Annotated in this window: 49 protein-coding genes, 2 tRNA genes, 2 rRNA genes, 1 pseudogene and 1 riboswitch (2 of these 55 only partly in view); of the genes and pseudogenes, 24 read left to right on the forward strand and 30 right to left on the reverse strand. The window is 64.7% G+C overall.

Translation table 11 applies throughout. The features are described from left to right. The 4 genes from AC5V87_RS36305 to AC5V87_RS36320 form a co-directional block, all read right to left on the reverse strand. Positions 1 to 1,215 (reverse strand): 23S ribosomal RNA (locus AC5V87_RS36305) (it extends 1,632 nt beyond the left edge of the window). A 385-nt stretch (positions 1,216 to 1,600) separates the two neighbouring features. After that, positions 1,601 to 1,676 (reverse strand) — tRNA-Ala (locus AC5V87_RS36310). 33 nt (positions 1,677 to 1,709) lie between these two features. After that, positions 1,710 to 1,786: transfer RNA gene (locus tag AC5V87_RS36315), tRNA-Ile, on the reverse strand. Positions 1,787 to 1,976: 190 nt separating this feature from the next. Further along, positions 1,977 to 3,465 (reverse strand): 16S ribosomal RNA (locus AC5V87_RS36320). The 16S and 23S rRNA genes sit together here with 2 tRNA genes alongside, the layout of an rRNA operon. A 986-nt stretch (positions 3,466 to 4,451) precedes the next feature. On the opposite strand from AC5V87_RS36320, the gene AC5V87_RS36325 reads away from it, so the two are divergent. The 3 genes from AC5V87_RS36325 (at position 4,452) to AC5V87_RS36335 (ending at position 8,648) form a co-directional block, all read left to right on the forward strand. Continuing rightward, positions 4,452 to 6,515, forward strand: coding sequence for a peptidoglycan DD-metalloendopeptidase family protein (locus AC5V87_RS36325; protein ID WP_495369329.1), 2,064 nt, complete (start codon positions 4,452 to 4,454; stop codon positions 6,513 to 6,515). A gap of 159 nt (positions 6,516 to 6,674) precedes the next feature. Continuing rightward, the gene (locus tag AC5V87_RS36330) at positions 6,675 to 8,294 is read left to right on the forward strand and encodes an NHL repeat-containing protein (RefSeq protein ID WP_456842374.1); all 1,620 of its coding nucleotides are present in this window, start codon (positions 6,675 to 6,677) and stop codon (positions 8,292 to 8,294) included. Between the two features lie 87 nt (positions 8,295 to 8,381). Next, positions 8,382 to 8,648 carry a hypothetical protein gene (locus AC5V87_RS36335; RefSeq protein WP_456842373.1) on the forward strand — a complete coding sequence of 89 codons (267 nt, stop codon included), beginning with the start codon at positions 8,382 to 8,384 and terminating at the stop codon, positions 8,646 to 8,648. Positions 8,649 to 8,733: 85 nt separating this feature from the next. On the opposite strand, the gene clpB is transcribed toward AC5V87_RS36335, so the two are convergent. After that, positions 8,734 to 11,373: an ATP-dependent chaperone ClpB gene (gene clpB / locus AC5V87_RS36340; RefSeq protein WP_495369330.1), complete on the reverse strand. Its 2,640-nt coding sequence runs from the start codon at positions 11,371 to 11,373 to the stop codon at positions 8,734 to 8,736. 241 nt (positions 11,374 to 11,614) lie between these two features. Between clpB and AC5V87_RS36345 the strand changes: the two genes are divergently transcribed. Further along, positions 11,615 to 12,403, forward strand: a complete 789-nt coding sequence (locus AC5V87_RS36345) for an MOSC domain-containing protein (RefSeq protein WP_456842371.1) — start codon at positions 11,615 to 11,617, stop codon at positions 12,401 to 12,403. A gap of 118 nt (positions 12,404 to 12,521) precedes the next feature. Here the strand turns inward: AC5V87_RS36345 and AC5V87_RS36350 are convergent, their stop codons facing one another. Beyond that, positions 12,522 to 13,178 carry a TIGR02594 family protein gene (locus AC5V87_RS36350; protein WP_456842370.1) on the reverse strand — a complete coding sequence of 219 codons (657 nt, stop codon included), beginning with the start codon at positions 13,176 to 13,178 and terminating at the stop codon, positions 12,522 to 12,524. 215 nt (positions 13,179 to 13,393) lie between these two features. Between AC5V87_RS36350 and AC5V87_RS36355 the strand changes: the two genes are divergently transcribed. Then, positions 13,394 to 14,257: an alpha/beta fold hydrolase gene (locus AC5V87_RS36355; protein ID WP_495369331.1), complete on the forward strand. Its 864-nt coding sequence runs from the start codon at positions 13,394 to 13,396 to the stop codon at positions 14,255 to 14,257. 93 nt (positions 14,258 to 14,350) lie between these two features. Here the strand turns inward: AC5V87_RS36355 and metW are convergent, their stop codons facing one another. Beyond that, positions 14,351 to 15,013, reverse strand: a complete 663-nt coding sequence (gene metW / locus AC5V87_RS36360; RefSeq protein ID WP_495369332.1) for a methionine biosynthesis protein MetW — start codon at positions 15,011 to 15,013, stop codon at positions 14,351 to 14,353. A gap of 15 nt (positions 15,014 to 15,028) precedes the next feature. After that, positions 15,029 to 16,231, reverse strand: coding sequence for a homoserine O-acetyltransferase MetX (gene metX, locus AC5V87_RS36365; protein ID WP_495369333.1), 1,203 nt, complete (start codon positions 16,229 to 16,231; stop codon positions 15,029 to 15,031). A gap of 91 nt (positions 16,232 to 16,322) precedes the next feature. After that, a riboswitch (SAM riboswitch) is annotated at positions 16,323 to 16,402 on the reverse strand. A 218-nt stretch (positions 16,403 to 16,620) separates the two neighbouring features. Here metX and AC5V87_RS36370 point away from each other — a divergent pair. The 3 genes from AC5V87_RS36370 to AC5V87_RS36380 are packed head-to-tail and all read left to right on the forward strand — an operon-like array spanning position 16,621 to position 19,527. Further along, on the forward strand, positions 16,621 to 17,469 hold the full coding sequence (locus tag AC5V87_RS36370; protein WP_456842367.1) for a chorismate mutase: 849 nt from the start codon (positions 16,621 to 16,623) through the stop codon (positions 17,467 to 17,469). 31 nt (positions 17,470 to 17,500) lie between these two features. Continuing rightward, positions 17,501 to 18,595 (forward strand): histidinol-phosphate transaminase, encoded by a 1,095-nt coding sequence (gene hisC, locus AC5V87_RS36375; protein ID WP_456842366.1) that lies wholly within the window; start codon positions 17,501 to 17,503, stop codon positions 18,593 to 18,595. Continuing rightward, complete coding sequence (locus AC5V87_RS36380; protein ID WP_495369334.1) at positions 18,592 to 19,527, forward strand: prephenate/arogenate dehydrogenase family protein; 936 nt, start codon at positions 18,592 to 18,594, stop codon at positions 19,525 to 19,527. The genes hisC and AC5V87_RS36380 overlap by 4 nt, the downstream gene beginning before the upstream one ends. 133 nt (positions 19,528 to 19,660) lie before the next feature. Here the strand turns inward: AC5V87_RS36380 and AC5V87_RS36385 are convergent, their stop codons facing one another. After that, positions 19,661 to 20,845 carry a DUF2125 domain-containing protein gene (locus AC5V87_RS36385; protein WP_495369335.1) on the reverse strand — a complete coding sequence of 395 codons (1,185 nt, stop codon included), beginning with the start codon at positions 20,843 to 20,845 and terminating at the stop codon, positions 19,661 to 19,663. A 110-nt stretch (positions 20,846 to 20,955) separates the two neighbouring features. On the opposite strand from AC5V87_RS36385, the gene AC5V87_RS36390 reads away from it, so the two are divergent. Continuing rightward, on the forward strand, positions 20,956 to 21,567 hold the full coding sequence (locus AC5V87_RS36390) for a gamma-glutamylcyclotransferase (protein WP_456842363.1): 612 nt from the start codon (positions 20,956 to 20,958) through the stop codon (positions 21,565 to 21,567). Here the strand turns inward: AC5V87_RS36390 and AC5V87_RS36395 are convergent. From AC5V87_RS36395 to ftsE, 4 genes are all read right to left on the reverse strand, one after another. Continuing rightward, positions 21,564 to 22,337, reverse strand: a complete 774-nt coding sequence (locus AC5V87_RS36395; protein ID WP_456842362.1) for a lysophospholipid acyltransferase family protein — start codon at positions 22,335 to 22,337, stop codon at positions 21,564 to 21,566. The genes AC5V87_RS36390 and AC5V87_RS36395 overlap by 4 nt on opposite strands. Before the next feature lie 11 nt (positions 22,338 to 22,348). Then, entirely contained in the window at positions 22,349 to 23,053 is a 705-nt protein-coding gene (locus tag AC5V87_RS36400) for a YdcF family protein (protein WP_495369336.1), read from the reverse strand. 156 nt (positions 23,054 to 23,209) lie between these two features. Next, positions 23,210 to 24,178 carry a cell division protein FtsX gene (locus AC5V87_RS36405; RefSeq protein WP_495369338.1) on the reverse strand — a complete coding sequence of 323 codons (969 nt, stop codon included), beginning with the start codon at positions 24,176 to 24,178 and terminating at the stop codon, positions 23,210 to 23,212. Continuing rightward, positions 24,171 to 24,830, reverse strand: a complete 660-nt coding sequence (gene ftsE / locus AC5V87_RS36410) for a cell division ATP-binding protein FtsE (RefSeq protein WP_495369339.1) — start codon at positions 24,828 to 24,830, stop codon at positions 24,171 to 24,173. The genes AC5V87_RS36405 and ftsE overlap by 8 nt, the downstream gene beginning before the upstream one ends. A 175-nt stretch (positions 24,831 to 25,005) precedes the next feature. On the opposite strand from ftsE, the gene AC5V87_RS36415 reads away from it, so the two are divergent. Both AC5V87_RS36415 and AC5V87_RS36420 read left to right on the forward strand, forming a co-directional pair. Continuing rightward, the gene (locus AC5V87_RS36415; RefSeq protein ID WP_495372003.1) at positions 25,006 to 25,884 is read left to right on the forward strand and encodes an MJ0042-type zinc finger domain-containing protein; all 879 of its coding nucleotides are present in this window, start codon (positions 25,006 to 25,008) and stop codon (positions 25,882 to 25,884) included. 47 nt (positions 25,885 to 25,931) lie between these two features. Beyond that, entirely contained in the window at positions 25,932 to 26,306 is a 375-nt protein-coding gene (locus tag AC5V87_RS36420; RefSeq protein WP_495369340.1) for a response regulator, read from the forward strand. Between the two features lie 76 nt (positions 26,307 to 26,382). Here AC5V87_RS36420 and AC5V87_RS36425 read toward each other — a convergent pair whose 3' ends face one another. After that, positions 26,383 to 27,528 carry a DUF4175 family protein gene (locus AC5V87_RS36425; protein WP_495369341.1) on the reverse strand — a complete coding sequence of 382 codons (1,146 nt, stop codon included), beginning with the start codon at positions 27,526 to 27,528 and terminating at the stop codon, positions 26,383 to 26,385. Then, positions 27,516 to 29,462, reverse strand: a complete 1,947-nt coding sequence (locus AC5V87_RS36430) for a TIGR02302 family protein (protein ID WP_495369342.1) — start codon at positions 29,460 to 29,462, stop codon at positions 27,516 to 27,518. The genes AC5V87_RS36425 and AC5V87_RS36430 overlap by 13 nt, the downstream gene beginning before the upstream one ends. 166 nt (positions 29,463 to 29,628) lie before the next feature. Here AC5V87_RS36430 and AC5V87_RS36435 point away from each other — a divergent pair, with 166 nt between their 5' ends. Beyond that, positions 29,629 to 30,012, forward strand: a complete 384-nt coding sequence (locus AC5V87_RS36435; protein WP_008567285.1) for a carboxymuconolactone decarboxylase family protein — start codon at positions 29,629 to 29,631, stop codon at positions 30,010 to 30,012. A gap of 163 nt (positions 30,013 to 30,175) precedes the next feature. Next, entirely contained in the window at positions 30,176 to 31,084 is a 909-nt protein-coding gene (locus AC5V87_RS36440; protein WP_495369343.1) for an NAD(P)-dependent oxidoreductase, read from the forward strand. 132 nt (positions 31,085 to 31,216) lie between these two features. On the opposite strand, the gene lysA is transcribed toward AC5V87_RS36440, so the two are convergent. The 3 genes from lysA to argH all read right to left on the reverse strand — a co-directional run bounded on the left by lysA (position 31,217) and on the right by argH (position 34,287). Then, entirely contained in the window at positions 31,217 to 32,482 is a 1,266-nt protein-coding gene (gene lysA, locus AC5V87_RS36445; RefSeq protein ID WP_456842355.1) for a diaminopimelate decarboxylase, read from the reverse strand. 23 nt (positions 32,483 to 32,505) lie between these two features. Next, positions 32,506 to 32,796: an LPS translocon maturation chaperone LptM gene (gene lptM, locus AC5V87_RS36450; protein WP_092215557.1), complete on the reverse strand. Its 291-nt coding sequence runs from the start codon at positions 32,794 to 32,796 to the stop codon at positions 32,506 to 32,508. A gap of 93 nt (positions 32,797 to 32,889) precedes the next feature. Further along, positions 32,890 to 34,287: an argininosuccinate lyase gene (gene argH, locus AC5V87_RS36455; RefSeq protein WP_495369344.1), complete on the reverse strand. Its 1,398-nt coding sequence runs from the start codon at positions 34,285 to 34,287 to the stop codon at positions 32,890 to 32,892. Positions 34,288 to 34,388: 101 nt separating this feature from the next. On the opposite strand from argH, the gene tlpA reads away from it, so the two are divergent. After that, positions 34,389 to 35,054, forward strand: a complete 666-nt coding sequence (gene tlpA / locus AC5V87_RS36460) for a thiol:disulfide interchange protein TlpA (RefSeq protein WP_495369345.1) — start codon at positions 34,389 to 34,391, stop codon at positions 35,052 to 35,054. Positions 35,055 to 35,097: 43 nt separating this feature from the next. On the opposite strand, the gene AC5V87_RS36465 is transcribed toward tlpA, so the two are convergent. The 6 genes from AC5V87_RS36465 to AC5V87_RS36490 form a co-directional block, all read right to left on the reverse strand. Beyond that, a complete protein-coding gene (locus AC5V87_RS36465) occupies positions 35,098 to 35,292 on the reverse strand; it encodes a putative motility protein (RefSeq protein WP_495369346.1) in 195 nt (64 codons plus the stop codon). A 203-nt stretch (positions 35,293 to 35,495) separates the two neighbouring features. Continuing rightward, entirely contained in the window at positions 35,496 to 36,377 is an 882-nt protein-coding gene (locus AC5V87_RS36470) for a 3-hydroxybutyryl-CoA dehydrogenase (RefSeq protein ID WP_456842351.1), read from the reverse strand. 209 nt (positions 36,378 to 36,586) lie between these two features. After that, entirely contained in the window at positions 36,587 to 37,531 is a 945-nt protein-coding gene (locus AC5V87_RS36475) for an electron transfer flavoprotein subunit alpha/FixB family protein (protein ID WP_495369347.1), read from the reverse strand. Beyond that, a complete protein-coding gene (locus AC5V87_RS36480; protein WP_456842349.1) occupies positions 37,531 to 38,280 on the reverse strand; it encodes an electron transfer flavoprotein subunit beta/FixA family protein in 750 nt (249 codons plus the stop codon). The genes AC5V87_RS36475 and AC5V87_RS36480 overlap by 1 nt, the downstream gene beginning before the upstream one ends. Positions 38,281 to 38,406: 126 nt before the next feature. Then, a complete protein-coding gene (locus tag AC5V87_RS36485) occupies positions 38,407 to 38,979 on the reverse strand; it encodes a cob(I)yrinic acid a,c-diamide adenosyltransferase (RefSeq protein ID WP_456842348.1) in 573 nt (190 codons plus the stop codon). 2 nt (positions 38,980 to 38,981) lie between these two features. Then, positions 38,982 to 39,176 carry a twin transmembrane helix small protein gene (locus AC5V87_RS36490; RefSeq protein ID WP_456842347.1) on the reverse strand — a complete coding sequence of 65 codons (195 nt, stop codon included), beginning with the start codon at positions 39,174 to 39,176 and terminating at the stop codon, positions 38,982 to 38,984. A gap of 189 nt (positions 39,177 to 39,365) precedes the next feature. On the opposite strand from AC5V87_RS36490, the gene AC5V87_RS36495 reads away from it, so the two are divergent. Then, entirely contained in the window at positions 39,366 to 40,259 is an 894-nt protein-coding gene (locus tag AC5V87_RS36495) for a YihY/virulence factor BrkB family protein (RefSeq protein ID WP_456842346.1), read from the forward strand. Here the strand turns inward: AC5V87_RS36495 and AC5V87_RS36500 are convergent. Together AC5V87_RS36500 and gluQRS are read right to left on the reverse strand one after the other, a co-directional pair. Further along, positions 40,186 to 41,448, reverse strand: coding sequence for an ATP-binding protein (locus AC5V87_RS36500; protein WP_456842345.1), 1,263 nt, complete (start codon positions 41,446 to 41,448; stop codon positions 40,186 to 40,188). The genes AC5V87_RS36495 and AC5V87_RS36500 overlap by 74 nt on opposite strands. Positions 41,449 to 41,552: 104 nt before the next feature. Then, on the reverse strand, positions 41,553 to 42,422 hold the full coding sequence (gene gluQRS, locus AC5V87_RS36505) for a tRNA glutamyl-Q(34) synthetase GluQRS (RefSeq protein ID WP_495369348.1): 870 nt from the start codon (positions 42,420 to 42,422) through the stop codon (positions 41,553 to 41,555). Between the two features lie 127 nt (positions 42,423 to 42,549). Between gluQRS and AC5V87_RS36510 the strand changes: the two genes are divergently transcribed. After that, on the forward strand, positions 42,550 to 43,203 hold the full coding sequence (locus AC5V87_RS36510; protein WP_456842343.1) for a DNA-3-methyladenine glycosylase family protein: 654 nt from the start codon (positions 42,550 to 42,552) through the stop codon (positions 43,201 to 43,203). Here AC5V87_RS36510 and AC5V87_RS36515 read toward each other — a convergent pair. After that, positions 43,200 to 44,087 carry a LysR family transcriptional regulator gene (locus tag AC5V87_RS36515; protein WP_456842342.1) on the reverse strand — a complete coding sequence of 296 codons (888 nt, stop codon included), beginning with the start codon at positions 44,085 to 44,087 and terminating at the stop codon, positions 43,200 to 43,202. The genes AC5V87_RS36510 and AC5V87_RS36515 overlap by 4 nt on opposite strands. A 179-nt stretch (positions 44,088 to 44,266) precedes the next feature. Here AC5V87_RS36515 and AC5V87_RS36520 point away from each other — a divergent pair, with 179 nt between their 5' ends. From AC5V87_RS36520 to AC5V87_RS36545, 6 genes are all read left to right on the forward strand, one after another. After that, entirely contained in the window at positions 44,267 to 45,241 is a 975-nt protein-coding gene (locus AC5V87_RS36520; RefSeq protein ID WP_495369349.1) for an NAD(P)H-dependent flavin oxidoreductase, read from the forward strand. A gap of 34 nt (positions 45,242 to 45,275) precedes the next feature. Beyond that, a complete protein-coding gene (locus AC5V87_RS36525; RefSeq protein ID WP_456842340.1) occupies positions 45,276 to 46,460 on the forward strand; it encodes an ABC transporter substrate-binding protein in 1,185 nt (394 codons plus the stop codon). A gap of 23 nt (positions 46,461 to 46,483) precedes the next feature. Beyond that, positions 46,484 to 48,010, forward strand: a complete 1,527-nt coding sequence (locus AC5V87_RS36530; RefSeq protein ID WP_495369350.1) for an acyl-CoA synthetase — start codon at positions 46,484 to 46,486, stop codon at positions 48,008 to 48,010. Between the two features lie 163 nt (positions 48,011 to 48,173). After that, positions 48,174 to 49,937, forward strand: a complete 1,764-nt coding sequence (locus AC5V87_RS36535) for a flavin-containing monooxygenase (RefSeq protein ID WP_495369351.1) — start codon at positions 48,174 to 48,176, stop codon at positions 49,935 to 49,937. A 127-nt stretch (positions 49,938 to 50,064) separates the two neighbouring features. Then, a complete protein-coding gene (locus AC5V87_RS36540; RefSeq protein WP_495369352.1) occupies positions 50,065 to 51,042 on the forward strand; it encodes a peptidyl-alpha-hydroxyglycine alpha-amidating lyase family protein in 978 nt (325 codons plus the stop codon). Between the two features lie 204 nt (positions 51,043 to 51,246). Then, positions 51,247 to 51,804, forward strand: coding sequence for an HNH endonuclease (locus AC5V87_RS36545; protein WP_008543309.1), 558 nt, complete (start codon positions 51,247 to 51,249; stop codon positions 51,802 to 51,804). Between the two features lie 39 nt (positions 51,805 to 51,843). Here AC5V87_RS36545 and AC5V87_RS36550 read toward each other — a convergent pair. Continuing rightward, positions 51,844 to 52,340: pseudogene (locus AC5V87_RS36550) on the reverse strand (family 1 glycosylhydrolase); the annotation flags it as partial. A 292-nt stretch (positions 52,341 to 52,632) separates the two neighbouring features. On the opposite strand from AC5V87_RS36550, the gene AC5V87_RS36555 reads away from it, so the two are divergent. After that, positions 52,633 to 52,854 (forward strand): dodecin, encoded by a 222-nt coding sequence (locus AC5V87_RS36555; protein ID WP_456842336.1) that lies wholly within the window; start codon positions 52,633 to 52,635, stop codon positions 52,852 to 52,854. A gap of 182 nt (positions 52,855 to 53,036) precedes the next feature. Continuing rightward, entirely contained in the window at positions 53,037 to 54,941 is a 1,905-nt protein-coding gene (locus AC5V87_RS36560) for a sensor domain-containing diguanylate cyclase (protein ID WP_495369353.1), read from the forward strand. 57 nt (positions 54,942 to 54,998) lie between these two features. Here AC5V87_RS36560 and AC5V87_RS36565 read toward each other — a convergent pair whose 3' ends face one another. Continuing rightward, a complete protein-coding gene (locus AC5V87_RS36565; protein ID WP_456842334.1) occupies positions 54,999 to 55,121 on the reverse strand; it encodes a hypothetical protein in 123 nt (40 codons plus the stop codon). A gap of 454 nt (positions 55,122 to 55,575) precedes the next feature. Then, positions 55,576 to 56,452 carry the 3' end of an autotransporter family protein gene (locus tag AC5V87_RS36570; protein WP_495369354.1) on the reverse strand. The gene runs 3,197 nt beyond the window's last position, so only the last 877 of its 4,074 coding nucleotides appear in the window; the start codon falls outside the window, past its right edge; it ends in the stop codon at positions 55,576 to 55,578.

A 56,452-nucleotide genomic window follows, 5' to 3' on the forward strand; every position in this document is an offset into this window, starting at 1 on the left:
CTTCGGCGCAGAAACCCTTATTTAGACCAGTGAGCTGTTACGCTTTCTTTAAAGGATGGCTGCTTCTAAGCCAACCTCCTGGTTGTTTTGGGATTTCCACATCCTTTCCCACTTAGCCACGAATTAGGGGCCTTAGCTGTAGGTCCGGGTTGTTTCCCTCTCCACGACGGACGTTAGCACCCGCCGTGTGACTCCCGCATATTGCTTTCGGGTATTCGGAGTTTGGTTGGGTTTGGTAAGACGGTAAGTCCCCCTAGCCCATCCAGTGCTCTACCCCCCGAAGCATTCGTGCGAGGCGATACCTAAATATCTTTCGCGGAGAACCAGCTATTTCCCAGTTTGATTGGCCTTTCACCCCTAACCACAAGTCATCGGAGCCTTTTTCAACAGGCACCCGTTCGGTCCTCCAGTGAGTGTTACCTCACCTTCAACCTGCTCATGGCTAGATCACTAGGTTTCGGGTCTAATACAACGAACTTGGCGCCCTATTCAGACTCGCTTTCGCTACGCCTCCGCCTATCGGCTTAAGCTTGCTCGTTAAATTAAGTCGCTGGCCCATAATACAAAAGGTACGATGTCACCCAGAACGAATCTTGGGCTCCATCTGTTTGTAGGTGTCCGGTTTCAGGTCTATTTCACTCCCCTCGTCGGGGTGCTTTTCACCTTTCCCTCACGGTACTGGTTCGCTATCGGTCGCTGAGGAGTACTTAGGCTTGGAGGGTGGTCCCCCCGTGTTCAGACAGGATTGCACGTGTCCCGCCTTACTCGTGGATACATCATCGCATTACTCGTACGGGGCTATCACCCTCTGAGGCCCAGCTTTCCTGACTGGTTCCGATTGTCTTTGATGTATCACTGGCCTGGTCCGCGTTCGCTCGCCACTACTAACGGAGTCTCTGTTGATGTCCTTTCCTCCAGGTACTTAGATGTTTCAGTTCCCTGGGTTCGCTTGAAACCTCCTATGTATTCAGAAGTCTCATACCTTCTCTTGATAACCGGAAATCCAAAACCTCTGAGGTCATGGTCCCGATCATTTCTGGTCAAACCCCAAAACCTAAGGTCTTGGAGTTCCGGCTATCGAAGGTGGGTTTCCCCATTCGGAAATCCGCGGATCAAAGCTTCTTCGCAGCTCCCCACGGCTTATCGCAGCGTAGCACGTCCTTCATCGCCTCTCAGCGCCAAGGCATCCACCGAACACCCTTAAGGCACTTGATTGCTCTCATTATCAATGTCCACACACTCGGCAGAATGCTGCCTGTAAGAACCGCCTTGCGGCACGCGCCCTCGACGAGCGCTATTCTCACAGCCGGACATTGACTAGAAAGACCAGCTTGCTTCGTAAGATCGTTCCGATAGCGAGGCGGTCAAGCTTCGCTAAAAGGATCATTTTACAACTCGCGTTCAGCCTCACGGCTGAAAGCGAGCGCCGAAAATGATCCGGAGATAATGAAGGATCCGCGCAACAATCTGCTGCACGACCCAACTCGGATCGATCTCCTCTTTACGATGTCAGAAAACACGCAGTTCACTGTCTATCCAGACTAGTGAATGCGAAGTGATGTTTCGCGGACGACGGTCAGTCGCAGGTGATCAAACCATCTGGTGGAGCCAGACGGGATCGAACCGACGACCTCATGCTTGCAAAGCACGCGCTCTCCCAGCTGAGCTATGGCCCCGTAACCAGAAGACGAATGCTCACTCGATGAAAGTGGTGGGCCTGGGAAGACTTGAACTTCCGACCTCACGCTTATCAAGCGCGCGCTCTAACCAACTGAGCTACAAGCCCCTAACGCACATCCCGTTAAGGACCCTGGATCCTGCCGTTGCAGGCCCAGCGCGTGTTCGTCCGCGAAGAAAGAGAAACGAAGACGGCGAAATCCCGCCAATGCAGCTCAACGATCTGGCGATCTGTTGGCCACTGATGTTTCTAAAACGATCCGATAGTGAGCGTGAGCTCGCTGAAGGATCATCCTTAGAAAGGAGGTGATCCAGCCGCAGGTTCCCCTACGGCTACCTTGTTACGACTTCACCCCAGTCGCTGACCCTACCGTGGCCGGCTGCCTCCCTTGCGGGTTAGCGCACCGTCTTCAGGTAAAGCCAACTCCCATGGTGTGACGGGCGGTGTGTACAAGGCCCGGGAACGTATTCACCGTGGCGTGCTGATCCACGATTACTAGCGATTCCAACTTCATGGGCTCGAGTTGCAGAGCCCAATCCGAACTGAGACGGCTTTTTGAGATTTGCTAGGACTTGCGTCTTCGCATCCCATTGTCACCGCCATTGTAGCACGTGTGTAGCCCAGCCCGTAAGGGCCATGAGGACTTGACGTCATCCCCACCTTCCTCGCGGCTTATCACCGGCAGTCTCCTTAGAGTGCTCAACTAAATGGTAGCAACTAAGGACGGGGGTTGCGCTCGTTGCGGGACTTAACCCAACATCTCACGACACGAGCTGACGACAGCCATGCAGCACCTGTGTTCCAGGCTCCGAAGAGAAGGTCACGTCTCTGCGACCGGTCCTGGACATGTCAAGGGCTGGTAAGGTTCTGCGCGTTGCGTCGAATTAAACCACATGCTCCACCGCTTGTGCGGGCCCCCGTCAATTCCTTTGAGTTTTAATCTTGCGACCGTACTCCCCAGGCGGAATGCTTAAAGCGTTAGCTGCGCCACTAGTGAGTAAACCCACTAACGGCTGGCATTCATCGTTTACGGCGTGGACTACCAGGGTATCTAATCCTGTTTGCTCCCCACGCTTTCGTGCCTCAGCGTCAGTACCGGGCCAGTGAGCCGCCTTCGCCACTGGTGTTCTTGCGAATATCTACGAATTTCACCTCTACACTCGCAGTTCCACTCACCTCTCCCGGACTCAAGATCTTCAGTATCAAAGGCAGTTCTGGAGTTGAGCTCCAGGATTTCACCCCTGACTTAAAGACCCGCCTACGCACCCTTTACGCCCAGTGATTCCGAGCAACGCTAGCCCCCTTCGTATTACCGCGGCTGCTGGCACGAAGTTAGCCGGGGCTTATTCTTGCGGTACCGTCATTATCTTCCCGCACAAAAGAGCTTTACAACCCTAGGGCCTTCATCACTCACGCGGCATGGCTGGATCAGGGTTGCCCCCATTGTCCAATATTCCCCACTGCTGCCTCCCGTAGGAGTTTGGGCCGTGTCTCAGTCCCAATGTGGCTGATCATCCTCTCAGACCAGCTACTGATCGTCGCCTTGGTAGGCCATTACCCTACCAACTAGCTAATCAGACGCGGGCCGATCTTTCGGCGATAAATCTTTCCCCGTAAGGGCTTATCCGGTATTAGCACAAGTTTCCCTGTGTTGTTCCGAACCAAAAGGTACGTTCCCACGCGTTACTCACCCGTCTGCCGCTGACGTATTGCTACGCCCGCTCGACTTGCATGTGTTAAGCCTGCCGCCAGCGTTCGCTCTGAGCCAGGATCAAACTCTCAAGTTGGACTTGAACTTTGAACCGGCTGATCACAACGTTTGACGAGGTCCCACCATACTCGCGAAGCGATTCACATCGCTTGCGAACTGACCTCAATGAAGAGGCCATGGTGTTACCTTTGAAACGTGTACCGCCGAAGTCTTTCGTCCGGTCTCGATCAGAAAAGCCGAAGCTTTTCAGAAGCGAGACCCGCAAGGACTCCGCCGTCCACGTTTCTCTTTCTTCATCTTCACTTGTCAAACAGCCCGGGACCGGAGAGGCCCCAACCTTCCTGAGAGGAAGGGTTCCGACACCCTTACCGACGATGGATGAACTCCAACCGACTGGTGTCGGCTGTTGTGTCACTCAACAAGGTGAGGAGCATCAGTGGCGCGTTCGCTCGCCTTGGTCAGTGACCCGGCGGCGCCGCGCTCAGTGGTTGGGGTTATAGGCCCCGCCTTCCGGGCTGTCAACGCCAATCGTCAACAAATCGTCGCACAGTGGATCACGGAAAAAAGTCAAGCGATTCCAGTCGATTAGGCGGCCAGGGGGCGATCGGATCGAAGCTGCAGGGCAAAAAATCTGAAAAAAAGTTTGCGCCCCTGGGGGCTCCTGAGGGGCTCCGAAGGGGGTCCTGGGCGGCCTGCCGGGTGGCCTCCCGCGCCCGCCCGTTCAGGAAACTTTTTCGATATTAGGCGCCGTACTTGAGCCACAATCCCGCGGCGTTCTGATAAGAGACAAGCTTGAATCGCGGGATGCCAGTGGGGGCTGCCGCGATTTTCGTGGGGTCAGAGGAAGGCAATCATACGATGAGGCGGCCTTCTTCCGACATTCGAGAGACTTCGAGAGACCTTCACCCGTCCAGCTGTTCGTAATTTCGGCCGGCCCTATCGCGGGGCTTTCTGAGCGCGGGCGCCTGTGCGGCTTGCCTTTTCCGGTGATCCCCCTGCAAGAGGGCAACCGGAACGGGGTTCGGAAACGGGCATCTTGGGTCGTTGATTGGGGGACTTGGGTTGAACCACAGGACGTCACGCGGCGCTTACGGGCGTGAGACCGGGATCATCGATCTCGGCCACGAGCCGCCGCTGTCCGTCGATGGTTCGGAAGCCGCCGTCATCGATCGTCGCCGCGTCTCGGTGCAGTGGTTCAGCGGCACAATTCTGACCGGACTCTGCGGCGCGGCCCTGATCGGCGGCGCCGTTTTCGCATCTCTCGACGGCGAGATGACCTTCGCCAAGGTGCCCGAACGCGTCGAAGGCGCGCTGCGCGGCGCCTTTGGCGCAGCCGATCGTGCCGCCACGCTGCACAAGAGCGACCGCCTGCCGCCGCCGAACGAATCCACGGCCTCGCGCAACATCGTGCGCGTCTCGACTGTGACCCGTGTCGGCAACCGCGACGTGATGCGGGTGCGCCCCTTCGTCCGGATCGCCGGCAACCTGTCGATGACGACCAGCGAGCTGTCGGCGAAGATCCCGCCGTTCAACGCCCAGCGTCTGCTCACAGATGTCGGCTCCGATCCGAAGACCGCCTCCGACGATCCCAACAATCCCGAAGCCGTCGAGCCCGACGCCGAGGTCTCCTTCGTGACCAAGGACCTGTCGCCGGTGCTGCCGAAGGCGAAGATTTCCGCAGTGGTGGCGCTCGACGACATCCTGATGCGGGTGCGCGATGCCGCCAACTGGCGCGGCAATGGCGGCGTCCGCTACGCCTCGCTGGCCAATGCCACGGCCGATGTCTCCGGCGCGACCGGATCGTCCGACATCCGCAGCGCCTACGCGCCGGAAACCTCATCGTCCGATCCCTATGCCGGCTTCGAGACGCGCGTGGTGCCGGAAAACGTCACGCTGCTGCCGAAGACCAAGGAGCAGATCACCGGCGGCAATCCGAGCGGCGAACGCATCTACCTGGTCAAGAAGGGCGACAGCGTCGGCTCCGTGCTGCGCGATCTCGGCGCCAGCGCCGAGGAGATCAAGGCGATCACCGCAACGCTCGGCCCCCGCGGCCGCGACGGCGGCCTGAAGGAAGGCGAGAAGCTCCGCATCCTGATGGCGCCCGCAAGCCCCGGCGCCCGCCTCCAGCCCTATCGCGTCGTGGTTGCAAACGACACCATGGTCGAGGCGATCGCGGCGCTGTCCGATCTCGGCAAATATGTCGCTGTCGACGTCTCCAGCATGAACACCGTCGCCGACGCCACGGCCAACGCCAGCAGCGACGACGATGACGACGATGACGGCACCGGGGTGCGGCTCTACCAGAGCATCTACGAGACCGCGATGCGCAACAAGGTCCCGATGCCGGTCATCGAGGACATGATCAAGATCTACTCCTACGACGTCGATTTCCAGCGCAAGGTGCAGCCGGGCGATTCCTTCGACGTGTTCTACGCCGGCGAGGACGAGGGCGTGACGTCGAGCGAAAAGAACGACGTGCTGTTCGCCTCGCTCACGGTCGGCGGCGAGACCAAGAAATACTACCGCTATCAGAGCCCCGACGATGGTGTCGTCGACTACTACGACGAGACCGGCAAGAGCGCGAAGAAGTTCCTGGTCAGGAAACCCGTCAACAACGCCATCATGCGCTCCGGCTTCGGCGGCCGCCGCCATCCGATCCTCGGCTATGTGAAGATGCACACCGGCGTCGATTGGGCCACCGCCTACGGCACGCCGATCTTCGCCTCCGGCAACGGCGCGATCGAGAAGATCGGCCCCGAGGGCGGTTACGGCAAATATATCCGCATCAAGCACAATAACGGCTACGAAACCGCCTACGGCCACATGTCGGCTTTCGCCAAGGGCATGGAAGTCGGCAAGAAGGTGCGGCAGGGCCAGGTCATCGGCTTCGTCGGCTCGACTGGCGCGTCGACCGGCCCGCACGTCCACTACGAAATCCTGGTCAACGGCCGCTTCGTCGACCCGCTGCGCGTAAAACTGCCGCGCGGCCGTTCGCTGGAAGGCCCGATGCTGGCCGGCTTCGAGAAGGAGCGCGACCGGCTTGACGGCATGATGAGCGGCCGCGGCGGCGCCATCGCCCGCATGTCGGACGCGACCGGCGGTCCGCTCCAGGTCACCAACCGGTAGTAGAAACCGGTAACAGGCCGATATCGGCCGGACATTTTCAAACACGATCGGATTTCGACGTTGACCGCGTGAGACGGCCTCGCGGCGTCACAACGCCAAGTTTCGTTTGCCAAAGCAGCGCCAGGAGCGAATACTTTCCAAAAAACGGGAGGTCTCGCCATGAACAACAGGCTCGCCTGCGCAGCGCTCGTCGCTGCGCTTTTCGTCACCACGGGCGCATCCGCCGACGGCTGGGAGGTGACAAAGCTCGTGCCGGGCTCCGCATTCCATGGCGTGCACGGGCTCGGCATCGACAAGGCCGGCCACCTGTTCGCCGGCAGCGTCGCCGGCGCGGCGCTCTACGAAGTGGACATCGCCGGCGGTACCGCCAAGGTTGCAATTCCGTCTCCCGTCGGCATGGCCGACGACATCGCGTTCGCGCCCGATGGCACCATGGCCTGGACCGGATTCCTCGCCGGCGATCTCTATGCGCGCAAGGGCGACGGCCCCATCAAGAAGCTCGCATCCGGCCTTCCCGGCATCAACTCACTCGCCTTTCGCAAGGACGGCAGGCTCTATGCCACCACCGTTTTCCTCGGCGACACGCTCTATGAGATCGACGTCGAGGGCGTGAAGCCGCCGCGCCAGATCATGGAGAAAATGGGCGGCCTCAACGGCTTCGAGTTCGGTCCGGACGACAAGCTCTACGGTCCGCTCTGGTTCAAGGGCCAGGTCGTAAAGGTCGATGTCGACAAGGCCGAGCTCACCGTCGTCGCCGACGGTTTCAAGGTCCCGGCCGCGGTGAACTTCGATTCCAAGGGCAATCTCTTCGTGGTCGATACCGCGCTCGGCCAGCTCGTCCGGGTCGATCCCAAAACGGGCACCAAGACCACGGTCGCGCAATTGAAGCCGTCACTGGACAACCTCGCCATCGACGACAAGGACCGCATCTACGTCTCGAACATGGCCGACAACGGCATTCAGGAGGTCGATCCGGCGACCGGCCAGGCCAAGCAGATCATCATCGGCAAGCTGGCTTTGCCGGGCGGCATCGGCGTCACCTCGGAGAACGGAAAGGACACAATCCACGTCGCCGACGTGTTCGCCTATCGCACGGTGGACGGCACGACTGGCGAGGTCACCGAGAGGGCGCGCATGCACGCCGCCGGCACGACGCTCGAATATCCCATGAGCGCGACCGCGCAGGGCAACGATGTGGTGCTGTCGAGCTGGTTCACCGGCACGGTGCAGGTGATCGACGCCAAGACCGGCGCAACGCGCGACATGCTGCACGGCTTCAAGGCGCCGCACGATGCGATCGTACTCGCCGACGGCAGCATCCTGGTCGCCGAGCTCGGCACCAAGTCACTGGTCAAGGTGAGCGGCGAGCATGGCAAGGACCGCACCACGTTGATCGGCGGCCTCGAAGGCCCGGTGGGGCTCGTTCGCGGGAGGGCTGACGAGATCTACGTCACCGAAGCCTTTGCAGGCACCGTCTCACGGATCGATAGCAACGGCGAAAAGACCGTACTCGCCAGGGAGCTGAAAATGCCGGAAGGCATCGCGCGCGGTGGCGATGGTCAGCTGATCGTGGCGGAAGTCGGCGCCAAGCGCCTGATCGCGATCGAACCGGAGAGCGGCAAGGTCACCGAGATCGCGGCCAATCTTCCGATCGGCCTCGTGGGCGCGCCGGGAGGCCTGCCGACCCACATTCCGACCGGCGTCGCGGTGGGCGCGAGCGGGGTCATCTATGTCTCCTCCGACCTCGAGAACGCGATCTACAAGCTCGCGAAAAAGTAACCTCCGCCAGACCGGCCTCGACCGCGGAACCCACACGCTGGTTCCCGGTTAGACGCTGGCGGAAATTGATCAGCAGGAGGATCGCCCATGACGCGCCTCTCACGCGACGATGTCGTCAAGGCCGTGGATCGGGCCGACGACGTCACTATCGCCCAGATCATCGGGACGGGCGCAACCGTCGAGGAACTCGCCGAAGCTCAGGCCTGGCTCGCCAATGACGAGCCGATGATCAACGATTTGCGGCCGCTGGCACAGGGCCGCGTGCGCGAGCTGGTGGATATTCTCTCGGAACTCGACGAGGACGACGACGAGCAAGGTCCAGCCGATCCCGGCTCCGCATCTGCACTCGGCTAATTAACGAACTAACCGACAAAGCTAACGCCCCGGAGAGGCTGAACCCTCCGGGGCGGTTCGTCGTTTCAGCCGGCAGTGCCCGCACTCAATTCAGCTTGCGCTTCGACACTGGCGCCTCGAACTGGGCGATCTCCGCAGTCTGCGCTGCCCTGCCGTTGAAGGTCAGCACATTGCCTGCGGACGAGATCACAACGGTATCGCCGTCCCTGACGTCGCCGGCCAGGATCATCTCGGCGAGCGGATCCTGGAGGTAGCGCTGGATCACCCGCTTCAGCGGCCGGGCGCCGTAGGCGGGATCCCAACCCTTGGCGGCCAGCCAGTCGCGGCCGGCAGCATCGAGCGTCAGCACGATCTTGCGATCGGTCAGCAGCTTCTGCAGCCGCGCGAACTGGATCTCGACGATCCGGCCCATCTCGCTCCGCTGCAGGCGGTGGAACAGGATGATCTCGTCGACGCGGTTGAGGAATTCGGGGCGGAAATGCGCCCGCACCGTTCCCATCACCTGCTCACGCACGGCCGAGCTGTCTTCGCCCTCGGGTTGATTCACCAGAAATTCCGAACCGAGGTTCGAGGTCATGATGATCAGCGTATTGCGGAAATCGACGGTACGGCCCTGGCCATCGGTCAGGCGACCATCGTCGAGCACCTGCAACAGGACGTTGAAGACGTCGGGATGCGCTTTCTCGATCTCGTCGAACAGCACCACCTGATAAGGCCGGCGCCGCACCGCTTCGGTGAGCGCGCCGCCCTCGTCATAGCCGACATAGCCCGGAGGCGCGCCGATCAGCCGCGAGACCGAGTGCTTCTCCATGTACTCGGACATGTCGAGGCGGATCATCGCGGTCTCGTCGTTAAACAGATACTCGGCGAGCGCCTTGGTCAGCTCGGTCTTGCCAACGCCGGTCGGCCCCAGGAACATGAACGAGCCGGTGGGCCGGTTCGGGTCCTGGAGGCCCGCACGCGAACGGCGCACGGCAGTGGCGACCGCACGCACGGCCTCGGCCTGGCCGACCACGCGCTGTCCGAGCTGCTCCTCCATCTTGAGGAGCTTCTCCTTCTCGCCTTCCAGCATCTTGTCGACGGGCACGCCAGTCCAGCGCGAAACCACCTGCGCGATGTGGTTGGCGGTGACCGCCTCCTCCATCATCTCGCCGGGGTTCTCCTTCGCCTCGATATCGGCGAGCTTCTTCTCCAGCTCCGGGATCCTTCCATAGGCTAGCTCGCCGGCCTTCTGGAATTCGCCGCGCCGCTGCGCGTTGGCGAGCTCGACGCGCAAGCCGTCGAGCTCCGCCTTCAGCTTCTGGGCGTTGGAGAGCTTGTTCTTCTCCGCGCTCCAGCGCGCGGTGAGCGCTGCCGACTTCTCCTCGAGCTCGACCAGCTCCTTCTCGAGCGCTTCGAGACGGGTCTTGGAGCCGGGATCACTTTCCTTCTTCAGGGCTTCCTGCTCGATCTTGAGCCGGATGATCTCGCGGTCCAGCGAATCCAGCTCCTCCGGCTTGGAATCGACCTGCATCTTCAGCCGCGCCGCGGCCTCGTCCATCAGGTCGATCGCCTTGTCGGGCAGGAAACGATCAGTGATGTAGCGGTTGGACAGCGTCGCAGAGGCGACAAGCGCGGAATCGGCGATCCGCACGCCATGGTGCTGCTCATACTTGTCCTTCAGCCCGCGCAGGATCGAGATGGTGTCCTCGACCGAGGGCTCGCTGACGAAGATCGGCTGGAACCGCCGCGCCAGCGCCGCGTCCTTCTCGACGTGCTTCTGGTACTCGTCGAGCGTGGTCGCGCCGATGCAGTGCAGCTCGCCACGGGCGAGTGCAGGCTTGAGCAGGTTGGAGGCGTCCATCGCGCCGTCACCCTTGCCGGCGCCGATCAGCGTGTGCATCTCGTCGATGAACAGGATGAAGGTGCCTTCGCTCCCGGTCACCTCCTGGAGCACCGCCTTCAGCCGCTCCTCGAACTCGCCGCGGTATTTTGCGCCTGCGATCAGCGCGCCCAGATCGAGCGCCAGCAGCTTCTTGTCCTTCAGGCTCTCCGGCACGTCGCCATTGACGATGCGCAGCGCGAGCCCTTCCGCGATCGCGGTCTTGCCGACGCCGGGTTCACCAATCAGGACAGGATTGTTCTTGGTCCGGCGCGACAGCACCTGGATGGTGCGGCGGATCTCCTCGTCGCGGCCGATGACCGGGTCGAGCTTGCCGTCGCGCGCAGCCTGGGTCAGGTCGCGGGCATATTTCTTCAGCGCGTCATAGGCGTTCTCGGCAGTCGCGGAGTCCGCGGTGCGGCCCTTGCGCAGTGCCTCGATCGCGGCGTTGAGATTTTGCGGGGTGACGCCACCCTTGGCGAGGATCGCTCCTGCCTCGCTGGTCTTCTCCACCGTGAGACCGAGCAGAAGCCGCTCGACGGTGACGAAGCTGTCGCCGGCCTTCTCGCCGGCCTTTTCGGCGGCATCAAAAGTGCGAGCGAGCTCGGGCGCGAGATAGATCTGGCCGGCGCCGCCGCCACTGACCTTCGGCACCTTGTTCAGGGCCTCCTCGGTCGCCTTCAGGATTGCACGGGAATTGCCGCCGGCACGGTCGATCAGACCGGCAGCGAGCCCCTCATTGTCGTCCAGCAGGACTTTCAGCACATGCAGGGTGGAAAACTGCTGGTGCCCCTCGCGCATCGCGAGCGACTGCGCGGACTGGATAAAGCCCCTGGAGCGTTCAGTATACTTCTCGATGTTCATTTCTTTTCTGTCCCTCGGCCTGCCCTTGGGGCCCGCTAAGGCACCCCAAACGGCATCTTCACTGGGTTTCCGCTGCCTGCGTTGACGTTCCTCAACCGGGCATCGGTCGTATCAGCCGGCGCTGGCGCCGGCCTGACCCAGATGTGGGAAGCGCGTCCCCGGATCGAAAGAGGCGAGTTCACAATTTCGTGCGCCGATCCGCCGGCTTGGCGGGACGCGGTCGAATCCCTTAAGTAGCGGCATGACAGCCAGCCAGACCGCCGAAATCACCGGCCTCTACCGCTATCCGATCAAGGGCCTGACGCCGGAGTCCCTGCCCCGCGTGCCCTTGCGGGTCGGCCAGACCTTGCCCGCCGACCGCCGCTACGCCATCGAGAACGGCCCAAGCGGGTTCGACCCTGAAGCCCCCGAATGGAAGCCGAAGATCCAGTTCCTGATGCTGGCGCGCCATGAGCGGCTGGCCTCCCTCGACAGTCGTTTCGAGGACGCAACCAACCGCCTGACCATCCGCAAGGACGGCCAGATCGTCGCCAGCGGCGATCTCGAGACCGCCGCCGGCCGCGCTGCCATCGAGAGCTACTTCACCGAGAATTTCCAGCCGGAGCTGAAGGGCCCGCCAAAGGTTCTGTCCGGACGCGACCACAGCTTTTCCGACGTCGCCCGCAAGGTCGTGTCCATCATCAATCTCGACAGCGTCCGCGCCATCGAGATCATGCTCGGCGGCATCGCCGTGCACCCGCTGCGCTTCCGCGCCAATCTCTACGTGAAGGGCTGGCCGGCATGGTCCGAGCTCGACCTCGTCGGCCAGACGCTCGCGATCGGGCCCGCCCGGCTGAAGGTGGTCAAACGCATCGTCCGCTGCCCGGCGACCAATGTCGACCCGGTGACCGCCGCGCGCGACCTCGAAATCCCGCCGACGCTCTCGCGCCATCTCGGCCATATGGATTGCGGCATCTATGCCGAGGTGATCGAAGGTGGCGAGATCGGCGTTGGGGATGCGGTCGCGGTGGAAGAGCCGAAGCTGGTGTGAGTTAGCACCGCTGCCGGAGGGTGGGCAAAGGCGCTCTGGCGCCGTGCCCACCATTTTATTGAACGGACGGAGGTGGTGGGCTCGCTTCGCTTTGCCCATCCTACGGCCCGTGGCTCCGTTAATTCGGCATCACATACGCATAGATCCGGCCGCGCGAGACCGGGGCCTCGCGGACGCGGTTGCCGTTGTTGCCGGAAATCATGATCGGATTGCCCTGCGCGTCGATGCCGGTGATGATGCCGACATGGCCGCCGCGGCGGCCGCGCGACATCACCGCGATGGCGCCGACCTGCGGACCGGAGACGCGGGTGCCGTAACGCGCGAACGAGCTCGCCATGTCGGAGCCGGTGCCGCGATGGCCGGTATGCTCCAGCACCATGTTCATGAAGCGCGCGCACCATAGGCTGCCGCGTCCCGTCGGATTGCCGCCGAGATAGCGGCGCGCCTCGGACACGAGGCCCGATCCGCCGCCCAAGCTGCCACCGCTCATGGCGTTGCTGGCCATGCCGCCGCCGTTGGCGTTCGGATCATAGCTGGCCTGGGTGTCAGCAAAGCCGCTCGCCTGCAACTGCGCCGCGCTGCGCTCGAAGCGCGAGCCACGGGCATGATGGCGATCATGATGATGTCTGGCATGGTGCACGTAAGCGTGCCGCTCTGCGCTATGACGATGATGCGGCCGCGCTGAGGCCGGAGAAACGAACGCGGCAGCCGCCGCGAAGAAGAACGCCAGCGCGACAATACAACGCGACAGGCGGTACGCAAACAACTCAACCATTCTTCATCCTTAGTTACACCCCCACTTCCCGTCGGCAAGTGCCGTGGCCGACATCCGCCGGGGCGTAAAGCGTCCGGATGTGGCGAGAAAAAGACTGCCATGTCGGCGAATGGCTGCGATGATTTTGCATTGGAGCTGGCCTGATGCTGCCGCATTGCGGACAACACCATTAACTGCGATCCTCCGTTTGCGGCCTGAACAGAGGGAAACGGTTAATGCCCCATGCCACGACCAGGGACGGCGTCCGCATCTATTTCGAAGAGGCGGGCCAGGGAACGCCAATTATTTTCCTGCACGAGTTCGCGGCTGACTACACCAATTGGGAGCCGCAGATGCGCTACTTCTCGCGCGGCCACCGCTGCATCACCTATTCCGCGCGCGGCTACACGCCATCGGACGTGCCCGATGGCGAGGTCTACACGTACACGCATTTCTACACCGACGCGCTCGCGGTGCTCGATCATCTCGGAATCGAGCGCGCACATCTCGTGGGGCTCTCGATGGGCGCCTATTCGTCGCTCCAGATCGGATTGAACGCGCCGCATCGCGCGCTGTCGATGACGCTGGCCGGCGTCGGCTCCGGCTCCGAGCTCGAAAATCTCGACGCCTGGCGCAAGCAGTGCCGCGCCAATGCCGAACAGTTCGAGACGCTGGGCTCCGCCGAAGTCGCAAAGGTCACGCGCGAGGCGCCGAGCCGGATTCCCTTCCTGGTGAAGGACCCGCGCGGCCACGCCGATTTCTACGCCGCGCTCGCGCGTCACGATGCCAAGGGATCAGCCCGCACGATGCGCGGCTTTCAGGGCGGCCGCCCCTCGATCTACGCCATGACGGATGCGATCAGAGCCGTGGCAACGCCGGCGCTGATCATCTGCGGCGACGAGGACGATCCGTGCGTCGGTGCGAGTCTCTTTCTGAAGAAGCATCTGCCGGCTGCGGGCCTGGCGATGTTTCCCAAGTCCGGCCACGTGCTCAATCTCGAGGAGCCCGCGCTGTTCAACGAGAGCGTGGAGCGGTTCGTAACGCTAGTGGAAGCGGGACGATGGCCGGCGCGGGACCCGAGGTCGCTGGCGGCAGGTTAGCATGGCAGTCGTTCCGGGGCGCGCGAAGAGCGAACCCGGAACCTCGAGATTCCGGGCTCGATGCTATCGCATCGCCCCGGAATGACGGAGAACCTACTTCCCCCCGCCGCGGCTCAGCAGGAACACGCCCTGCTCACCGAACATGTTCCATACCCACCACGGCAATCGCAGCCGGAGCGGACGACCGTAGAGGTCGAGCGCCTCGGCGCGCTCCATCTTGACGCCGATCGCGTCGCAGAGCTCGACGAAATCCTTGATGGTGCAGAAATGGATGTTGGCGGTGTCGTACCAGGTCGCCGGCAGGTTCTCCGTGCGCGGCATGTGGCCGCCGATCAGGAGCTGGAGCCGCATCTTCCAGAAGCCGAAATTCGGGAACGACACGATGGCGCGGCGGCCGATGCGCAGCAAGTTCTCCAGCACCACGCGCGGCTGCCGCGTCGCCTGCAGCGTCTGCGACAGGATCACATAGTCAAAGGCGTCGTCGGGATAGTTGACGAGGTCGGTGTCGGCGTCGCCCTGCACCACGGCAAGACCCTTGGCGACGCAGCGGTTGACGCCCTCGCGCGACAACTCGATGCCGCGGCCGTCGATGCCGCGCGTCTCCAGCAGCTGAAGCAGATCGCCGTCGCCGCAGCCGACGTCGAGCACCTTGGAGCCCGGCTTGACCATCTCGGCGACCAGCAGATGGTCGGCGCGGAAATGAGCGGACTGCTCCGCGGTGAGACCGTTCAGCGGCAGCACTTCCTGTACAGACATCGCGAGCGGTCCTTGTCAGTCATTCTTGCCGGTGAGGCCGCGCGCCTTGCCGGCCGAGTGCAGGAAGGCGCGGGAGATGTCGAAGAATTCGGGCACGTCGAGCAGGAAGGCGTCGTGGCCGCGATCGGTCTCGATCTCGGCGAACGACACCCGTGCGCTCGACGCGTTCAGCGCATGCACCAGCGCGCGCGATTCCGAGGTCGGAAACAGCCAGTCGCTGGTGAAGGACACCACGCAGAAGCGGGTCTGGATGCCCGCAAACGCCTTCGCCAGTACGCCGCCGTGATCGGCCGCGATGTCGAAATAGTCCATCGCGCGGGTGAGATAGAGATAGGAGTTGGCGTCGAAGCGCTCGACGAAGGAGGAGCCCTGGTAGCGCAGATAGGACTCGACCTGGAAGTCGGCGTCGAACGAGAAGGTCGGCAGCTCGCGATCCTGCATGCGCCGGCCGAATTTCCGGTGCAGTGCCGCGTCCGACAGATAAGTGATATGCGCGGCCATGCGCGCGACCGCGAGGCCGCGATGCGGATGAAGGCCGCGATCGGCATAGGCGCCATTGTGCCAGTCGGGATCGGCCATCACGGCCTGGCGGCCAAGCTCGTGGAAGGCGATGTTCTGCGCCGAGTGCCGCGTCGCGCAGGCGACCGCGAGCGCAGAGAACACGCGGGCAGGATAGGCCGCGGTCCATTGCAGCACCTGCATGCCGCCCATCGAGCCGCCGACGACAGCGAACAGCGTGTCGATGCCGAGCCGGTCGATCAGCATCGCCTGCGCGCGCACCATGTCGGGAATGGTGATGACGGGGAAATCGAGGCCCCACACCTTGCCGGTCGCGGGATTGATCGAGGCCGGCCCCGTCGAGCCCATGCAGCCGCCGATCACGTTGGAGCAGATGATGAAGTAGCGGCTCGGATCAATCGGGCGGCCCGGGCCGACCAACGTGTCCCACCAGCCGGGCTTGCCGGTGACGGGGTGCAGATTGGCGACGTGCTGGTCGCCGGTCAGCGCATGGCAGATCAGAATGGCGTTGGAGCGATCGGCATTGAGCTCGCCATAGGTCTGGTAGGCGATCTGGAACGGCGCCAGATCGATGCCGCAATCGAGCCGCAACGGCTGATCGGCGCCGAAACGCGCGACCTGCGAACTTGGGTGATCGACCTCGTGCGAGCGCTCATCAGCGCTGATCGCAGGACTCGGAATCGCCTTGACGCTACCCATCTGACCATCGACCTCGTTTGCGATCGGACTTCAGACCGCTACTTGCATCAGGCCATGAAAAACCCGGCCTGAACGATAGGTTCGGCCGGGATCGGAAGCGTCCCCGGCCTGTTTAGCGAGTTTTTTAACGTGGCTGCAAGCCGGCCGGCTCAAATGACCACGGAACGGGCAAAAGCTACTGTCTTGGGCGGTTTTCGTCAAGTCGCGGCCCGGATTAACCAAAATCGTCCTTGAAACGCCGGCCGAAAAGGTCGTCATTTCTCTTTGCTTTCGCCGCCCTGACTGCCTAATCAGGACATCGACCGCAGCGGAATCCGGTTTGCCGACTGGCTTGCCCGACCCGCATTGGAACGCCTCTAAACAGCACTTGCAGAACGCATCTGGCAGATATGTCCCAACGTCCGCCCGCGCCACCATCGCTCCAGGAATTGCGCAAGGAGATCGACGCGATCGATGCGGACATGCATCGCCTGCTGATGCAGCGCGGCGACATCATCGACCGCCTGATCCAGGTCAAGCAGACCCAGGAGGTCGGCTCCGCGTTCCGGCCTGCGCGCGAGGCCGCGATGATGCGCGACCTCGTTCAGCGCCATCGCGGCATCCTGCCGCTCGACACGGTCGAGAGCATCTGGCGGGTGATCATCTCGACGTTCACTTACGTGCAGGCGCCGTTCTCCGTGCATGCCGACATCTCGGTGAGCGAGCCGGCGATGCGCGATTCCGCGCGATTCCATTTCGGCTTCACGGTGCCCTACGTCGCGCATTTCAGCGCGCAGGCTGCGGTCGAGGCGGTCGCCAAATCCAAGGGCGACCTGGCGCTGGTCTCGGCGACGTCGAGCCGCACGCCATGGTGGCTGGAGCTGGAAGCGGAAGGCGCGCCAAAAATCATCGCGCGGCTGCCCTTCGTCGAGCGCGCGGACCATCCGGCGGCACTGCCGGTGTTTGCGGTCTCGCGCGTCGCCGACAGCGCCCTGGTGACCGAGGTCGAGACCTTCAGCGTGCGCGTTTCCGGGTGGAACGCCGAGGTCGCGCGCGCCCTGTCGCCGCTTGCCGAGATCGTGGCGGTGCCCGATACCGCCTTCGACGGCGCGGCGCTGCTGGTGTCGGTCACGAGCGCAACCAGCATCGACAAGATCAAGGCTGCCCTGATCGAGGCGGGGGCCTCGGTGCGCTCCACGGCCCTCGTCGGCAGCCACGCAACGCGCTATACGGTGGCCCCGACCGGGCCGAAATCGTAAGCCACGCGCCCAGTCACTTTCGGAGTTGAAGATGTCCCGCCCCGTGCCGAATCCCGGCATTCTCGATATCGCGCCCTACACGCCCGGCAAGAGCCCGGTGCCGGAGCCGGGCCGCAAGGTGTTCAAGCTCTCGGCCAACGAGACGCCGTTCGGACCCTCGCCGAAGGCGATCGAGGCGTTCAAGCGCGTGGCGGATCATCTGGAGGATTATCCGGAAGGCACCTCGCGCGTGCTGCGCGAGGCGATCGGCCGCTCGTTCGGGCTCGATCCGAACCGCATCATCTGCGGTGCCGGCTCGGACGAGATCTTGAACCTGCTCGCCCACACCTATCTCGGCCAGGGCGACGAGGCGATCTCCACCACCCACGGCTTCCTGGTCTACCCGATCGCGACCATGGCGGTCGGCGCCAAGAACGTTATTGCACAGGAGACCAACCTCACCTGCAACGTCGACGCCATCCTCAACGCGGTGACACCGAAGACGAAGCTGGTCTGGCTCGCCAATCCCAACAACCCGACCGGCACCTATGTGCCGTTCGACGAGGTCAAGCGCCTGCGCGCCGGCCTGCCCTCGCATGTGCTGCTGGTGCTGGATGCCGCCTATTCCGACTACGTTTCCCGCAACGACTATGAAATGGGAATCGAGCTGGTCGCCACCACCGAGAACACGGTCGTGACGCACACCTTCTCCAAGATCCACGGGCTTGCCGCGCTGCGCGTCGGATGGATGTTCGGCCCCGAGCACATCGTCGATGCCGTCAACCGCATCCGCGGTCCCTTCAACGTGTCGACGCCGGCGATGTACGCCGCGGTCGCGGCCATTGAAGACACCGCGCACCAGGCGATGTCGAAGCAGTTCACCGAGACCTGGCGCAACTGGCTGACCGAGGAGATCGGCAAGCTCGGACTGAAGGTGACGCCGAGCGTCGCCAATTTCGTGCTGATCCATTTCCCGACCGAGGGCAAGACCTCGGAGGCGGCCGATGCCTACCTCACCAAGCGCGGCCTCGTGCTGCGCGCGCTGAAGAATTACGGCCTGCCGCATTCACTGCGCATGACCATCGGCACCGAGGAGGCCAACCGCCTCGTGGTCGACGCCTTGCGCGACTTCATGGCCGGCAAATGAGCGGCGAGGCGCAATTCCAGCGCGTCGCCCTGATCGGCTTCGGCCTGATCGGCGGCTCGATCGCGCGCGCTGCGAAGCTCCAGGGCTTGGCGGGCGAGATCGTCGCCACCGCGCGCTCGGAGAAGACGCGCGCGCGGGTGATGGAGCTCGGCATCGTCGACCACGTGGTGGCGACCAATGCGGAGGCCGTGAAGGACGCCGATCTCGTCATTCTCTGCATCCCTGTCGGCGCCTGCGGCGAGGTGGCGAAGGAGATCGCTGATCATCTGAAGCCCGGCGCTGTCGTCTCCGACGTCGGCTCGGTCAAGGGCGCGGTGGTCAGGGACATGACGCCGCATTTGCCGAAGACCGTTCACTTCGTGCCGGCGCATCCGGTGGCGGGCACCGAGCATTCGGGCCCGGATTCCGGCTTCGCCGAGCTGTTCATCAACCGCTGGTGCATTTTGACGCCGCCGGACGGTGTCGATGCGGCAGCGACCGATCGGCTGCGCGCCTTCTGGGCAGCGATGGGCGCCAAGGTCGAGGTGATGACACCGGATCATCATGATCTCGTGCTCGCGATCACCAGCCATCTGCCGCATCTGATCGCCTATACCATTGTCGGCACCGCCGACGAGCTGGCGCAGGTGACGGAATCGGAGGTGATCAAATTCTCGGCCGGGGGCTTCCGCGATTTCACCCGCATCGCGGCGTCCGATCCGACGATGTGGCGCGACGTGTTCCTTGCCAACAAGGAAGCCGTGCTGGAGATGCTCGGCACCTTCACCGAGGATCTCGCCAAGCTGACCCGCGCCATTCGCCGCGGCGACGGCGAGGCGCTGTTCGACCATTTCACCCGCACCCGCGCCATCCGCCGCGGCATCGTCGAGATCGGCCAGGATTCGGCGGCGCCCGATTTCGGCCGGCCGCATGCAGCGCTGAAGAAGCCGTAGCTTTCTTTCAGCCATGGCCGGGCTTGACCTGGCTTGACCCGGCCATCCACGCGCATCCGCGATTGAATAGATACGTGGATGCCCGGGACAAGCGGGCATGACGACGGAGCGTTTGGCGGCCGTTGCGCAGCGCTCAATACAGCGACGGGATCTGGCCGACCTTGATCGGGCCGAGCAGCACCGCGCCATCGACGAATTTCAGCGGGAAGCTGCGCGCCTTCTTGCCTTCCAGCGTGCTCTCGGTGCCGATCGAATTGATGCCGGCCGCAACGCCGGCATTGGCGTTCTGCTTGATCACCTTGCCGAGACCGGGCACGGCGCGGTCGAGCGCGCCAAAGAGATTGTTGAGGTCCTGCGACTTCACGCCGGGCGCGACGCGGTCGAGGGTCGCCTGCGGCACGCCCTCCTCCAGCATCTTTTCGATGCCGAGCGCGGGGATGACGCGCTCGAGGCCCGTCACCGTCATCTGCAACTCGCCATCGAGCCGGCCGTTGGCGGAGAGGCCGAGCGTTCCGGCCGCGACCGCGATCATCTCGCCCTGCTGGATGCGCGACTGCACGATTTCGATGTGACCGCCGGCGGCCTGGATCTCGCGAAAGCGCTGCGGCCAGGGCTTTGGCGTAAGGTCGGAAAGGCCGGTGATCTTCGCGCGCGTGTCCGCCTCGAACGGCTCGGCGAGCAGCGGATGAACGCCCTGGATGCTGCCTTGCGCGACGTGGAGCACGGTCTCGATGACAGGGTGATCGGAGGTCGATCCCTCGGCCAGGCGCCCGTGCAGCTCGACCTGCTTGGCGCGCGCGAGCGGCACCTGCACGCTGCCGTCGAGGCGGTTGAGGCTGGGATCGTCGAACACGAGCGAGGCACGATCCGGCACCGCCGGCAAGCCGACCACGCTGCTGCGGCCCTTGCTCCAGTTCGCCACGAAGGTGTTTTGCGTGATGCCATCGGTCAGCGTCGCCGGCGCGGAGAATTCGGCGATGACGTGTCTGGGATCGTAAACCTGGGCGACCACCAGGATGTTGTCGAGCCGCGCCGTGAACGGCGTCTTGCTGGCGTTCTGCGACACCAGGACGACGCTGGCGCCGGAGCACTGCACCTCGAAGCGGAATGGGAAGCCGGCGATGGAGCGCTTGGCGCAATCATAGATGCGGCCGGCCTTGGCCTCCTGCGCGCGCCAGGCGTCGGCGGCCACTTCGGCCTTCGAGGCCGCAAAGAACCAGAAACCGCTCCACGCGAGGGCGAGGATCAGGAGGAGAACGGGTGCGATGAAGAGGCGCCAACGAGAGCGCCGGCCTGCGGCAACGGTCATATCGGACATGCGGCGACCCTTTGGCCCCAGATTTTGGCAAATGTAAGCGGGTCCGGCCTCCGACGAAAGTCCGAGAATTCGCTTCGCCTGGGGCCTTCATTCTGGTAGCCGTGCCCGAAATGTCGGAAATCACCCTCCCCTCCGTCACAACTGCCAAAGGCGACCTCTGGGTGTTCGGCTATGGCTCGCTGATGTGGCGGCCGGGCTTCGAATTCGAGGAGCGCGTCCCGGCGCGGCTGGTCGGCGAGCATCGCGCGCTTTGCGTCTATTCCTTCGTACATCGCGGCACGCCGGAGAAGCCGGGCCTGGTGCTCGGGCTCGACCGCGGCGGCGCCTGCCGCGGCATCGCCTTCCGCGTCGCCGAGAAGAACCGCACCGAGGTCGTCGCTTATCTGCGCGCGCGCGAGCAGGTCACCTCAGTCTATCGCGAGGTGATGCGCTCGGTGTGGCTCGAGAACGATGCGCGCCAGCGCGTTTCCGCGCTCGCCTATGTCGTCGACCGCGGCCATGTCCAATATGCCGGCCGGCTCTCGCTCGCCGAGCAGCATCGGCACGTGATCCAGGGCCACGGCCAGTCCGGCGCCAACCGCGACTACGTCACGGCGACGGTGAAGGCGATCGAGGCCGAGGGCTTTCGCGATACCCAGCTGCATCAGCTCGCGACGATGCTGCATGGTGATACGCATGCGCTGCACGCGCCGGCTCCGGACGAAGACAGCGAAAGCCGCTAGCTCGCCGACGGCGCGTAGCTCGGCGCGGAGCCGATCAGCTGCTCCTGCTCTTTCCGGCCCGCTTCGACGAGACGGCCGGTCGCGTCTTCGATCGCGGTTTGCACCCGGGAGAGAAACTCGTCCTTCGGCAGGCCCGCCGGCAGTGGATCGAGGAACTCCACCACCAGCGTGCCGGGATAGCGCATGAAGGTGCGGCGCGGCCAGAACAGGCCGGAATTGAGCGCGATCGGAAGGCAGGCGACGCCGCAGGACGAATAGATCTGCGCAAAACCGGTCTTGTAGTCCGGCGGCGCGCCCGGCGCACGACGCGTGCCTTCCGGAAAGATCACGAGCTGGCGGCCGCTGCGCACCGCCTCGCGCGCGCGCCGCGTCATGTCCAGCAGCGCCTTCACGCCGGCATTGCGATCGATCGCGATCATGCCGGTTTTGGCCAGAAACTGGCCAAATACGGGAATCTGCATCAGCTGGCGCTTGAGGATGAAGATCGGGCGGTTGAAGAAGCCCGGCAACACGAACGTCTCCCAGAACGACTGGTGCTTCGCCACGATCAAGAGCGGCCCGGCCGGGATCTTCTCCGTACCCCGGAATTCCACCTTGATGTTGCAGACGACGCGCATCAGGACCAGCGTCGCCTTCGCCCACCATTCCGCGACCGTCAGCATGGCGCGCGGCGGCAATGCGAAGGTCGGCAGCGCCACGATCGCGAGACACACCAGCACGGCGTAGAACAGCACGTTGAATACGAGCGAGCGCAGGAAAATCAGGAACATCGAGGGTCCGATCAATTGGCCTGTGCGGTGGCGGGCCGCTTCGGCTGCTGGCCTGGAGGCTGCTCCGACATCTCGGGCGAAAGGTCAATCCCGAAATCCTCCAGACGGACCCTGATCTCGGCCGCGACATATTTGACATATTCGGACAGGAGCAGCCGCAAGGTGGAGGCCGAGGTCCACCACGGCTCCTCGCGCCATTTCTCGCCGACCACCGCGAACGGGATCAGCGTCGTTTTCGGCATTGCATGCGAGAACTCCACCAGCGCGCGCGGCATGTGATAGTTCGAGGTGACCACGATCAGCGACTTGAAGCCGCGCCCTTCGGTCCAGCGCCGCGCCTCCGCCGCGTTGCCGCGGGTGGAGATCGCGGTGCGGTCGAGATCGACGCAGCAATGCATGAAGGACTGGTTCTCCGGCAGGGTCCTCGAGATGTCGCTCGCGGTCGAGGTCGGATGCACGCCGGAGATCAGCAGCCGCTGGCCGTAGCCGGCAGCCAGCAGCTCCATCGCGTCCGACACCCGCGAGGAGCCGCCGGTCAGGACAACGATGCCGTCGGCCTTGCGCCCAGGAGCGATCTCGGCGCCCCGTAGTTGCGACAGGAACGCGAGGAAGCCCGCCACCGCGCCGACGAAGGCGAACGCGATCGTCGAGACCAATGCCGCGCGCAGCCAGCCGCGCGGCAGTTTCGGCGATCGATCGTCGGCCTTTGAGGTCATGTGATGTCGATGATCCCTTCCCGGGATGATTTTAGGACGTTTTGAGGCGAAGTGGAGTCTGGTTTGTTGGGCTCGATGAATGCAACGGACCACAACTCCATCGTCCTCAGTGTTGCACTCCCTCGAGCCCCGCTTGAGCGGAGAGGCGAAGAAATCTCAATCAATGTCATTCAATGTCGCGAACAGGGTCTGGCGCGAGGCAACCGCCGTGATGGCGCCGATCAACACCGCCTGCACCGCGAGCACGACATAGCCCGAGGGCCGCAGCGAGAAAGTGCCGAGCAGCGCCGCGAACTGGTCGCCGACGGGCGTGCCGGAAAACCAGCCGGCGATCGACTCGGAGAAGCCGAACAGCAGCATGGCGACGCCGCCGCCGATCACGCCGCCCTCCAGCCCCAGGCGGAGGAAATGGCGCAGGAAGTGGTTGGCGATGTAGCGGTCGCCGGCGCCGACGAAATGCAGGACCTCGACGATCGGGCGGTTCGCCGCCATGGCGCCACGGGTCGCGAACGACACCGAGATGATGGTCGCGATAATGACGAGCGCGAGAATGCCGATGCCGGCGAGCACGGTGGCGTTGGTCATCGAGCGCATGCGCTCGATCCAGGCGCGGTGATCGTCGACGCTGGCGCTTGGCGCCACCTGCGTCACGCGCGCGCGCAAGGCAGCGAGATCGAGCTGTGTGCCCGGCTGCACCCGCGCGATGATCATGCGCGGCACCGGCAGATCGTCCATCGACAGGCCCGTGCCGAGCCAGGGCTCGAGCAGCTTGCCGCTCTCGTCCTTGCTGAACGGCTTGACCTCGACGATGCCGGGCTGCGCGCGCATCGCCTCGGTCACGGCCGCGGTGTCGCGGTCGAGATCGCGTCCCGCTTGGGGACGGACCTGGATGGTGATTTCGCTTGCGACATCCGACTGCCATTCCGCGGCGGAGGCGCTGACGAGGAGCACCGTGCCAGTCGTCATCGAGGCGAGGAAGGTCATGATGGCAACGACGGCGACCAGCGCGCGGCCATGGATCGAGGCACGCGGCACGATCGGCGACATGTTGCGCGCCTTGGCCGGAAGCTGCGGACGCTCCTGTCCGAGGTCGACCAGCACGCCGCGCTCGTCGGTCCTACTCATAGACGTGCAACCGTCCCTGATGCAGCACCAGCCGCCGCGCCTCGTACTGGTCCATCAGACCGATGTCGTGGGTGGCGATAATGACGGCGGTGCCCGACTTGTTGAGCTCGATGAACAGCCGCAGCAGGCGGCGGCCGAGCGTCGGATCGACGCTGCCGGTCGGCTCGTCCGCGAGCAGCAGCTGCGGCCGCGAGATCACGGCGCGGGCGATCGCGGCGCGCTGCTTCTCGCCGCCGGACAGGATCGGCGGCAGCGCGTCCATGCGGTCGCCGAGCCCGACCCAGCGCAAGAGGTCGATCACCTCCTTGCGGTAGCTCGACTCGCTGCGGCCCATGACGCGGAACGGCAGCGCGACGTTCTCGTAGGTGGTCATGTGGTCGAGCAGGCGGAAATCCTGGAGCACGATGCCGATACGCTTGCGCAGATCGGCGATCTCGTCCTTGCCGAGCTGCGAGATGTCGTAGCCGAACAGATTGACGAGGCCCCGCGTCGGCCGGTGCGACAGGAACAACAGGCGCAGCAGCGACGTCTTGCCGGCGCCGGACGGGCCAGTGAGGAATTGAAAAGAATGCGCCGGAATCTGGAAGCTGAGGTCGCGCAGAATCTCCGGCCCCAGTCCGTAACGCAATCCGACATTTTCGAACCGAACCAAGTTCAGCTCCGTTCGAGAGGGGGCCGCGCCGCGGCACCCCGCCACACGCGATCAAGGGGTTGTGCGACCGTTATGGTTTCCGGTTCGTTAACGGTCGCCTTGTAGCATTTGGAGTGCCCGGCTCTCGGCGCCCGCGGCATTGTCAAGACCAGTCCGTGCATCAAGGCCCGTGTCCATGCATATCGTCTGCCCTCATTGTACGACATCCTACGCTATCAAGCTCGCGAGCCTTGGGACGAACGGACGGACCGTCCGTTGCTCCCGCTGCAAGGAGACCTGGGTCGCCTATGCCGATGATGCCATCGAGGAGGCATCCGTTCCGGCCTTGGCCGCGGCCAGCCAGTCCGAAGACCAGTCCGACCTCGCCGAGCAGTGGAACTCCTACGCCAAGGACGATAGCGCCGCGGATACGCCGGTCGTCGACAGTCCATCCATCGCCAGTGACTGGCCGGCCGACGAGGCCAAGGAGATGGAAGATGAGTGGTCGGCGGCCGCTCGCGCGGCCGAAGAGGACGCCCTCGGCGCGCAGCACCAGTCCTGGTTCCGCGGCCTGTTCAGCCGCCGCGGCGCGCGGGTGAGCCGCCCGGTCCCCGCCGCGAGGCCGCGCAAATCCTATTTCGGCCTGCCCGTCGCCTGCGCTGCCATGGGCGCGCTGGTGCTGGCCCTGATCATCTGGCGCGGCGACATGGTGCGACTGCTGCCGCAGACCGCCGCGTTCTACAAGCTGGTCGGGTTCGACGTAAACCTGCGCGGGCTTGCCTTCAAGGACGTCAAGCTCTCCAGCGAGACCGTTGACGGTAAGCAAGTGCTGGTGATCGAGGGTGTGATCGTCGGCCAGGGCAAGAAGCCGCTCGATATCCCGCGGCTGCGCTTTGCCGTGCGAGACGCGCAAGGCGCGGAGATCTATGCCTGGAACACCGTGCTGGAACAGACCGTGCTGCAACCGGGCGAGCGCGCCTTCTTCCGCTCGCGCCTGGCCTCGCCGCCGCCCGAGGGCCGCAACATCGACGTTCGCTTCTTCAACCGGCGCGACATCGCCGGCGGCAGCGTGTAATTGATCTCGCGTATCCTCCACGGGAGGCTGGTCCCAAGGTTGATCTCATGTCGAAAATCCTGATCGCCGACGACGAGGATTCGATGCGCCAGCTGGTGGCGCGCGCCATCGCCATGGACGGCCACGAGATCGTCACCGCGCAGGACGGCGCCGAGGCATTGGAGATCCTGACCCGCGAGGACGGCGCGTTCGACCTGCTGCTCACCGACATTCAGATGCCGGTGATGGACGGCATCGCGCTGGCGCTCGCCGCCGCGCGCGACTTCCCTGGCCTCACCATCCTGCTGATGACCGGCTTTGCCGACCAGCGCGAGCGCGCCTCGAACCTCAACGCACTGGTGCATGACGTCGTGACAAAGCCGTTCTCGGTGGCCGACATCCGCACCGCGGTCGCGGATGCGCTGGCGGCGAAGAAGGGCTAGCGGGCCACACCAGCCACACACCGGTGTCATGCCCCGGCTGGCCGGCGATGACAGCGCGCTTATGGCAACTTTTCCGTCAAAAATCCTTCAGCAGCCGCTCGAGATAATCCAGCTCGATCTGCGGGCGCGAGGGATCGCCTAGCCGGCGGCGGAGCTCTTCGAGGATGCGGCGGACGCGCTGCGCGTCGATCTCGCCGGGGATCTTCACCGTGTAGTCGTCGCTGAGATCGCGGCCATGGAGCGGGCGGCCGAGCGGGTCGGTCTGGTTGCTGCCGCTCTGCTGACGACCGGCGCGGTTGCCGGGACCATCGCCCTGGCCCTCGCCGTCGCCCTGCTGCATCGCCTCGGCCATCTTCTGAGCGCCCTTGCGCAAGGCCTCGAGGGCCTTGCCTTGGGAGTCCACGGCGCCGTCGGCATTGCCCTCGCCGAGCTTGGAGCCGGCATCGCCCATGGCGCCGTCGGCGGCGTCCAGACCGCCCTCGTCATCACCATCGCCGTCCTGATCGCCATTCTGGCCGGGCTGACCCTGGTCGCCCTGCTGCCCCTGCTGGCCTTTTTGATTCTGACCCTTTTGCCCCTTCTGCATGAGGCCGCGCTTGGCGAGCTGATCCTGAAGCTTCTTCAAGCGGCCGCGCAGCGCCTGCTGATCCTGCTGCAGGTCCGACATCGACTGATCGCCCTGCTTGCCACGCGAACGATCGCGCCGGGAGTCCTGGCCCTGCTTGAAGGTCTTGTCGCGCAATTGCTGCTGCTTGCGGATCATGTCGCTGAGCTCGTTCAGCGCCTGCTCCATCTCGCTGTCGCCGGATTGCCCGGGCTGCGCCATCTGGAGGTTTTCCATGATCTGCGCTAGCTGCTCGAGCAGGCGCTGGGCCGCCTCGCGATTGCCTTCCTTCGCCGCCTTCTCGATCTGCTTCAGGAGATCGTCGAGATCACGCTGCGTGATGACGGAACGATCGCGATTTGAGGACTGACTCCGTTCCGTCGCGCGCTTGTATTCCTCGAGCTTCTGGATCGCATCGGACTGGTTGTTCAGGCTCTTGCCGGATTCCTTCTGGCGCAGGCTGTCGCCGGAATCCTGCATCGCCTTTTCCGCGCTGTCGAGCAGCGCGTCAGGATCCTGATCGAGCTGGGCAGCGGCAGGCACGACGCTTCCCAACAGGACGGCGAGGCAGGCGATCGAGATCGCCTTCAAGACTGGCACGCGCGCTAGCTTCCGCATTTCCGGTCCCGCGTAAACTGGTTGGCCCCGTCCTCGCCCTTGTTGGCCCGGCTGTTCGCCGACTTCCGATAGGCCTGAAGCTGCTGACGCAACGCGTCCTGCTGCTGCGCCAGCTCTTCGAGCTGCTCTGGCGTGGCATGCTGGGTCTTCTGTCGCAGCTCGATTGCCTTGTCGAGGATGAGCTGGACCTCCGCGGGGAACGGCTGCCTGGCTCCGAGCGGATTCTGCTCGGCGCGCCGGGCGAGATCGCGCACCTTGCCGGCCATGGCCTCGCGCAGCTTCTGCGTCAGCACCCGGATCTCGTCCTCGCTGGCGCCGCGTTCCAGCGCGTGCTTGAGCGCGTCCTGCGCCGCACGCAGCGCGGCGTTGACGCTGCCGGCGACGCCGTCGTCCTCGATGGTCGTCGCGAACGCCCACATGCTCGCCACCACCTCGCGCAGCGCAGCGTCGGTGCGAGCCGCCTCGAGCTGCGACGCCAGGCTGCGCAGGCCGAGATAGCAGCCGGCATCCGGCGTGAACAATTCGGGCGCGATCATCAGCGCGTCCAGCGCCGCATAGACCTCGGAATTCTTGTTGGCGTCGAGCGCGAGGATGCGGCGCTGCTCGATGAGCGCGCGAGAGAGCGAATTGGTGAACAGACGCTCGGGCAGGCGCATGTTGAAGGGCTCGCTCTTGGCCTCGTTGCCGGCCTCGTCCTTCGCGGTGAGCGTCAGCGTGACGTCGGCGCCGGCATAGGGATCCTCGCTGAGATCCTTCACCGTCTGGCCGACGCCATTGCGTGTGCGTGCATTCGGCAGCACCAGGGGGAATTTCGGCGGCTGGAACAGCGGCCGCGCGGCCACTTTGGTGTCGGCGTCCTTGCCGCCATTCTTGCTGGCGTCCTTGGCATCGGCGGGGCGCAAGCCGATTTGCGCTTCGGCGCCGGTGACGCCGTAATCATCCTCGATCTTGTAGGAGAGTTGGAGTCCGCCGCGGGCCTGGCGCTCCGGCTCCTTGGCGAGCGCGATGGTCGGCGGGTGGTCCGGCGTCGCGGCGAAGGCCCATTGCGGCTGGCCCGAGGGCGCGCGCACATGCGCGGTGCCGTCACCGGTGATGGCAAAATGCTTTTCGTTGGTGCCCTTGGGCGTCGCCTCGGTCGGAGCGACCTCCTTGAGGCCGCCAGAGACGGTGACATCGAGGCTGCCGCCCGAGGAGCGCACGATCAGGGTCGAGCCGGCGGGAACGGCGAGCGGGCCAGTGGCCGGCAGCGCCGCGGCCTCCTTGTTAGCGGCCGACAGGATCACCGGCGGCCTGCCGGTGTAGAGCGGCGGGGTGACCCAGGCATCGACGCGGACATTCGTCGGCGCCAGCACGCCGTTCCAGTCGAAAGCGGCCCCAAGCCGCATCGCGCGCTCGTCGCCGGCGGCGAAGAAGGTCGCCACCAGCAACACCATCACCAGCGCGCGCAGCGCCCAGGGATCATGGATGGCGATGCGCGGATGCGGCAGTCCGGCGCGGATGCGCTTGAGCGAGGCCAGCGTGCGCTCGCGCTGGGCTCGCCACAGCGCCTGCGCGACCGGATCCTGCGAGCTCAGCGTATCGGTCAGCGTGGTGGCCGGGCGGTGACGAATGCCGGAACCACGGTCGAGCCGGGCGAGCGCCTCCTCGCGGCTCGGCCAGCGGAAACGAACCAGCGGCAACAAGGCCGCAATCGCAATGCCGGCGAAAATGACGAGGCCGATGGCGCGCGCCACGAACGGCAACGCCAGCCAGAGCCCGGCCCAGGACAGGGCCAGAAACAGGCCGACGACGGTCAGAAGACGCGCCAGATTTGGCCAGGCACGCTCCCACGCGATGGCATAAATGGCCCGATCGAGGGCCTGCGCCAGCTTCAGCCGCGACAGAGCGTCACTGTTGCGGATCGGGTCTGACGGGTCGGGGGTGACGCCGTTCAATCAACTCTCCAGGTTGCCCGGTAGAGAAGCCTACCACAACGGCAGCACTGAGGCATCCGTTCCTGTACGGGAGAGACCCCTTTTCCCGCATAACACGAGGACGTGACTGGCTCGCTGCAACCCCGTAGTTTCCGCGCCGCCCCTGAGGGAGAGATGAGGAAACGACATGGACAAGAAGATGCACGACAAGGGCCTGGAAGTCCGCAAAGCGGTGCTGGGCGAGGCCTATGTCAACAATGCCCTGAAGAACGTCGACGATTTCAACCGGCCGTTCCAGGAGATGCTCAACGAATATTGCTGGGGCACGGTGTGGGGCCGCGAGGAGTTGCCGCGCAAGACCCGCAGCATGCTCAACATCGCCATGATCGCGATCCTCAACCGCCAGCACGAGTTTCGCGCGCATCTGAAGGGCGCGCTGACCAACGGCGTCACCCGCGACGAGATCCGCGAGATCCTGATGCAGGTCGCGATCTATGGCGGCATGCCCGCGGCCGTCGACAGTTTCCGCATCGCGCGAGAGGTGTTCGCGGAGATCGACGGGAAGGCGTGAGGGCGCGCGAGGTCAGGGACGCAACATCCTCACCTCCGTCGTCCCGGACAAGCGAAGCTCCCGACAAGGCGTAGCGTTGTCTGGAGCGCAGCGGCGATCCGGGACGACAGCGAGGATGGAACGAGCATCTTTCACAACAACCAAGAAGAAATAAGGAAACACCATGGATATCGGATTCATCGGCCTCGGAAACATGGGTTTTCCGATGGCGCGGAGGCTGATCGAGGCCGGGCACAAGCTCGTCGTGTTCGACACGCGCAAGGAGGGCACGGACAGGCTGGTGGCGCGCGGCGCAACTGCTGCGGCATCGCCAAAGGACGTTGCCGACCAGGTCGAGACCGTGATGGCGAGCCTGCCGTCGCTGCAGGCTTCGCTCGAGGTCGCGACGGGCGCAAACGGCGTGATCGAAGGCAAACGCGCAAAGCGCTTCGTCGATCTCTCCACCGTCGGCTCGGCGATGGCCGCGAAGATTCACGGCTTGCTCGCCAAGCGCAACATCGTGCAGATCGACTGCCCGGTGTCGGGCGGCGTCGGCGGCGCCGAGAGGGGCACGCTGGCGGTGATGGTGTCGGGGCCGAAGGTCGAGTACGAGTTGCTGAAGCCGGCGCTCGACGTCATCGGAAAAGTGTTCTTCATCGGCGAGAAGCCCGGCGCGGCGCAGACGATGAAGCTCGCCAACAATCTCCTCTCGGCCACTGCGATCGTGGCGACGTCGGAAGCGGTGGTGATGGGCGTCAAAGCCGGGCTTGATCCCGCCGTGATGATCGACGTCATCAATGCCGGCTCGGGCATGAACACCGCGAGCCGCGACAAGTTTCCGCGCTCGGTCCTGCCGCGGACATTCGACTTCGGCTTCGCCACGGGATTGATGGTGAAGGACGTGCGGCTCGCGCTGGAGGAGATGAAGCAGCTCGGCCTGTCGATGGAGATTGCGGACGCGGTCGGACGATTGTGGGAGACCGTGATAGCTGCGGAAGGTGCCGAGTCCGATTTCACGGCGGCGATCAAGCCGATCGAGAAGAAGGCGGGCGTCGTGGTCGGCGCGAAGACGGGTGGCGTGACGGGGAAATAGTCGTCCCACATTCTCCTCGTCGTCCCGGACAAGCGAAGCGCGGATTCCTCCGTGCCGCCACCACTGCCTGGGAGTATGGGTCCCCGCGTTTCGCGGGGACGACACCGAGGTTGTTGAGCCGACGTCGCCAACTCACAGCCACGGTGCCGGCTTGTCCATCGCGATGAGTTGCTCGACCTCGACGCGCGAGCGCACCACGGCGTATTGGTCGTCCTTCACCAGCACCTCGGGCACCAGCGGCCGCGTGTTGTAGGTGCCGGCCTGCACCGCGCCATAGGCACCCGCGGTCATGATGGCGAGGAGATCGCCGGCCTTCGGCGTCGGCAGCGTGCGGTCGAGCGCGAGATAGTCGCCGGTCTCGCAGACAGGGCCGACGACATCGGCCACGATTGTGGCGGCGCCCTTGGCGGGCTGCATCACCGGCAGGATGTCGTGATGGGCCTCGTACAGCGTGGGGCGGATCAGATCGTTCATCGCGGCGTCGATGATGACGAAGTTCTTGCCATCGCCGTGCTTCACATAGATGACCTTGGCGACGAGGATGCCGGCATTGCCGACGATCATGCGGCCAGGCTCGAACATCAGCGTGCAGCCGAGATTGTGGCTGACGCGCTTGACCATGGCGGCATAGGCGTCGGGTGCAGGCGGCGCTTCGCGGTCCATGTAATAGGGAATGCCGAGCCCGCCGCCGAAATCGACATGAGAGATGTTGTGGCCGTCGCTGCGCAGCGTCTGCACGAATTCGGAGAGGATGCGGAACGCGGTCTCCATCTTGGAGAGGTCGGTGATCTGGCTGCCGATATGCACGTCGGTGCCTGTCACCTCGATGCCCGGCAGCTTTGCGGCGCGGGCATAGACCTCGCGGGCATGGGCGATCGGAATGCCGAATTTGTTCTCGGACTTGCCGGTCGAGATCTTGGCGTGCGTGCCGGCGTCGACATCGGGATTGACGCGCACGGAGATGCGCGCGGTCTTGCCCATCTCGGTCGCAAGCCGGGAGAGCAGCTCCAGTTCGGGCTCGGATTCGACGTTGAGACAGAGGATGTCGGCAGCCAGCGCAGCACGCAGCTCTGCTTCCGTCTTGCCGACGCCGGAGAACACGATCTTGCTGCCGGGAATGCCGGCCGCCAGCGCGCGTTTGAGCTCGCCGCCGGAGACGACATCGGCGCCGGCGCCCAGCTTGGCCAGTGTGCGCAGCACGGACTGGTTGGAGTTCGCCTTCATGGCGTAGCAGACCAGCACCTTCTCACCGGCGAAAGCGTCGGTGAAGACGCGGTAGTGCCGCTCCAGCGTCGCGGTCGAATAGCAGTAGAACGGCGTGCCGATCGTTGCGGCCAGCTCGGACAGGTTCACCGCCTCGGCGTGCAGCACGCCGTTGCGATAGTCGAAATGGTTCATGGCGTTGGCTCGGTTGCGCCAGCCTACCGGCTGGGTCTTTCGTCCAGGAGCGGGTCGAGAATAAACGATTTCTTGCTGCCCTTCGGCGCCGCCGGCGCAGCATCCGCACCATAGGTGGGGTTGAACACGCTCGGCGTCTTCTGGGCTTCGATCTCGGTATCGGTCGGCGCTGCGATATTGGCCGTGGACGCGCTGGAGGCGGTCGGCGGCAGATCCAGCGGGCCCTTGCGGCCGCAGCCGGCCAGCGCGAGCGCCGTCAGGCTCAAGACAATGATGGCCCACCCCGAGCCGGCCGGGCGAAACTTTGACGTCACGACGAAATCCCCACTACGCGGCGCGCACCATACAGAGATTGGCGCGCTCTGGCGAGAGCCGGATGACCATGAAACATCAGCGAAATTTTGCCCTCAGCCCAATTTTTGCTCTTTTTCCAGCCGCTTCGCCCAGCTCTTTGCCTGCGACGTCACGTTCTTCGGCGCGGTGCCGCCGAAGCTGGTCCGGCTCTTCACCGACGATTCGACCGAGAGCACGCCGAGCACGTCCTTGGTGATTTTCGGCTCGATCGCCTGCATGTCCTTGAGCGGCAGCTCGTGCAGCGCCACGCCGCCCTCGGCGGCCTTGGCGACGATGCGGCCGGTGACGTGGTGCGCGTCGCGGAACGGCATCTTCAGCGTCCGCACCAGCCAGTCGGCAAGGTCCGTCGCGGTGGCATAGCCCTCGCCGGCGGCAGCCTTCATCCTGGCCTCATCGGGCACGAGGTCGCGGACCATGCCGGTCATGGCGCGGATCGCCAGCGACAGTGCGGCAAAACCCTCCATGGCGCCCTGCTTGTCCTCCTGCATGTCCTTTTGATAGGCGAGCGGCAGGCCCTTCATCACGATCAGCAGGCCGTTGAGCGCGCCGATGACGCGCCCGGTCTTGGCGCGCACCAGCTCGGCGGCATCCGGGTTGCGCTTCTGCGGCATGATCGAGGAGCCCGTGGTGAACTTGTCACTGAGGCGGATCAGGCCCACGAGCGGCGAGGTCCAGATCACGATCTCCTCGGCAAGGCGCGACATGTGCACGGCGCAGATCGAAGCCGCCGACAGCGTTTCCAGCACGAAGTCGCGGTCGGAGACCGCATCGAGCGAGTTCGCCATCGGACGGTCGAAGCCGAGCGCCTTCGCCGTCGCGTGGCGGTCGATCGGGAACGAGGTGCCGGCGAGCGCGGCGGCGCCGAGCGGGGATTCATTGAGCCGCTTGCGCGCATCCTGGAAACGGCCGCGATCGCGCGCGGTCATCTCGACATAGGCGAGCAGATGGTGGCCGAAGGTCACGGGCTGCGCGGTCTGCAGATGCGTGAAGCCGGGCATCACGGTGCCGGCATGCTCGAGCGCACGCTCCACCAGCGCCTGCTGGAACTCCGCGAGCGCCGCGTCGGTGTCGTCGATGACGTCGCGGACATAGAGACGAAAGTCGGTCGCGACCTGGTCGTTGCGCGAGCGCGCGGTGTGCAGCCGGCCGGCGGCGGGGCCGATCAGTTCGGACAGGCGGCTCTCGACGTTCATATGGATATCTTCGAGCGCGCGCTTGAACGTGAAGTCGCCCTTGCCGATCTCTGACAAGATCGTGTCTAGACCCTTGCCGATATTTTTCGCATCAGAGGCCGTGATGATGCCTTGGCTGGCGAGCATCGCGGCGTGGGCCTTGGACGCGGCAATGTCCTGGGCAAACAGGTGACGATCGACGTCGATGGAGACGTTGATCTCTTCCATGATCTCATCGGGACGTTCCGAGAACCGGCCGCCCCACATCTTGTTGCTCATGATCCCCTGCTCACGCCTTGCTTTGCCGCATGTTTGCTGGCCGAGGCCAGCCGTATTAAGAGGCCCCTGATAGCCATATCTGCGACCGGATGACAAACGATATGCTCGACCCAAAGCCTTCCGCCACGCGGAGGATCCCTATCGTGATCGCCACCGTGGTGGTCGGGGGCCTTGCCGGCTTCGCCGCGCTGTACGGGCTGGGCCTGAGCCGGGCGCCTTCAGGCGACCCGACCTGCAAGCCGGCGGTGGCCACGGCCCAAAAGATCGCCCCGCTCGCCCACGGCGAGGTGGCCGCGCTGACCATGGCGAGCGCGCCGTTGAAGCTGCCCGACCTCACCTTTGAGGATGCCGACGGCAAGCCGAAAAAGCTCTCGGATTTCCGCGGCAAGACGCTGCTGGTGAACCTCTGGGCCACCTGGTGCGTGCCGTGCCGGAAGGAGATGCCGGCGCTCGATGAGCTCCAGGGCAAGCTGTCGGGCCCGAATTTCGAGGTGGTGGCGATCAATATCGACACCCGCGACCCAGAGAAGCCGAAAACCTTCCTGAAGGAGGCCAATCTGACCCGGCTCGGCTATTTCAACGACCAGAAAGCCAAGGTTTTTCAGGATCTTAAGGCCATAGGCCGGGCGCTGGGCATGCCGACTTCGGTGCTGGTCGACCCGCAAGGATGCGAGATCGCGACGATTGCCGGGCCGGCGGAATGGGCGAGCGAGGATGCGCTCAAGCTGCTTCGTGCCGCGACCGGCAAGGCCGCCGCGTCGCTTTAAATATCTGATCGGAAAACCGGTATCCGCTTTTCCGGATCATGCGCTAGGCCGTGACATTGAGATTGCCGCCAATGCCGGGGCCGACATTGGCGAGCGAGGGCTGACCGGCGCCGAGCAGCGTCAGGACCGTGGATTTCTCCATGTCCATGTTCTGCTTGGTGAGCGTCGCCGCGATATTCGATTGCAGCGCGCTTTGCTGAGCGGCCAGCATGGTGCCGACCATTGCCATCATGTCCATTACGCGAACCCTCGTAGCGGCTGTAACCTAGGCGCGAGGAGTTAACGCGCCATGAATTGTCACGGAGCGGATGGACTCGTGTCCCAGGACAAGGCGCGTCATGAAATGACGCGACGCAAAGCCGGGACCCAGGCTTTGTGCATGCGGCTTCTGGGCCCCGGCTCTGCAGCGCTCCGCGCTGCGTCCGGGGCACGAGAGTGCCTTTACCTAGTCGGAACTGGCTTGGCGCCACGGTAGTCGTAGAAGCCGCGCTGGGTCTTGCGGCCGAGCCAGCCGGCCTCGACGTATTTCACCAGCAGCGGGCACGGGCGGTATTTGGAGTCGGCGAGGCCCTCGTGCAGCACCTGCATGATCGACAGGCAGGTATCGAGGCCGATGAAATCGGCAAGCTCCAGCGGGCCCATCGGATGATGGGCGCCGAGCTTCATCGCGGCGTCGATCGCCTCGACATTGCCGACGCCTTCATACAGCGTGTAAATCGCCTCGTTGATCATCGGCAGCAGGATGCGGTTGACGATGAAGGCCGGGAAATCCTCGGAGACGGCGACCTGCTTGCCCAGCTTGGCGACGAATTCCTTGGACGCATCGAAGGTCGCATCGTCGGTGGCGATGCCGCGGATCAGCTCCACCAGCTCCATCAGCGGCACCGGATTCATGAAGTGAATGCCGATGAAACGTTCGGGTCGGTCGGTGGCTGCGGCAAGCCGGGTGATCGAGATCGACGATGTGTCGGAGGCGACGATCGCCTCCGGCTTCAGCACCGCGCAGAGCTCGTGAAAGATCTTGCGCTTGACCTCTTCCTTCTCGACCGCGGTCTCGATCACGAGGTCGCAGTCGGCGAGGTCGTCCAGCCTCTCTGCGAGCTTGATGCGCGCGAGCGCCTTGGCTTTGTCGTCCTCGGTCACAGCCTTCTTGGAGACCTGGCGCGCCAGATTGCCGTTGATGGTGGCCATGCCCGATTTGAGGCGGTCGGCCGAAACGTCGTTGAGCACCACGTCGAAGCCGGCCAGCGCCGCGACATGCGCGATGCCATTGCCCATCTGACCCGCGCCGATCACGCCGACCTTCTTGATCACTGCCGCCATAATGTCATCCACCGGAACGGCGCGCATACCGCGCCCTGCCTATCCCCTGAGCCGGGAGGTCTGATTTGACCAGAAACCCGATTTAATCAGAACCCGGGCTCGAAACCTAGATTGGATCGCTTCCAAGGCGTGCCCCACGCCAAAGAAAACGCCTCGAAAAAGAAAAACCGGCCGGAGTTTATGCCTCCGGCCGGTGTTTTTAACGCGTTTTACTTGCCGAGCTTGCCGAGTTCGGCCGTCAGCTCCGGAACCGCCTGGTAGAGGTCGGCGACCAGGCCGTAATCGGCAACCTGGAAGATCGGCGCGTCCTCGTCCTTGTTGATCGCGACGATCACCTTGGAGTCCTTCATGCCGGCCAGATGCTGGATCGCGCCGGAAATGCCGACCGCGACGTAGAGCTCGGGGGCCACGACCTTGCCGGTCTGGCCGACCTGCCAATCGTTCGGCGCATAGCCGGCGTCGACCGCCGCACGGGAAGCACCGACGCCGGCGCCGAGCTTGTCGGCCAGCGGCTCGATGTACTTGGCGAAGTTCTCGCGGCTCTGCATGGCTCGGCCGCCGGAGACGATGATCTTGGCCGAGGTCAGCTCCGGGCGGTCGCTCTTGGCGACTTCCTCGCCGATGAAGGTCGACAGGCCGGGGTCGGCCGCCGCCTGGACGCTCTCAACCGGCGCGCTGCCGCCTTCGCCCGCCGCGGCGAAGGTGGAGGTTCGGACCGTGATGACCTTCTTGGCGTCCTTCGACTTCACGGTCTGGATGGCGTTGCCGGCATAGATCGGACGCTCAAAGGTGTCGGGCGCGACCACCTTGATGATCTCCGAGACCTGCATGACGTCGAGCAGGGCTGCGACGCGCGGCATCACATTCTTGAAGCGCGAGGTCGCGGGCGCGACGATCGCGTCATAGGACGGGGCCAGCGAGACGATCAGCGCGGCCAGCGGCTCGGCGAGATCGTGCGCATAGGTCTCGCCATCGGCGAGCAGCACCTTCTTGACGCCGGCCAGCTTGGCAGCGGCGTCCGCGGCCGCCTTGGCGTTCTGGCCAGCCACCAGCACCTCGACATCCGCGCCGAGCGCGGCAGCCGCGGTCATGGCCTTATTGGTTGCATCCTTCAACGACGCATTGTCGTGTTCGGCAATCAGAAGCGTCGTCATCAGAGCACCCCGGCTTCGTTCTTGAGTTTCGACACCAGCTCGGCGACGTCCTTGACCTTGACGCCCGCCTTGCGGCCTGCCGGTTCAGTCGTCTTGAGAACCTCGAGACGCGCGGTGACGTCGACGCCGTAATCGGCGACGGCCTTCTCCGCGATCGGCTTCTTCTTCGCCTTCATGATGTTGGGCAGCGAGGCATAACGCGGCTCGTTGAGACGAAGGTCGGTTGTGACGATCGCCGGCCCCTTCAACTTCACGGTCTGCAGCCCGCCGTCGACTTCGCGGGTGACCTTGAAATCCGAACCTTCGACCTCGAGCTTCGAGGCGAAGGTCGCCTGCGACCAGCCGAGCAGCGCGGCCAGCATCTGGCCGGTCTGGTTGCTGTCATCGTCGATCGCCTGCTTGCCGAGGATGATCAGGCCCGGCTGCTCTTCTTCAGCAACCTTCTTCAGGATCTTGGCGACGGCGAGCGGCTCCACGTTGCCGTCGGCCTTCACCAGGATGCCGCGATCGGCGCCCATGGCAAGACCGGTACGGATCGTCTCGGACGCCTGCGCCGGTCCGATGGAGACCACCACGACCTCGGTCGCCTTACCGCCTTCCTTCAGGCGCAGCGCTTCCTCGACCGCGATCTCGTCGAACGGGTTCATGGACATTTTGACGTTGGCGAGCTCAACGCCCGATCCATCGCCCTTGACGCGGACCTTGACGTTGTAATCGACCACCCGCTTTACCGGCACTAAGACCTTCATCGATCCTCTTTCACTCAATCTGGGAGGGGGATTATTCAACTGGCGCGGAACCTAAAGGCCTGATCCGGCCTGGTCAACGCGCGACAGGGCCAAATTTTAGACCTTGGAAATACCGATCTCAATGGGTCAGCGGTTCTGGCCAGGAATCCAGAGCACGTCGCCCGCGCCGTTATGGTTAGCGGCGCGGCTGGCCACGAACAGGAAGTCCGACAGGCGGTTCATATATTGGATGCCAGCGCGACCAACCGGCTCGCCGGGCTGCGCCGCCAGTTCCACGATGACGCGTTCCGCCCTGCGGCATATCGTGCGGGCGGCGTGGAGGTAAGCCGCCGCGGGCGTGCCGCCCGGCAGCACGAACGAGGTCAGCGGCGCGAGCTTGTCGTTGAGCGCGTCGATGTCGCGCTCGAGCCGCTCGACCTGACTCGCCACAACCCGCAGCCGCTCCGCTTTGCCCTCCTGCTCGGGCACCGCGAGATCGGCGCCGAGATCGAACAGGTCGTTCTGGATGCGACCGAGCATCGCGTCGAACTCGGGCATATCATGAGTGTGCAGCCGTACCACGCCGATCGCGGCGTTGGTCTCGTCGACCGTGCCATAGGCCGCGACGCGCAGATCATATTTCGGACGGCGCTCGCCCGAGCCGAGCGCTGTCGTGCCGTCGTCACCGGTCTTCGTATAAATGCGGTTGAGCAGAACCATGTTCAGTGTCCCATCGCCCAGACTGCGAGCATGGCGATGACGATCGCCACGAACTGAAGCAGCACGCGCCAGCGCATCAGCTTCTGCGAGGTGTTGGGCGAGCCGCCACGCATCATGTTGACGAGGCCGAGCAGCAGCACCAAAGCCACGGCGCCGACCGCGATCGGCAGGATGAAAGTACTCAGGATAGATGCCATCTGAGGGTAGATAACACCGCATGCGGCGGTTCGCTATCTCCCCGGCGGTCATTCCGGGGCGCTTCGCGATCTGGCTTTTAGGCCAATAATATCAGATGCTAGCGGAATGATTTCCGATTTGCGCCAATCGCCTGCTCATCTCATCTCTCTCCGCAAGCGGGCAGAGGAAGGCAACGGTGTAGGTGCCATTTGAAAGCCGTCCGCACCATCTACGTCGTCGTGATAGACGCCTTCTACACGTTCTTGGCCGACGACGGCTGGGCGATCGCCAGCCACATCGCGCTGTCGACGCTGATGGCGCTGTTCCCGTTCCTGATCGTGCTGACCTCGCTCGCCGGTTTCTTCGGCTCCAAGGAACTTGCCGACCAGGCCGCCAGCCTGATGCTCCAGGTCTGGCCCAAGCAGGTCTCCGATTCCATCTCGGGCGAGGTGCACGACGTGCTGACCACGACCCGCTCCGGCGTGCTGACCATCGGCGCGGCGCTGTCGGTCTACTTCGCTTCCAATGGCGTCGAGGCGCTGCGGGTCGCGCTCAACCGCGCCTATGCGGTGGTAGAGATGCGGCGATGGTACTGGCTGCGTCTGGAATCGATCGGCTACACGCTGGTCGCCGCCTTCACCGCGCTCGCCATGGCGTTCCTGATCGTGCTCGGACCACTACTGATCGAGGCGGCGCGGCGCCACATTCCGCTGTTCGTCGAGTCCAACGAGAGCATCCTCACCTGGCTGCGCTACGGCATCACCATCGCCGCGCTGGTGGTGGCGCTGTTCATCCTGCACGCCTGGCTGCCGGCGGGACGGCGCAGCTTCTTCCAGATCCTGCCCGGCATCGTGTTCACGATGGTGGCGTCGCTGATCTCGGGCGTCGTGTTCGGCCAATACCTGGCGCGCTTCGCCAACAACTACGTGACGATGTATGCGGGGCTCGCCTCGGTCATCATCGCGCTGGTGTTCCTGTACTTCATCGCCGCGATCTTCGTTTACGGCGGCGAGCTCAACGCCGCGATCATCAAGTCGCGGCTTCCTCACGGCGTCTCGCTTCAAGCAGCGCAGTCGCTAAAGCCCGAGGCGACACAGGCTTGACCAGGAAGGCATCGGCACCGGCCTCGCGCGAGGCCGCCTCGTCCTCGCCGCGGCCGGACACGCCGATGATGGGAATCCGGGCCAGCGGCGCCGGCATGGTGCGGATGCGCCTGATAGCCTCGACACCGTCGATGCCCGGCAGCACCATATCCATCAGCACCGCGTCGAATGCGCCCTGCGCCAGCCGCTCGATCGCGTCCTCGCCGCGCCCGACGAACTCGGCATGATGGCCTAGCTCGGTCAGGATGGTGTTGAGCACGACGCGGCCGAACGGATTGTCCTCGACGCTGAGCACGCGCAGCGCAGCCATCGCATCCGCTTCACTGCCGTTCTTCGATTTGCGGGACCTGGCCGGCCCCACCGCCTCCAGCGACACGGTCAGCGTGAAGGTGGCGCCGCCGCCGCGGCGCGGCCCCACGGTAATGTCGCCGCCCATCGCGCGCGCCAGTTGCTTCACCGATGACAGGCCGAGCCCGGCGCCGCCGAAGCGCGTGGCGATGGTGACATTCGCCTGGGTGAACGGGCGGAACAGCCGCTTGATCTCGGCCATCGTGAGGCCGATGCCGCTGTCGGAGACCGAGAAGGCAACCCCGATCCTGCCCTTTGCCTTGTCGCGCTTCCTGCCCTTGGGGGGACGCCAGGGCGACACCGCGAGCGCGACAGCGCCGTGCTCGGTGAACTTGACAGCATTGTCGATCAGATTCTCCAGCGCAGCGCGCAGCCGGACGGGGTCGCCGACCACGAGGCCCGGCAGCTTTCCGGAAATCTCGACCTGGGCTTGAAGGCCCTTGGCCGCGGCACGACCCGCCAGCGAATCGCCGGCGCTGCGGGCGAGCGTCCTGAGGTCGAACAGGTCCTGGCGCAGCGTGCTGCCGCCCTTCCCTGTTTTGGCGGCATCCACGAACAGCGTGGCGAGGCTCGCCAGATGCTCGGCGCCGGCCTTGATCGTGTCGGCCCAGCGCCGCTCCCGCTCGCCGAGATCGGAGGTCGCGAGCAGGTCGCTGATCGCGAGAATGCCGGTCAGGGGGGTGCGGACCTCATGGGCAAAGGCGGCGAGCGCGGCCTGGACCACGTCCGGCGCGTCCGCCTTGGGACTGCGCTGACGCACCCGGCCGGCCGTCCCGGACTGCTTCCGAGGCGGACGCCTGGACATCCGCGTGGTGCGCGCTGGGCGCGTTTTCGCCGCCATAACTCCCCTTCGAAGAACGTCCTTCGAACCCCGGGCTCAACCGCAAGAATGGCACGTCGGAACACCTGGAGTCACGGCGGCGTTTGGCTAAACCCCAGAGAAACTTAACCTAATCCCACCAGCTGGCGGATACCGGCGGACGTCATGCCGGCCGCGCGCAACTCGCGCAGTCCGGTAGAGCGGTCCGACTTCGACAGCTTCCGTCCCGCAGCATCGCAAATCAGGCTGTGGTGGCGATAGGCGGGTTCCGGCAGATCAAGCAGGAGCTGGAGCAGGCGGTGGACCGAGGTGGCGTGAAACAGGTCCCGGCCGCGCACGACCTCGCTGACGCCCTGGAGGGCGTCGTCGACGACCACGGACAGGTGGTAGCTCGTCGGGGTCTCCTTGCGGGCCAGGATCACGTCGCCCCAGGTCTCCGGCCGTGCCGGGACGGTGCCGCGCTCGCCACCGGGACCCTCGCCGAGTTCGTTCCAGCTCAGGCCGCAGGCGTGGCGGCAGGCGGCCGCCATGTCGAGCCGCAGCGCATAAGGCGTACCTGACGCGATCAGCCACACCCGCTCGTCGGCAGGGAGCGACTTCGCATCGCGCGGGTAAAGCGGCGCCCCATCGGGATCGCGCGGCCATGGCCCATCGGCCTCGCGTTCGGCGACGAGCTTGGCGATCTCGCCGCGGCTCTCGAAGGCGGGATAGACCAGCCCGAGCGCGGTGAGCTTGTCCAGCGCGGCGCGATAGTCGGCGAGATGCTCGGACTGCCGGCGCACCGGCGTCTCCCATGATATGCCGAGCCAGGCGAGGTCCTCGTAGATCGCAGCCTCGAACTCCGGCAGGCAACGCGTCGCATCGATGTCCTCGATCCGCAGCAGCAGCCGTCCGCCCGCCTCGCGCGCGCGGTCGAAATTGAGCAGCGCGGAATAGGCGTGGCCGAGATGCAGCAGGCCGTTAGGGCTGGGGGCAAATCGGAAAACGGGTGGCATGAGTTCTCAGCTATTCGTCATTGCCGGGCTTGACCCGGCAATCCATCCTCCATGACTCTGTTACGATAGGAGATGGATGGCCGGGTCAAGCCCGGCCATGACGCCGGAAAGAGCTTGCCGAACTGCGATGACCATCCACCTCGAAACCCAATCCGATCTCGAACAGGCCGTCCACGCGCTGGTCAAGCGCGATCCGCGCCTCAAGCCCGTGTTCGAGATCGCGGGCATGCCGGCGTTACGGCGGCGCGAGCCGGGCTTTACTGGACTGGCCCATATCGTCTGCGGGCAGCAGCTTTCGACCGCGAGCGCGGCGGCGATCTGGGGACGACTGTCGGCCGCGTTCGATCCGTTCGACCATGAGGCGGTGCGCCGCGCCCGCACCGATCGGCTGGGGCGGCTCGGCCTGTCCGCCGCCAAGATCAAGACGTTGAAGCATCTGGCACGCGAGATCAATGCGCAGCGGCTGAACCTCGACGTGCTCGCGGAGGAAGACGCCGACGCCGCGCATCACACGCTGATCTCGCTGCCCGGCATCGGACCGTGGACCGCGGACGTCTATCTCCTGTTTTGCCTCGGCCACGGCGATGCCTGGCCGGCCGGCGATCTCGCCGTGCAGGAAGGCATCCGCATCGGGCTCGGCCTGAAGGCGCGGCCGACCGAGAAGCAGATGGCGCCGCTCGCCGAACCCTGGCGTCCCCTGCGCGGCGCGGCGGCGCATCTGTGGTGGAGCTACTACCGCGCGGTGAAGAAGCGCGAAGGCGTGCTCATGGGCTCGGGCTAACCCCGCAGCCGCGCGCGGTCGGTCCGGGCGCATTCGGCGACGAATTCGATCACGGCGCGCACTGCCGGGAGCTCGACGAGGTCGGGATGGGCCAGCAGCCAGAGGTCCGCGACGCTGGCGAGCTTCTGCGGAGCGACGCGCACGAGATCGGGATAGCTTTCGGCGACGAAGCACGACAGCGCGGAGATTCCGATGCCGGCGCGGACCGCCGCCAGCATGTCTCCCTGCGACGAGCAGCGCATCACCACCCTCGCCTGCCGCGTGACGACGTCGCTCCAGCGCGCAAGTTGCGCATTGGACGTCTGGTCGGCGAAGCCGATGACGCTGTGCTCCTTCCAATCGCCGCGCCGTTCGGGCAGGGGCCGCCCGGCGGCATAGTCGCGCGAGGCATAGAAGCCCGTGCCGAGACGGCCGATCTTGCGGCCGACCAGGTTCTCCTCGCCGCTGTCGAAGGGGCGCAGCACCACGTCCGCCTCACGCCGACGCACGCTCGCCGGAAACGGATGAGTGATGATTTCGAGCTGGATATGACCGTGCGCGCGCAGGAAGGCAGGCAGCCGCGGCATCAGCCAGTGCGAGGCGAGCGTCGCGCCGATTGACAGCTTGACGATGCCGCGCGCCTTGTGTCCACCCGCCGCGACTGCGGTCTCGGCCCGCAGCGCTGCGACCGCCATCGCCTCGGCGTGCTCGCGCAAAGTCCGTCCATCCGCGGTCAGCGCCAGACCGTCGGCGGCGCGCGCCACCAATCGGGTGCCGAGCTGAGCTTCCAGCGCCGCGATCTTGCGGCTGACGGTGGGATGGCTGGTGTGCAGCCGGCGGGCGGCGGCCGTCAAGCTGCCGGTATCGGCGACCGCGACGAAGGTCTTGCAAAGGTCCCAGTCCATTCGGCGGCCCTGTTCATTCCTGAATGATCCTCCGTTCATTATTGAACGGCCGGGCCGGGCCGTCCAATCCTATAATGGGATCAAATCCGCGCCACGGCGGCCCATTTGCCCGCGCGACAATCAAAACGGAAACGCCTCGTCATCCGCCCGCCGGCGGGGCCCCGTTTCGGGAGGACATGATGGCACTGCCCACTCTCTTGAAGAATTCGCTAGAGCTGCCCGTGGTCGGCTCGCCGCTGTTCATCGTCTCCGGGCCGGAACTGGTGATCGCCCAGTGCAAGGCGGGAATCGTCGGCTCCTTTCCCGCGCTCAATGCCCGGCCGGTCGAGAAGCTCGGCGAATGGCTGAGCCGGATCGAGGACGAGCTCGGCGAATACAAATCGCGCAATCCCGGCAAGAAGGTCGCACCCTACGCCGTCAACCAGATCTGCCATGCCTCCAACGACCGGCTGATGAAGGACATGGAGACCTGCGTAAAGCACAAGGCGCCCATCATCATCACCTCGCTGCGGCCGCCGGCGGAGATCGTCGAAGCCGCGCATTCCTATGGCGGGCTGGTGTTCCACGACGTCATCAACGTCAAGCACGCGCGCAAAGCGGCCGAGCAGGGCGTCGACGGCCTGATCCTGGTCTGCGCGGGCGCGGGCGGACACGCCGGCATGCTGTCGCCCTTCGCGTTGGTGCGCGAGGTCAAGCAATGGTTCGACGGCGCCGTCCTGCTGTCGGGCGCGATCAGCGACGGCTATGGCATTGCCTCGGCACTGACGCTGGGCGCCGACCTCGCTTATATGGGCACGCGTTTCATCGCGACCCAGGAAGCCAATGCCGACGAGGCCTACAAGTCGGCGCTGACACAGCACGCCGCGCACGACATCGTCTACACCAACCTGTTCACCGGCGTGCACGGCAATTATCTCGGTCCGTCGATCGCCGCCGCCGGCCTCGATCCGGACAATCTCCCCGCCGCAGACAAATCGAAGATGAATTTCGGCTCGGGCGGCAACATGAAATCCAAGGCGTGGCGCGACATCTGGGGATCGGGCCAGGGCATCGGCCAGATTACCGACGTGCCCCCCGTCGCGGAGCTCGTCGACCGCATGAAGCGCGAATTCGATCAGGCGAGGCAAGAGTTCCTGATGCGCGTCAGCGCCTGACGTCTCGGACTGGCAACAAAAACAGGAGGACATCATGAAGCTGACAGCCGCATTGATCGGCCTGTCCCTGCTGGCCCTTGCCGGCGGCGGCGCCCACGCCGAAGGCAGCGACGAGATCCGCATCGGACAGACCCTGCCCTATAGCGGCCCGGCCTCCGGCTTCGGCGCGATCGGCCGGACGCAGGAAGCGTTCTTCGAGAAGATCAATGCCGAAGGCGGCATCAACGGCCGCAAGGTCAAGTTCATCACCCTGGACGACGCCTATTCGCCGCCGAAGACGGTCGAGCAGACCCGCAAGCTGGTCGAGCAAGACGAGGTGCTGATGATGTTCGGCTCGCTCGGCACCGCCACCAACAGCGCCGTGCAGCGCTACCTCAACGGCAAGAAGGTGCCGCAGCTGTTCGTGCTCTCGGGCGCGACCAAATGGGCCGATCCGCAGAAATATCCGTGGACCATGCCTGGCATGGCCGCCTATGAATCCGAAGGCGTAGTCTATGCCAAGCACGTGCTGCGCACCAAGCCGGGCGCGAAGATCGCGATCCTCTCCCAGAACGACGATTTCGGCCGCGACTATGTCGCGGGCTTCAAGCGCGCGCTCGGCGACAAGGCCGCCGGCATGATCGTTGCCGAAGCGACCTACGAGACCAGCGCACCGACGATCAGCTCGCAGCTCTCGACCCTGAAGGCATCGGGCGCCGACGTGCTGTTCGGCGTCGTGCTCGGCAAGTTCACCTCGCAGATGATCAAGGGCGTCGCCGAGATCGGCTGGAAACCCGAGCTGTTCTTCGTGCCGACCTCGGCCTCGTCGATCTCGTTCCTGGAGCCGGCCGGGCTCGACAACGCCGTCGGCCTGATCTCGTCGAGCAACCAGAAGGACACGATGGATCCGCAATGGGCCAGCGATCCCGGCGTGAAGGAGTATTTCGCCTTCATGAAGCAGTACCTGCCGAATGCGGACCTCTCTAACTCCAACTACGCGGCCGGCTACCACTACGCGACGCTGCTGATGACGGTGCTGAAGGCGTGCAAGGATGATTTCAGCCGCGACAACATCATGCGCCAGGCGGCCTCGCTGAAAGAGGTGAAGCTGCCGCTGCTGCTGCCCGGCATGTCCGTCACCACCGGCCCCGACGACTATCTGCCGTTCCAGCAGCTTCAGCTCCGGCGCTTCAACGGCAAGAGCTGGGTCGGCTTCGGCGACGTGCTGGACGATCGCTAGCCTCGAACGGAACAGGACAGACCATGATCATCAGCGGCGAGCGCCGGATCGGCTACGACGAGGTCCAGGCCCGCATCAAACGCGCGGCGCGCGGACTGCGCACCCTCGGCCTTGCCGAAGGCGCGCCGGTTGCCATGATGCTGCGCAACGACTTCGCCTTGTTCGAGGTGGTCGCGGCCTCGGCCGCCCTGGGCAGTCCCGTCGTGCCGATCAACTGGCACCTGAAGGCCGAGGAGGTCCGCTACATCCTGACCGATAGCGGAGCGAAGATCCTGATCTGCCACGCCGACCTGCTGCCGCAAATTCGCGGCGGCATTCCGGAGGATGTCCACCTGCTCGTGGTCGCGACCCCGCCCGAGTTGGCCACGACCTTCGCCATTCCCCATGAGCTGACCGAGGTCCCGGCGGGCCTCGCCGATTGGGACCGCTGGCGCGACGGCCACACGGAAATGCAGGAGCCGCCACGCCGCGCCGCGCCGATGATCTACACGTCGGGGACCACGGGCATGCCGAAGGGCGTGCGGCGCATGCCGATGCAGCCGGAGCAGGCCGCCGCCTCCGAGCGCGTCGGCGCGATCGCCTATGGCATCAAGCCGCGCGAGGGCCAGGTGGTGCTGATCAACGGGCCGATGTATCACTCGGCGCCGCATTCCTACGGCATGATGGCGTTCCGCAACGGCTGCACCATCGTCCTCCAGCCGCGCTTCGACGCCGAGGAGCTGCTGGCGCTGATCGAGCGCCAGCGTGTGACGCATATCCACATGGTGCCGACCATGTTCGTCCGTCTGCTGCGCCTGCCCGATGCGGTCAGGCAGCGCTACGATCTGTCGTCGCTGCGCTTCGTGGTGCACGGCGCGGCGCCCTGCCCGCCCGAGGTGAAGCGGGCCATGATCGAATGGTGGGGACCGGTCATCAACGAATATTTCGGCTCGACCGAGACCGGCATCCCGGTCTGGCACTCGGCGGAAGAGGCGCTGAAGAAGCCCGGCACGGTCGGCCGCGCCATCGAAGGCGGCATCGTCAAGATATTTCGCGACGACGGCAGCCTCTGCGACGTGAATGAGGTCGGCGAGATCTACATGCGCCAGACCGCGGTGCCCGATTTCGACTATCACGGCAAGGCGCAGGCGCGCGCCGAGGCCGGGCGCGACGGTCTCGTCAGCGTCGGCGACGTCGGCTATCTCGACGAGGACGGCTATCTGTTCCTGTGCGACCGCAAGCGCGACATGGTGATCTCGGGCGGCGTGAACATCTACCCCGCCGAAATCGAGAACGTGCTGATCGCGATGCGAGGAGTGCGCGATTGCGCCGTGTTCGGCATCCCCGACGCGGAATTTGGCGAGCGGCTGTGCGCCTGCATCGAGCCCGATGGGGCCGAGCCGCTCTCCGCGGCAGCGGTGCAGGCTTTTCTGCGCGAGCGGCTGGCCAACTTCAAGGTGCCGAAGGAAGTCCAGTTCCTGGAGGCGCTGCCCCGCGAGGCGACCGGAAAGATCTTCAAGCGCAAGCTGCGCGACCCCTACTGGGCGAACCGCAGGCCGGGCGGCACCTAGGTCGCTCTCCGCCCGCGTCCGCACGCGTGGAATTCCGAGCCATATTCCGCCCGGGCAGGGCCGCATTCCGGCCTCGCGCGGGTTCGCGGCTTTTGGCTGGCGGCGAAACCGTATAGCGTTCGATCTCTGAGGAAACGCCGCGAAGACGGCCATGAGGTCGCCCATGCTGGACCGGACGCAGGATATTTCCATCGCCGCGCAAGGCTGGCTCGACGAATTCGAGCGCATCCTGAGCAGACCTGATCCCGCGACGCTGGGCCCGCTCTTCGTCGCCGACGGCTTCTGGCGCGATGTGCTGGCGCTGAGCTGGAACCTGCAGACAATCGCGGGCCACGATGCGATCACGCAGGAGCTTGCGGCCCGCGCGCCCGAGGCGGCGCCGACGAATTTCAAGCTTGCGCCGAACCGTGCGCCGCCGCGCTGGGTGATGCGCGCCGGCACCAACAACATCGAGGCGATCTTCAATTTCGAGACCAAGCTCGGGCGCGGCAGCGGTATCGTGCGGCTCGTGCCCGATGCTACCGACGGCGACCGGCTGAAGGCGTGGACGCTGCTCACCGCGCTCGACGAGCTCAAGGGATTTGAGGAACAGCTCGGTACGTCGCGGCCGCGCGGCCAGGCCTATTCGCGCGATTTTCGCGGACCCAACTGGCTCGACCAGCGCAACGCCTCGCGCGACTATGCCGATCGCGATCCCACCGTGCTGGTGGTCGGCGGCGGCCAAGCCGGGCTTGCGATCGCGGCACGGCTGAAGCAGCTCAAGATCGACACGCTGATCGTCGATCGCGGGGCGCGGATCGGCGACAACTGGCGCAAGCGCTATCACGCGCTCACGCTGCACAATCAGGTGCAGGTCAATCACCTACCCTACATGCCGTTCCCGCCGAACTGGCCGGTCTATATTCCCAAGGACAAGCTCGCCAACTGGTTCGAAGCCTATGTCGATGCGATGGAGCTGAACTTCTGGACCGGCACCGAATTCGAGGGCGGCGCCTATGACGAGGCCAAGGGCTGCTGGACCGCGACGCTGCGCCGTGCCGACGGCAGCCAGCGCATCATGCATCCACGCCATGTGATCATGGCGACCGGCGTCAGCGGCATTGCCAATGTCCCTGACATTCCGACCCTCGAAAACTTCAAAGGCACACTGCTGCATTCCAGCCGCTACGAGGACGGCGAGAACTGGACCGGCAAGCGCGCCATCGTCATCGGCACCGGCAACAGCGGCCACGACATCGCGCAGGATCTTTATTCCAGCGGCGCCGAGGTGACGCTGGTGCAGCGCTCGCCCACCCTCGTCACCAATATCGAGCCGTCGGCCCAGCTGGCTTACGCGACCTACAATGAAGGCACGCTCGAGGACAATGATCTGATCGCGGCCTCGATGCCGACGCCGCTCGCGAAGAAGACCCATGTCATGCTGACCGAGCAATCGAAGCAGCTCGACAAGGAGCTGCTCGAGGGCCTCTCGCGTGTCGGCTTCAAGCTCGATTTCGGCGAGGCCGGCACCGGCTGGCAGTTCAAATACCTCACCCGCGGCGGCGGCTATTACTTCAACGTCGGCTGCTCCAACCTGATCGTCGAGGGCGCGATCAAGCTCAAGCAGTTCTCCGACATCGAGGGCTTTACAGCCACGGGCGCAGAGATGAAGGACGGCACGACTGTTCCGGCCGACCTCATCGTGCTCTCGACCGGCTACAAGCCGCAGGAATATCTGGTGCGGAAACTGTTCGGCGATGCCATCGCCGACCGCGTCGGCCCGATCTGGGGCTTTGGCGACGGCTTTGAGCTGCGCAACATGTATGCGCGCACCAAGCAGCCCGGCTTGTGGTTCATCGCCGGCAGCCTCGCGCAGTGCCGCATCAACTCGAAATATCTCGCGCTCCAGATCAAGGCGATCGAGGAAGGGATTTTGGGGCGGACATAACCACAGCCGTCATTCCGGGACGCGCGCAGCGCGGTCCCGGATCCATGAACACTTCGGGACGCGCGGCCCGATAGATTCCGGGTTCACGCTTCGCGTGCCTTGGAACGACAAGAGGAGAGAACATCCCATGCCAGTCATTCTCGGCACCGGCGAGCACCGCTACCGCGTCGTCGACAATTTCGCGAAGCTGCCCGAGGGCTGGCAGCTCACCGACGTCGCCTCGGTCGCCGTCGACAGCAAGGACCGCGTCTACGTTTTCAATCGCGGCGCCCATCCGATGGTGGTTCTGGACCGCGAGGGCAATTTCCTCCGAAGCTGGGGCGGAGGTCTTTTCTCCCGCGCGCACGGGCTACACATCGATGCCGACGACCATCTCTACTGCACCGACGATGGCGACCACACCGTGCGCAAATGCACGACCGAGGGCAAGGTGCTGCTGACGATCGGCATTCCCGCAAAGCCGGCACCGTTCATGAGTGGCGAACCGTTCCACCGCTGCACTCACACGGCACTGTCGCCGAAGGGCGAGATCTACGTCTCCGACGGCTATGGCAACGCGCGCGTCCACAAGTTCACCCCTGACGGCAAGCTGATCAAGAGCTGGGGCGAGCCCGGCACCGATCCCGGCCAGTTCAACATCGTGCACAATATCGCGACCGATGCCGACGGCTGGATCTATGTCGCCGACCGCGAGAACCACCGCGTGCAGGTGTTCAATGGCGAGGGCAAGTACGAAACGCAGTGGAACAATTTGCACCGGCCCTGTGCGCTGTGCTGCTGCAGCGGGGCCAAGAGCCCGACCTTCGTCATCGGCGAGCTCGGCCCCGGCCTCGACATCAACCGCAATGTGCCCAATCTCGGCCCTCGGCTGTCGATCGTCGACGCACACGGCAAGCGCATTGCGCGTCTCGGCGGCGAGCAAGGCCCAGGCGTTTCCAGCGGAAAATTCCTGGCGCCGCACGGCATCGCGCTGGATTCGAGGGGCGACATCTATGTCGGCGAAGTCGGCGTCACCAACTGGAAAACCAGCTTTCCCGACGAGGAGATGCCCGCCGCGGTACGCGCCACGCGCTGTCTGCAGAAGCTGGAACGGGTGCGGGAATGAGGCACCGGCGAGGCACGCCTTGCGGTTCCGGACCGGCCTCGCATGACCCTGCCGAATCGCGGCGTTTTTGAGCGGTTGCCACCCCGCCGCCGCATTGCTCGCGCCTGAATAAGTCGCTCGACGGGCTTCACAATCCCGTCACGCTGCATGTAGTATGTCAGTACATGCTGCTTCGCAGCGTACATTGGAGGCCAGGAGCGTTACTTGAACGCACATGTCTCGCAAGGCAGTTGGCCGGTGCTGGTCCTGAATGCGGACTTCCGGCCGCTGAGTTACTACCCACTGTCTCTGTGGTCGTGGCAGGACGCGATCAAGGCGGTGTTCCTCGACCGCGTCAACATCGTCGCACATTACGATCAGGCTGTTCGAAGTCCCACGCTGGAGATGCAGCTGCCCAGCGTCGTCTCGCTCAAGTCCTTCGTCAAGCCGACCACCCACCCCGCCTTCACCCGTTTCAACGTCTTCCTGCGCGATCGTTTCGCCTGCCAATATTGCGGCTCGCCCGAAGACCTCACCTTCGATCACATCATCCCGCGCAGCAAAGGCGGCCAGACCACCTGGGAGAACGTGGTCGCGGCATGCTCGCCCTGTAACCTGCGCAAGGGCAATCTTACCCCGGCGCAGGCCAAGATGTTTCCACGCCAGAGCGCGTTCGCGCCGACGGTGCACCAGCTCCACCGCAACGGCCGCCTGTTCCCGCCGAACTATCTGCACGACAGCTGGCTGGACTATCTCTACTGGGATACGGAGCTGGATCCGTAGAGGCCGACCTCACATCGCGATCGCATTCCGCGCCATAACCGCATCCGCACCGGCATAGGCGAGGAAGCCGTCGGTGTATCTGCCCTCCAGCACCACGCCGAGGAAGCCGGCGTTGAGTTCGCGCGTCGCGATCTCGGCGGCGCGGATGTTGTCCGGCGTCGCGATCGCCGGCACGCAGGCGGCGATGTTCTCGGCCGCGCCGACGCGTGTGCCGGCGCGCCCGGAGGAGCGGATCGCCTGCACCGCGAGCCCGTGTCCCAGCGCGACGTGATGGCGAGCCTGATTGAGCTGCGCCGCCGGCAGCTTGAGGCCGGGCGCGTCGATGCCCCAGCCATAGCCGAAATTCACGAAGCACCCGACTTCGTTCACGGCGAAGATGGTCTTCACGCGATCGGTCAGGCGCGCCGCGAAGTGTAGCTCGACTGCCAGCCGCCAACGCGGTCCTGCAGCGCCTGCGGCAGGTCCCAGTGATGGAGCGTGGCGCAGGGCGTGATGCCGTTCGCGACGAGACGGTTGTAGAAATCGAGCCGCTTGGGAAACATGCCAGGCAAGGCGCAGAAATTAACTCGCCCGCATTCGGACGGGCAAGTGCAACCATGCGGCCGGCGCGCGCTGCCCGGACATGCGAGCCAGATTTTCGTGCACTTACAAAAACCAGACCTGCACGCTTTCCCCATCCTATCCGCAAAACCTCGCGGGCAGTCGAGCGTCGCCCGAGGGAACCCGAAACGCCGGCATCCGTTCAATTGATACCGCATGTCTCGCGAAAACCGACGGGCTTGCGGACGAAGCATCCAGGTCACGCCGCCACACAAGGGGAGAAGCGTCATGCCCGCAACCGAGAAGGATCACGTCTACAAGATCCTGGAACTGGTCGGATCGTCCGAGGCCTCGATCGACGATGCGATCAAGAACGCGGTCAGCCGCGCGGCCAAGACCGTTCGCGAGATGAAATGGTTCGAGGTGGTGCAGACGCGCGGCCATATCGAGAACGGCACCGTGCGCCACTACCAGGTGACGCTGCGCGTCGGCTTCACGCTGGAGGAATGAGGCGGCGGACAGGAGGCGGAAGCCATTGCGCGGCCGGCGGCTTGGTTAACATCCTTCGACCACAACCCGTCGCAATGTCGAGATTCCCTCCGGCCGAATACGGCTCCGCACAATCATCGTGGATGTTGCAACAGGCCGTTAAGGCGAAAGTGAGAGGTTTGCGCCGATTTGGAGCAAGCCTGATGGTCACCAGCCGGGAACTCGGCAAGACGCGCCTTCCGCTCTGGGCGGCGGGCTTCGTCGTGCTGATTTGCGCTGCGATCCTCGGCTTGAGCGCCTGGCGCGAATGGGTGGCGCGCGATGCCGAGCTCAGGAACGCCGAGATCGACGTCGCCAATCTGGCGCACTCGCTGATCCAGCACGCCGACGACACCTTCGAGCTCGCCGATACGATCCTGGTCGGGCTGGTGCACCGGCTCGAGCTCGACGGCACCGGCCCCGACACCATCGCCAAGCTCCAGACATACCTGCCGACCCGCAAATCATCGGACCGCATCCGCGGCATCTTCGTCTATGACGAGACCGGCCGCTGGCTCGCGACGACCGAGCATGTCGATTTCTCCAAGCTCAACAACAGTGACCGCGAATATTTCCGGCAGCACCGCGACTTACCGGACAAGGGCACGCTGATCGGGCGACCGATCAGGAGCCGCGCGGGCGGGCAGTGGATCATCACCGCCTCGCGCCGGATCGACCATCCCGACGGCAGCTTCGCCGGCGTCGCCCTGCTCACGATCGACGTCGCCTATTTCATGAAGTTCTACGAGCGCTTCGACTTCGGGCCGAACGGCTCGGCGTCGCTGCTGAACAATAGCGGCATCATGCTGGCGCGCAGCCGCGACGAGAGCGGCGCCTTCGTCGGACGCGACCTGTCCAATGCACCCTTGTTCAGGGAATGGCAAAGCCGTCCCGCGGCGGCCGTCTACTATTTCAAGTCGCCGCTCGATGGCGTGCAGCGGCTGAGCTACTATCAGCGCAGCAGCCGCTATCCCTTGATGGTGCTGGCGAGCAAGTCGCAGGACGACGTGCTGGCGCCCTGGTGGCGCGCGGCCACCACGCGCATGACCTTCGTCCTCGGCCTCGTCCTGCTCATCGCGGTGATCGGCTTCTACCTGGTCCGTCAGCTCTTGCAGCGGCAGCGCATGGCTCAGGCCCTGATCGCCAAGGAGGCGAATTTCCGTCTGCTGGCCGAGCAATCCAGCGACATGGTGACCCGGATCGGGCTGGACAACCGGCTGCTCTACGTCTCTCCGGCGTGCGTGCGCATCACCGGCTGGTCCGCCGAGGAGCTGCTGGACACCTCCTCGCTCGCCGGCATTCACGCTGACGACATGGAACGGGTCGAGCAGGCCATCGCCGCGCTGAAGAACGGCGAAGCCGAGGAGGCCCGGTTCGTCTATCGTCAGCGTCATCGCGACAAGGGCGAGATCTGGGCCGAGGCGGCGCTGCATGTCACCCTGGCGTCGGACAGCGGCGAGATCGACGGCGTCGTCGCGGTGGTGCGCGACATCACCGAGCAGAAGGATCTTCAGGACAAGCTCGCCTCGCTGGCAACGACCGATGGCCTGACCGGCCTCGCCAACCGGCGCACGTTCGACGAACGCCTTGCCGAGGAGTGGGCGCGCGCCCGGCGTGACGGCACGCAGTTGTCGCTTCTGTTGATCGATGTCGATCATTTCAAGAAGTTCAACGACCATTATGGACATCTGGCGGGCGACGGATGCCTGCGCGCGCTGGGCCGGATTCTGTCGGCCTATGCGAGGCGCCCGGCCGATCTCGCGGCGCGCTACGGCGGCGAGGAATTCGCCCTGCTGCTGCCGAACACCGGCCCGGACGGCTGCGCCGAGGTCGGTGAGGGGATTCGCCAGGCGCTGCAGGACCTCGCCATTCTGCATGCGCAGAACCCGCCCTCGCGGCTGGTGACCGCGAGCATCGGCGCCGCGACGAGTTTGCCCGCCCAGACCGCGATGGACTGTAGCGCACTGGTCGCTGCCGCCGACCGCGCGCTCTACGCCGCCAAGGACAATGGCCGCGACAGGCTGGTGATGTCGGGACAGGTTGTCCCCTGGCCCGCCAGAACCGCCTGACCGGACCAAGCCTGACCAGGCGTGGCGGACGGTGGTGAGTGCTCAGCCGCGGGCCCGCTAGTCGTACAACGCGAGAGATTTTTCGGGCGGCGCGGCGGCGGTGCCGGAGGGCGGCATCAGGAACACTGCGGTCAGGATGTGGAGAACGCAAAAGCCGACCGCGATGATCGCGAGCAGCATATTGTCGCTCAGTACCGGAATTTGAACGAGGCTCTTGCGCGCCGACCTCTCCCCAACTGACATCGTTAGTGGCTCTCCCGGCCGGACATGTCGGAAGCGACTTGCTGGACAGGCTTCGCCATGAGGTCGGCATATTGTCCCAGGATGCGACGGGCCTGCATTCGCCGCGAGTGATGCAATGCTTGAAGCAGGAATTCCAAGAGGCCTTTGCGCCGCCGGCGGCGGTGGAAAGCTGTTCGGGACCCAACGAGCGCGGCCGCTGGAAACGACGTTTCGGTCATCGGTAAAGCTCCACGATCGGCATCCTTGAGCCGCCGACGCGACGATGGTGTGGTGCGCGGCTTCGCCTAAAAGCCGCATTGGTGCCGAACGTAGCAATCCAACGACAGACGCGTTATGCCGTACGTCTCATTGACGCTGATATTTTCGAGGGGCGCTCGCGAGAGGCCGGGATTCACCAGGCGTAGTGCACACTACCCTTGCCGGCATAACTACGCGTGACGTTCGAAAACTCTCCCTCGAAGCCTGCACCCATCGACCAGCCGTTCAGCCATTTCATCTCGATCGTTGCGGTGGTGAGCGCGGCGTCGCGCGCCTGCGCCGCGCCGTTGACCACGAAGCCGGCACCGGGCAACGCCTGGAAGGTCGCTCCGATCGAACGATCCGGATTGAAATCATGCGCCCAGGCGGCGCGGCCGCGCAGCGTCAGCACGCCGTCCAGCATGGCGAAGGATTTGTCGCTGCGCAGGCCCAGCTCGCTGCGCGTGTCGGTGACGCTTTTTGCAGCATAGCTCAAGGCGAACGAGGGCGAGCCCGAGACGACCTGCTCGGCATAGGCCGGCAAATCGAAGGTGACGAACTGCGCTGCGCCATAGGGCGTGACGCCGATGCCGCCAATCCATGGCGCGATGAGGCGATAGCCGCCTTCGATGCGGCCGGAATAGGCATTGGCGTTGAATTCGGCGCGCAGGCGATCAGCGCCGGCGATCGTCACCATGCGATCGGTGGTGATGTCCTGCCAACCATAGGCAAGCGCCGCGGAGACGTAGGCCGGGCCATTGCTGTGGCGCAGATAGGCGCCGGCCTGGAAAAGGTCGGAGCGGCCCGAGCCGAGACCGTTTGCGATGCTGAAATTGGTCCCGCCGCCGGCCAGCGCAAAGCCGGCGAGCGTATCTGCCGAGAACCGGTAATCGGCCCCGGCGGCGGTCCCAAAGATGCGGCTCGTAGTATCGTTCGAGCCGACGATCGCATTGCCTCCCGTCGTCTGCGATCCGCCGAAACCTGCGGCCCACACGCTCCAGCGCGGCTCGACGTTTTTCGGCGGCGCCTTG

It is taken from the genome of Bradyrhizobium sp. SOJA106, assembly GCF_059448745.1.

Bases quoted from the DNA above. Each gene is read 5' to 3' on its own strand.
- AC5V87_RS36330 (WP_456842374.1), top strand. From the start codon at position 6,675: ATGAACAACAGGCTCGCCTGCGCAGCGCTCGTCGCTGCGCTTTTCGTC.
- AC5V87_RS36335 (WP_456842373.1), top strand. From the start codon at position 8,382: ATGACGCGCCTCTCACGCGACGATGTCGTCAAGGCCGTGGATCGGGCC.
- clpB (WP_495369330.1), bottom strand. From the start codon at position 11,373: ATGAACATCGAGAAGTATACTGAACGCTCCAGGGGCTTTATCCAGTCC.
- AC5V87_RS36345 (WP_456842371.1), top strand. From the start codon at position 11,615: ATGACAGCCAGCCAGACCGCCGAAATCACCGGCCTCTACCGCTATCCG.
- AC5V87_RS36350 (WP_456842370.1), bottom strand. From the start codon at position 13,178: ATGGTTGAGTTGTTTGCGTACCGCCTGTCGCGTTGTATTGTCGCGCTG.
- AC5V87_RS36355 (WP_495369331.1), top strand. From the start codon at position 13,394: ATGCCCCATGCCACGACCAGGGACGGCGTCCGCATCTATTTCGAAGAG.
- metW (WP_495369332.1), bottom strand. From the start codon at position 15,013: ATGTCTGTACAGGAAGTGCTGCCGCTGAACGGTCTCACCGCGGAGCAG.
- metX (WP_495369333.1), bottom strand. From the start codon at position 16,231: ATGGGTAGCGTCAAGGCGATTCCGAGTCCTGCGATCAGCGCTGATGAG.
- AC5V87_RS36370 (WP_456842367.1), top strand. From the start codon at position 16,621: ATGTCCCAACGTCCGCCCGCGCCACCATCGCTCCAGGAATTGCGCAAG.
- hisC (WP_456842366.1), top strand. From the start codon at position 17,501: ATGTCCCGCCCCGTGCCGAATCCCGGCATTCTCGATATCGCGCCCTAC.
- AC5V87_RS36380 (WP_495369334.1), top strand. From the start codon at position 18,592: ATGAGCGGCGAGGCGCAATTCCAGCGCGTCGCCCTGATCGGCTTCGGC.
- AC5V87_RS36385 (WP_495369335.1), bottom strand. From the start codon at position 20,845: ATGTCCGATATGACCGTTGCCGCAGGCCGGCGCTCTCGTTGGCGCCTC.
- AC5V87_RS36390 (WP_456842363.1), top strand. From the start codon at position 20,956: ATGTCGGAAATCACCCTCCCCTCCGTCACAACTGCCAAAGGCGACCTC.
- AC5V87_RS36395 (WP_456842362.1), bottom strand. From the start codon at position 22,337: ATGTTCCTGATTTTCCTGCGCTCGCTCGTATTCAACGTGCTGTTCTAC.
- AC5V87_RS36400 (WP_495369336.1), bottom strand. From the start codon at position 23,053: ATGACCTCAAAGGCCGACGATCGATCGCCGAAACTGCCGCGCGGCTGG.
- AC5V87_RS36405 (WP_495369338.1), bottom strand. From the start codon at position 24,178: ATGAGTAGGACCGACGAGCGCGGCGTGCTGGTCGACCTCGGACAGGAG.
- AC5V87_RS36415 (WP_495372003.1), top strand. From the start codon at position 25,006: ATGCATATCGTCTGCCCTCATTGTACGACATCCTACGCTATCAAGCTC.
- AC5V87_RS36420 (WP_495369340.1), top strand. From the start codon at position 25,932: ATGTCGAAAATCCTGATCGCCGACGACGAGGATTCGATGCGCCAGCTG.
- AC5V87_RS36425 (WP_495369341.1), bottom strand. From the start codon at position 27,528: ATGCGGAAGCTAGCGCGCGTGCCAGTCTTGAAGGCGATCTCGATCGCC.
- AC5V87_RS36435 (WP_008567285.1), top strand. From the start codon at position 29,629: ATGGACAAGAAGATGCACGACAAGGGCCTGGAAGTCCGCAAAGCGGTG.
- AC5V87_RS36440 (WP_495369343.1), top strand. From the start codon at position 30,176: ATGGATATCGGATTCATCGGCCTCGGAAACATGGGTTTTCCGATGGCG.
- lysA (WP_456842355.1), bottom strand. From the start codon at position 32,482: ATGAACCATTTCGACTATCGCAACGGCGTGCTGCACGCCGAGGCGGTG.
- argH (WP_495369344.1), bottom strand. From the start codon at position 34,287: ATGAGCAACAAGATGTGGGGCGGCCGGTTCTCGGAACGTCCCGATGAG.
- tlpA (WP_495369345.1), top strand. From the start codon at position 34,389: ATGCTCGACCCAAAGCCTTCCGCCACGCGGAGGATCCCTATCGTGATC.
- AC5V87_RS36465 (WP_495369346.1), bottom strand. From the start codon at position 35,292: ATGGACATGATGGCAATGGTCGGCACCATGCTGGCCGCTCAGCAAAGC.
- AC5V87_RS36470 (WP_456842351.1), bottom strand. From the start codon at position 36,377: ATGGCGGCAGTGATCAAGAAGGTCGGCGTGATCGGCGCGGGTCAGATG.
- AC5V87_RS36475 (WP_495369347.1), bottom strand. From the start codon at position 37,531: ATGACGACGCTTCTGATTGCCGAACACGACAATGCGTCGTTGAAGGAT.
- AC5V87_RS36480 (WP_456842349.1), bottom strand. From the start codon at position 38,280: ATGAAGGTCTTAGTGCCGGTAAAGCGGGTGGTCGATTACAACGTCAAG.
- AC5V87_RS36485 (WP_456842348.1), bottom strand. From the start codon at position 38,979: ATGGTTCTGCTCAACCGCATTTATACGAAGACCGGTGACGACGGCACG.
- AC5V87_RS36490 (WP_456842347.1), bottom strand. From the start codon at position 39,176: ATGGCATCTATCCTGAGTACTTTCATCCTGCCGATCGCGGTCGGCGCC.
- AC5V87_RS36500 (WP_456842345.1), bottom strand. From the start codon at position 41,448: ATGGCGGCGAAAACGCGCCCAGCGCGCACCACGCGGATGTCCAGGCGT.
- gluQRS (WP_495369348.1), bottom strand. From the start codon at position 42,422: ATGCCACCCGTTTTCCGATTTGCCCCCAGCCCTAACGGCCTGCTGCAT.
- AC5V87_RS36510 (WP_456842343.1), top strand. From the start codon at position 42,550: ATGACCATCCACCTCGAAACCCAATCCGATCTCGAACAGGCCGTCCAC.
- AC5V87_RS36515 (WP_456842342.1), bottom strand. From the start codon at position 44,087: ATGGACTGGGACCTTTGCAAGACCTTCGTCGCGGTCGCCGATACCGGC.
- AC5V87_RS36520 (WP_495369349.1), top strand. From the start codon at position 44,267: ATGGCACTGCCCACTCTCTTGAAGAATTCGCTAGAGCTGCCCGTGGTC.
- AC5V87_RS36525 (WP_456842340.1), top strand. From the start codon at position 45,276: ATGAAGCTGACAGCCGCATTGATCGGCCTGTCCCTGCTGGCCCTTGCC.
- AC5V87_RS36530 (WP_495369350.1), top strand. From the start codon at position 46,484: ATGATCATCAGCGGCGAGCGCCGGATCGGCTACGACGAGGTCCAGGCC.
- AC5V87_RS36535 (WP_495369351.1), top strand. From the start codon at position 48,174: ATGCTGGACCGGACGCAGGATATTTCCATCGCCGCGCAAGGCTGGCTC.
- AC5V87_RS36540 (WP_495369352.1), top strand. From the start codon at position 50,065: ATGCCAGTCATTCTCGGCACCGGCGAGCACCGCTACCGCGTCGTCGAC.
- AC5V87_RS36555 (WP_456842336.1), top strand. From the start codon at position 52,633: ATGCCCGCAACCGAGAAGGATCACGTCTACAAGATCCTGGAACTGGTC.
- AC5V87_RS36560 (WP_495369353.1), top strand. From the start codon at position 53,037: ATGGTCACCAGCCGGGAACTCGGCAAGACGCGCCTTCCGCTCTGGGCG.
- AC5V87_RS36565 (WP_456842334.1), bottom strand. From the start codon at position 55,121: ATGCTGCTCGCGATCATCGCGGTCGGCTTTTGCGTTCTCCACATCCTG.